The 57,671-nt window shown below is 67.1% G+C and carries 38 protein-coding genes (2 of these 38 cut by a window edge); 12 read left to right on the top strand and 26 right to left on the bottom strand.

What is annotated here, in order from left to right; genetic code table 11:
- On the top strand, window positions 1–25,378 hold the 3' portion of the coding sequence (locus GFY24_RS05740; RefSeq protein WP_153803895.1) for a non-ribosomal peptide synthase/polyketide synthase. The gene continues 19,124 nt to the left of window position 1, outside the view; 25,378 of the gene's 44,502 nt are visible here — the last part of the coding sequence; its start codon lies beyond the left edge, outside the window; it ends in the stop codon at window positions 25,376–25,378.
- 74 nt (window positions 25,379–25,452) lie between these two features.
- Here GFY24_RS05740 and GFY24_RS05735 read toward each other — a convergent pair whose 3' ends face one another.
- Entirely contained in the window at window positions 25,453–25,899 is a 447-nt protein-coding gene (locus tag GFY24_RS05735; RefSeq protein ID WP_309230501.1) for a PIN domain nuclease, read from the bottom strand.
- Window positions 25,890–26,096 (bottom strand): type II toxin-antitoxin system VapB family antitoxin, encoded by a 207-nt coding sequence (locus GFY24_RS05730; protein WP_153803894.1) that lies wholly within the window; start codon window positions 26,094–26,096, stop codon window positions 25,890–25,892. Before GFY24_RS05730 ends, GFY24_RS05735 begins: the two co-directional genes overlap by 10 nt.
- A gap of 126 nt (window positions 26,097–26,222) precedes the next feature.
- Between GFY24_RS05730 and GFY24_RS05725 the strand changes: the two genes are divergently transcribed.
- Both GFY24_RS05725 and GFY24_RS05720 read left to right on the top strand, forming a co-directional pair.
- Window positions 26,223–26,984 carry an ABC transporter ATP-binding protein gene (locus tag GFY24_RS05725; protein ID WP_153803893.1) on the top strand — a complete coding sequence of 254 codons (762 nt, stop codon included), beginning with the start codon at window positions 26,223–26,225 and terminating at the stop codon, window positions 26,982–26,984.
- A complete protein-coding gene (locus tag GFY24_RS05720) occupies window positions 26,969–28,537 on the top strand; it encodes a hypothetical protein (protein ID WP_153803892.1) in 1,569 nt (522 codons plus the stop codon). Before GFY24_RS05725 ends, GFY24_RS05720 begins: the two co-directional genes overlap by 16 nt.
- On the opposite strand, the gene GFY24_RS05715 is transcribed toward GFY24_RS05720, so the two are convergent.
- The gene (locus tag GFY24_RS05715) at window positions 28,538–29,665 is read right to left on the bottom strand and encodes a GDSL-type esterase/lipase family protein (protein ID WP_228566012.1); all 1,128 of its coding nucleotides are present in this window, start codon (window positions 29,663–29,665) and stop codon (window positions 28,538–28,540) included.
- A gap of 110 nt (window positions 29,666–29,775) precedes the next feature.
- Here GFY24_RS05715 and GFY24_RS05710 point away from each other — a divergent pair, with 110 nt between their 5' ends.
- Both GFY24_RS05710 and GFY24_RS05705 read left to right on the top strand, forming a co-directional pair.
- Window positions 29,776–30,249 (top strand): MarR family transcriptional regulator, encoded by a 474-nt coding sequence (locus GFY24_RS05710; RefSeq protein WP_309230500.1) that lies wholly within the window; start codon window positions 29,776–29,778, stop codon window positions 30,247–30,249.
- Between the two features lie 28 nt (window positions 30,250–30,277).
- Window positions 30,278–30,877 (top strand): bifunctional 2-polyprenyl-6-hydroxyphenol methylase/3-demethylubiquinol 3-O-methyltransferase UbiG, encoded by a 600-nt coding sequence (locus GFY24_RS05705; protein WP_153803890.1) that lies wholly within the window; start codon window positions 30,278–30,280, stop codon window positions 30,875–30,877.
- A 6-nt stretch (window positions 30,878–30,883) separates the two neighbouring features.
- Here the strand turns inward: GFY24_RS05705 and atzF are convergent, their stop codons facing one another.
- The 5 genes from atzF to GFY24_RS05680 form a co-directional block, all read right to left on the bottom strand.
- On the bottom strand, window positions 30,884–32,506 hold the full coding sequence (gene atzF / locus GFY24_RS05700) for an allophanate hydrolase (protein ID WP_153803889.1): 1,623 nt from the start codon (window positions 32,504–32,506) through the stop codon (window positions 30,884–30,886).
- A gap of 27 nt (window positions 32,507–32,533) precedes the next feature.
- Complete coding sequence (locus GFY24_RS05695; protein ID WP_153804193.1) at window positions 32,534–34,555, bottom strand: 5-oxoprolinase/urea amidolyase family protein; 2,022 nt, start codon at window positions 34,553–34,555, stop codon at window positions 32,534–32,536.
- A gap of 191 nt (window positions 34,556–34,746) precedes the next feature.
- Window positions 34,747–35,394 carry an urea amidolyase associated protein UAAP2 gene (locus tag GFY24_RS05690; protein WP_153803888.1) on the bottom strand — a complete coding sequence of 216 codons (648 nt, stop codon included), beginning with the start codon at window positions 35,392–35,394 and terminating at the stop codon, window positions 34,747–34,749.
- Window positions 35,391–36,140: a DUF1989 domain-containing protein gene (locus GFY24_RS05685; protein WP_153803887.1), complete on the bottom strand. Its 750-nt coding sequence runs from the start codon at window positions 36,138–36,140 to the stop codon at window positions 35,391–35,393. The genes GFY24_RS05690 and GFY24_RS05685 overlap by 4 nt, the downstream gene beginning before the upstream one ends.
- Before the next feature lie 10 nt (window positions 36,141–36,150).
- Window positions 36,151–37,734, bottom strand: a complete 1,584-nt coding sequence (locus tag GFY24_RS05680) for an amino acid permease (protein ID WP_153803886.1) — start codon at window positions 37,732–37,734, stop codon at window positions 36,151–36,153.
- Window positions 37,735–37,907: 173 nt separating this feature from the next.
- On the opposite strand from GFY24_RS05680, the gene GFY24_RS05675 reads away from it, so the two are divergent.
- A complete protein-coding gene (locus tag GFY24_RS05675) occupies window positions 37,908–38,558 on the top strand; it encodes a helix-turn-helix domain-containing protein (protein WP_309230499.1) in 651 nt (216 codons plus the stop codon).
- Here the strand turns inward: GFY24_RS05675 and GFY24_RS43185 are convergent.
- The gene (locus GFY24_RS43185; RefSeq protein WP_153804192.1) at window positions 38,555–40,306 is read right to left on the bottom strand and encodes a TerD family protein; all 1,752 of its coding nucleotides are present in this window, start codon (window positions 40,304–40,306) and stop codon (window positions 38,555–38,557) included. The two genes, GFY24_RS05675 and GFY24_RS43185, sit on opposite strands and share 4 nt — an antisense overlap.
- 349 nt (window positions 40,307–40,655) lie before the next feature.
- On the opposite strand from GFY24_RS43185, the gene GFY24_RS05665 reads away from it, so the two are divergent.
- A complete protein-coding gene (locus tag GFY24_RS05665; RefSeq protein WP_153803884.1) occupies window positions 40,656–42,293 on the top strand; it encodes an MFS transporter in 1,638 nt (545 codons plus the stop codon).
- Here GFY24_RS05665 and GFY24_RS05660 read toward each other — a convergent pair.
- From GFY24_RS05660 to GFY24_RS05630, 7 genes are all read right to left on the bottom strand, one after another.
- Window positions 42,273–42,701: an NUDIX domain-containing protein gene (locus tag GFY24_RS05660; RefSeq protein WP_153803883.1), complete on the bottom strand. Its 429-nt coding sequence runs from the start codon at window positions 42,699–42,701 to the stop codon at window positions 42,273–42,275. The genes GFY24_RS05665 and GFY24_RS05660 overlap by 21 nt on opposite strands.
- Entirely contained in the window at window positions 42,682–43,227 is a 546-nt protein-coding gene (locus tag GFY24_RS05655; RefSeq protein ID WP_153803882.1) for a hypothetical protein, read from the bottom strand. The genes GFY24_RS05660 and GFY24_RS05655 overlap by 20 nt, the downstream gene beginning before the upstream one ends.
- 117 nt (window positions 43,228–43,344) lie before the next feature.
- Window positions 43,345–44,142, bottom strand: a complete 798-nt coding sequence (locus GFY24_RS05650; RefSeq protein ID WP_153803881.1) for a family 1 encapsulin nanocompartment shell protein — start codon at window positions 44,140–44,142, stop codon at window positions 43,345–43,347.
- Window positions 44,139–45,149: a Dyp-type peroxidase gene (locus GFY24_RS05645; protein ID WP_153803880.1), complete on the bottom strand. Its 1,011-nt coding sequence runs from the start codon at window positions 45,147–45,149 to the stop codon at window positions 44,139–44,141. The genes GFY24_RS05650 and GFY24_RS05645 overlap by 4 nt, the downstream gene beginning before the upstream one ends.
- Before the next feature lie 57 nt (window positions 45,150–45,206).
- Complete coding sequence (locus GFY24_RS05640; RefSeq protein ID WP_153803879.1) at window positions 45,207–45,533, bottom strand: cupin domain-containing protein; 327 nt, start codon at window positions 45,531–45,533, stop codon at window positions 45,207–45,209.
- Window positions 45,534–45,648: 115 nt separating this feature from the next.
- Complete coding sequence (locus GFY24_RS05635; RefSeq protein WP_309230498.1) at window positions 45,649–46,140, bottom strand: dihydrofolate reductase; 492 nt, start codon at window positions 46,138–46,140, stop codon at window positions 45,649–45,651.
- A 71-nt stretch (window positions 46,141–46,211) separates the two neighbouring features.
- A complete protein-coding gene (locus GFY24_RS05630; protein ID WP_309230497.1) occupies window positions 46,212–47,045 on the bottom strand; it encodes a thymidylate synthase in 834 nt (277 codons plus the stop codon).
- A 69-nt stretch (window positions 47,046–47,114) separates the two neighbouring features.
- Here GFY24_RS05630 and cobF point away from each other — a divergent pair, with 69 nt between their 5' ends.
- Window positions 47,115–47,879 carry a precorrin-6A synthase (deacetylating) gene (gene cobF, locus GFY24_RS05625; RefSeq protein ID WP_309230496.1) on the top strand — a complete coding sequence of 255 codons (765 nt, stop codon included), beginning with the start codon at window positions 47,115–47,117 and terminating at the stop codon, window positions 47,877–47,879.
- A 6-nt stretch (window positions 47,880–47,885) separates the two neighbouring features.
- On the opposite strand, the gene GFY24_RS05620 is transcribed toward cobF, so the two are convergent.
- Window positions 47,886–48,656 (bottom strand): SDR family NAD(P)-dependent oxidoreductase, encoded by a 771-nt coding sequence (locus tag GFY24_RS05620; RefSeq protein WP_153803876.1) that lies wholly within the window; start codon window positions 48,654–48,656, stop codon window positions 47,886–47,888.
- 80 nt (window positions 48,657–48,736) lie between these two features.
- Here GFY24_RS05620 and GFY24_RS05615 point away from each other — a divergent pair, with 80 nt between their 5' ends.
- Together GFY24_RS05615 and GFY24_RS05610 are read left to right on the top strand one after the other, a co-directional pair.
- Entirely contained in the window at window positions 48,737–49,051 is a 315-nt protein-coding gene (locus GFY24_RS05615) for a helix-turn-helix transcriptional regulator (protein ID WP_153803875.1), read from the top strand.
- 55 nt (window positions 49,052–49,106) lie between these two features.
- Window positions 49,107–49,973 carry a DNA-formamidopyrimidine glycosylase family protein gene (locus GFY24_RS05610; RefSeq protein ID WP_309230495.1) on the top strand — a complete coding sequence of 289 codons (867 nt, stop codon included), beginning with the start codon at window positions 49,107–49,109 and terminating at the stop codon, window positions 49,971–49,973.
- Window positions 49,974–50,003: 30 nt separating this feature from the next.
- Here the strand turns inward: GFY24_RS05610 and GFY24_RS05605 are convergent, their stop codons facing one another.
- Both GFY24_RS05605 and GFY24_RS05600 read right to left on the bottom strand, forming a co-directional pair.
- Window positions 50,004–51,515, bottom strand: a complete 1,512-nt coding sequence (locus GFY24_RS05605) for a carboxylesterase/lipase family protein (RefSeq protein ID WP_153803874.1) — start codon at window positions 51,513–51,515, stop codon at window positions 50,004–50,006.
- Between the two features lie 260 nt (window positions 51,516–51,775).
- Complete coding sequence (locus GFY24_RS05600; protein WP_309230494.1) at window positions 51,776–52,936, bottom strand: helix-turn-helix transcriptional regulator; 1,161 nt, start codon at window positions 52,934–52,936, stop codon at window positions 51,776–51,778.
- Between the two features lie 177 nt (window positions 52,937–53,113).
- Here GFY24_RS05600 and GFY24_RS05595 point away from each other — a divergent pair, with 177 nt between their 5' ends.
- Both GFY24_RS05595 and GFY24_RS05590 read left to right on the top strand, forming a co-directional pair.
- Window positions 53,114–53,344, top strand: a complete 231-nt coding sequence (locus GFY24_RS05595; protein ID WP_153803873.1) for a hypothetical protein — start codon at window positions 53,114–53,116, stop codon at window positions 53,342–53,344.
- A 392-nt stretch (window positions 53,345–53,736) separates the two neighbouring features.
- On the top strand, window positions 53,737–54,003 hold the full coding sequence (locus tag GFY24_RS05590; RefSeq protein WP_153803872.1) for a hypothetical protein: 267 nt from the start codon (window positions 53,737–53,739) through the stop codon (window positions 54,001–54,003).
- Window positions 54,004–54,143: 140 nt separating this feature from the next.
- Here the strand turns inward: GFY24_RS05590 and GFY24_RS05585 are convergent, their stop codons facing one another.
- From GFY24_RS05585 to GFY24_RS05560, 7 genes are all read right to left on the bottom strand, one after another.
- The gene (locus GFY24_RS05585; RefSeq protein ID WP_228566011.1) at window positions 54,144–54,578 is read right to left on the bottom strand and encodes a hypothetical protein; all 435 of its coding nucleotides are present in this window, start codon (window positions 54,576–54,578) and stop codon (window positions 54,144–54,146) included.
- 189 nt (window positions 54,579–54,767) lie between these two features.
- Window positions 54,768–54,968: a hypothetical protein gene (locus GFY24_RS05580; RefSeq protein ID WP_153803871.1), complete on the bottom strand. Its 201-nt coding sequence runs from the start codon at window positions 54,966–54,968 to the stop codon at window positions 54,768–54,770.
- Between the two features lie 41 nt (window positions 54,969–55,009).
- On the bottom strand, window positions 55,010–55,165 hold the full coding sequence (locus GFY24_RS41005) for a DUF6131 family protein (RefSeq protein WP_194852755.1): 156 nt from the start codon (window positions 55,163–55,165) through the stop codon (window positions 55,010–55,012).
- Between the two features lie 71 nt (window positions 55,166–55,236).
- Complete coding sequence (locus GFY24_RS05575; RefSeq protein ID WP_153803870.1) at window positions 55,237–55,410, bottom strand: CsbD family protein; 174 nt, start codon at window positions 55,408–55,410, stop codon at window positions 55,237–55,239.
- On the bottom strand, window positions 55,397–56,008 hold the full coding sequence (locus tag GFY24_RS41000; protein WP_194852754.1) for a hypothetical protein: 612 nt from the start codon (window positions 56,006–56,008) through the stop codon (window positions 55,397–55,399). The genes GFY24_RS05575 and GFY24_RS41000 overlap by 14 nt, the downstream gene beginning before the upstream one ends.
- A 463-nt stretch (window positions 56,009–56,471) precedes the next feature.
- Window positions 56,472–56,717, bottom strand: a complete 246-nt coding sequence (locus GFY24_RS05565) for a DUF2630 family protein (protein WP_153803869.1) — start codon at window positions 56,715–56,717, stop codon at window positions 56,472–56,474.
- Window positions 56,714–57,671 carry the 3' portion of a PLP-dependent aminotransferase family protein gene (locus GFY24_RS05560; RefSeq protein ID WP_309230493.1) on the bottom strand. 428 nt of this gene lie beyond the right edge of the window, so only the last 958 of its 1,386 coding nucleotides appear in the window; its start codon lies beyond the right edge, outside the window; it ends in the stop codon at window positions 56,714–56,716. The genes GFY24_RS05565 and GFY24_RS05560 overlap by 4 nt, the downstream gene beginning before the upstream one ends.

Raw genomic sequence — 57,671 nt, 5'->3', positions numbered from 1 at the left:
CGTCACCATCGGCCACAAGAATGCCGCCGGTGCCGTCTCGCTGGTGTCGTATGTGGTTGCCGCGCCGGGTCATTCGGTCGATATCGGCGCGGTCACCGCGCATGTCGAACAGCGGCTCCCGACCTATATGGTGCCGTCCTCGGTCATGATCATCGACCGGGTCCCGCTGACCCCGGTCGGCAAGCTGGATCGCAAGGCGCTGCCCGAACCGGTCTTCGCCACCGAGGTGGTGTTCCGTGCCGCGCGTAATACGCTGGAGCACACCATCTCCGAGGTATTCGCCGAGGTGCTGGGCCTGGAGCGGGTCGGTATCGACGACTCCTTCTTCGCGCTCGGCGGCGACTCCATCGTCTCCATTCAGCTGGTGTCGCGGGCCAAGGCGCGCGGCGTGGTCTTCAGTCCGCGTGATGTTTTCGAACAGCGCACCGTCTCCGGACTGGCGGCTGTCGCGGAAACCGCCGACGGTCAGAGTGATTCGGCTCCGCAGTTGCTCGAACTGCCAGGCGGGGGAGTAGGCGTCATGCCGCTCACTCCGGTGGTGCGGTTCATGGTTGAGCGGCCCGGCTCATTCGGGCGCTTCAACCAGACCATGGCCCTGGAACTTCCGATCGGCATCGACCGGGCGGGTATCGCCGCCACGGTCGGCGCGGTCGTCGATCGGCACGACATGCTGCGGGCGCGCCTGCGGCGGATGCCGGGTGCGGACTGGATCGTCGAGACCGGCGCGGCCGGCACCGTCGATGTGGATTCGCTCATCGACCGCACCGAATTCGATGCGCGCGTCTCGGATGCCGAGCTCGTCGAAATCGCCTCCGCCGCACTGGATGACACCCTCGACAAGCTCGATCCGACCGCGGGCATCGTGGTTCGGTTCGTCTGGCTCGCACCGAGCGATACGTCCCGCGCCGGTCGCCTCATCGTGGCCGCGCACCACCTCGTGGTGGACGGCGTCACCTGGCGCATCCTGGTGCCGGACTTCGTCACCGCGTGGGGTCAGATCTCCGCCGGACAGACCCCCGAACTGGTCGCCCCCGCGACCAGCATGCGCACCTGGGCACACGCCCTCGAGCGCGAAGCCGCCACCGATGAGCGCCTCGCCGAACTCGACTTCTGGCGCGGCATTGTCGACGGCCCGGATCCGCTGCTCACCGAGCGCGCCATGGATCCGGCCGTGGATATCACCGCGGTGGTCGAGAAGCACAAGGTCGAGGTTTCGGCCGAGACCACCAAGTCGCTGCTCACCACCGTGCCCGCGCTGTTCCACGGCGGTGTCAATGACGGTCTGCTGACCGCGTTGGCCCTGGCGGTCGCGAAGTGGCGCTCGGACAAGGGGATGGTGGGGGAGCAGGCCCGGGGGCACAACACTGCCCTCGTGCGCCTCGAGGGCCACGGCCGTGAGGAAGAAGTCGTCCCCGGCGCGGACCTGTCCCGCACGGTCGGTTGGTTCACCGCCATCTTCCCCGTTCGCTTCGACCTCTCGCAGATCGATGTGGACGCCGCCCTCACCGGCGGTCCCGCCATGGGCCGCGCCATCAAGGCCGTCAAGGAACAGCTGCTGTCGGTGCCCGACAAGGGCATCGGCTACGGCCTGCTGCGCTACCTGAACCAGGCCACCGCCGATCAGCTGCCCAAGCAGCTGCCCGGTCAGGTCAGCTTCAACTACCTGGGCCGCGTCAATGAGGGCGATGTGCCCGAGGCGCTGCGCGGGTTCGGCTGGATTCCGGCCGCGGAGCTCGGCAATCTCGGCGGCGCGTACGACGCCGATATGCCCGCCATGGCCCCGATCGATATCAATGCCATCGTGGTCGGCGACAAGCTGACCGCCAATATCGGCTACCCGAGCACCCTGCTCGACGCCGCGGCGGTCGCGGAATTCGGCGCGCTGTGGACCTCCGCGCTGGAAGCCGTTGCGCACCATGCGGAATCGGCGCAGGCCGGTGGACACACCCCGTCCGACTTCGGTCTCGTGAAAATCGCCCAGCGCGATATCGACGGCTGGGAACAGCGCTTCGGCGCCATCGACCAGGTGTGGCCGCTGTCCGCGCTGCAGGCCGGTCTGCTCTTCCACGCGCAACTGGCAGCCACCTCCGTGGATGTGTACACCGCGCAGGCCGTACTCACCCTCACCGGCCGCGTGGACGGTGACCGCCTGCGCGCGGCCGCCCAGGCGCTGCTGGATCGACACGAAATCCTGCGCACCGCATACGTTTCCGATGCCAACGGCGTGCCCGTCCAGGTGGTCCTGGACAGCGTGCAGGTGGCCTGGGCCGCCCACGACCTCACCGGTATCGCCGATCCCGATGCCCGGCAGGCCGCGGCGGAACAGCTCATCGCCGCCGACCGCATGCACCGGTTCGACCTCACCGCACCGCCGCTCATCCGCTACACGCTGGTGCGCACCGCCGCCGACCACTGGCAGCTGGCCGTGGCCAACCACCACATCCTGCTCGACGGCTGGTCCATGCCGCTGCTCATGCAGGACCTGCTGGTGCTCTACGCCACGCACTCCGACACCAGCGTGCTGCCGCCCGTGCGGTCCTACCGGTACTTCCTGGAATGGGTTGCGCAGCAGGACCGTTCGGCCTCCCTCGACGCCTGGAAGCAGGCGCTGCGCGGGGTCTCGGAACCGACGCTGCTCACCCGTCCCGATGCCGGTCGCGAGATCACCGCGCTCTCCGGCGAGTACTTCTTCGAGCTCGACGAGACCGCGACTTCGCGGCTGACCGCCCTGGCCGCGGAGATCGGCGTCACGCCGAACACCGTGCTCCAGGTCGCCTGGGGCATCCTGCTCGGCCGCCTCACCGGGCGCGACGATGTGCTCTTCGGCACCACGGTCTCGGGGCGCCCCGCCCAGCTGGCCGGGGTCGAATCCATGGTCGGTCTGTTCATCAACACCGTGCCGGTGCGCGTCGCCTTCGACCCGGCCGAGTCGGCGCAGTCGCTGCTCAACCGCACCCAGGGTGAGCAGGCCGATCTGCTCGATCACCATTACATCGGTCTGGCCGATATCCAGTCGGCCGCCCGCATCGGCGGACTCTTCGACACCCTCGTGGTCTTCGAGTCCTACCCCGTCGACGCCGAGGGCATCCAGGCCCAGGCCGCCGATATCGACGGTATGGCCGTCACCGGCCTCGACGCCGCCGACGCCACCCACTACCCGATCACCCTCATCGCCCAGCTCGACACCCGCCTGCGCATCCGCGCCGGCTACCTGCGCGACCTGTTCGACGAGGACACCGTCCACCGCATCGCCGACCGCCTGATCCGCGTCCTCACCGCGATCACCACGGAACCCGCTGCGGCAGTGGGCGATATCGAACTTCTCGACGCCGACGAGCACGACCTCGTCGTCACCGAATGGAACGACACCGCCTACGACGTCGAGACCGTGCTCGCCGTCATGACGGACAACAAGTCCTCGGACGATGCCGCCGCCACCCTGGTCGCGCTGTTCGAGGCGCAGGCCGAGCGGACGCCGGACGCCATCGCCCTCTCGTTCGAGCACGCCCATACCTCCCAAGGGGCTACAGCTCTGTCCTACGGCGAGTTCGCCGAGCGGGTGCACCGGTTGGCGCGCTGGCTTGTCGAGCGCGGTGTCGGCGCGGAATCGTTTGTGGCGCTGGGAATGCGGCGTTCCATCGACCTCGTGGTCGGTATGTACGCCGTGTCTGTGGCCGGTGGCGCGTACGTGCCGCTGGATCCGGATCATCCGGCCGAGCGCACCGAATACATCCTGTCCACCGCCGATCCGGTGACTGTGCTGACCTCCGGCGAGGATCTGCCGGTCGACACCGCGCAGGTGCGGATCGACCTGCTCGATCTGTCGAGCTACTCGGCCGCTCCGCTCACCGACGCGGATCGCACTGTGCCGCTGCGGGAATCGAATACCGCGTACGTCATCTTCACCTCCGGCTCCACCGGTCGCCCGAAGGGTGTGGCGGTGCCACACTCGGCGATCGTCAACCGCCTGGTGTGGATGCAGTCCGAGTACGGGCTGCTCGCCGATGATGTCGTGCTGCAGAAGACCCCGGCCACCTTCGACGTGTCCGTCTGGGAGTTCTTCTGGCCCTTGCAGATCGGCGCGAAGCTGGTCGTCGCCAAGCCCGACGGGCATCGCGATCCGGCCTACCTCGCCGAACTCATCGCACGCGAGGGCGTTACGGTCACCCACTTCGTGCCGTCCATGCTCGCGGTGTTCGTGGCCGAGGCGGCGGCGGTGCAGTGCACCAGCCTGCGCATGGTCTTCGCCTCCGGTGAAGCTCTCTCGCCCAAGCCTTCCCATCGCCTGCGCGAGATCACCGGCGCCGAACTGCACAACCTGTACGGCCCGACCGAAGCCGCCGTCGACGTCACCTACCACCATGTGACCGCCGTCGATGTGGACTCGGTGCCCATCGGCCGACCGGTCTTCAATACCCAGGTCTACGTATTGGATTCACGCCTGCGGCCGGTTCCGGTGGGCGTCGCGGGTGAGCTCTACCTCGCGGGCGATCAGCTCGCCACCGCTTATGTGGCGCGCCCCGACCTCACCTCGGATCGCTTCGTGGCCAACCCGTTCGGCTCCTCCGAGCGCATGTACCGCACCGGCGACCTCGTGGTCTGGAATGCCGAAGGCGAGATCGAATATCTCGGCCGCACCGACTTCCAGGTCAAGCTGCGCGGTCTGCGGATCGAGCTCGGCGAGATCGAATCCGCGCTCACCGCAGTCGGTTCGGTCGCGCAGTCGGTGGTCGTGGTGCGCGGTGACCAGCACACCGGTGACCAGCTGGTCGGCTATGTGATCGCGGCCCCGAACCGCACCGTCGATATCGACGGCGCCCGTGCCGAACTGGCCGAACGACTGCCCGCGTACATGGTGCCGTCGGTACTCATTGTCCTCGACGAGTTCCCACTCAATGCCTCCGGCAAGCTGGACCGGCGCGCCCTGCCCGCCCCCGTCTTCGAGGCGGCGGTCTTCCGCGCCCCGACCACCCCGATCGAACAGATCGTGGCGGGTGTCTTCGCCGAGGTTCTCGGCCTGGAACGGGTCGGTCTGGACGACGATTTCTTTGCCCTGGGCGGTAATTCGCTGATCGCCACCCAGGTGGCGGCGCGCCTGTCGGCGGCCCTGGATACCCAGCTGGGTGTGCGGGAGATCTTCGAAGCCTCCAGTGTGGCCGCGCTCGCCTCGCGCGCCGAATCGCACTCCGGTGCGGGCGCGCGGCAGGCGCTCATCGCGCAGGAGCGACCGGAACGCCTGCCGCTCTCGCTCGCACAGCAGCGCATGTGGTTCCTGAACCGGTTCGACCCCGAATCGGCCGTGGACAATATCCCCGCGGCCGTACGCCTTTCGGGTCTGGTGGACCGGCAGGCGCTGCAGATCGCCGTCGCCGATGTGCTGGCCCGGCACGAATCGCTGCGCACCCGGTACCCCGAGATCGACGGCACCGCGTACCAGGAGATCGTCCCCACCGGCCTGGTCATTCCGGACCTGACGCCGATCGATGTCACCGAAGCCGAACTGCCGCAGGCGCTTTCGGACGTGGTGCGGACCGGTTTCGACGTCACCGTCGATGTACCGTTCCGCGCTCGCCTGTTCGAGGTCAGCCCCACCGAGCATGTGCTCGCGCTGGTGGTGCACCACATCTCCGGCGACGGGTTCTCCATGGGCCCGCTCACCCGGGATGTCATGACCGCCTACGGCGCTCGCGTCGAGGGCGGCGAACCCGCTTGGCAGCCACTGGAAGTGCAGTACGCGGATTACGCGCTGTGGCAGCGTGCCGTGCTCGGCGACGAGGCCGACGCGGAATCGGTGATCACACAGCAGATCTCGTACTGGAGCCAGGCCCTGCGCGGCCTGCCCGACCAGCTGGACCTGCCCGCCGATCGCCCGCGTCCGGCGGTCGCCACCGGTCGCGGTGCCACCCACACCTTCACCATCGATGCCGAAACCCACGGCAAGCTGGTCGAATTGGCGCGCAGCCGGGGTGCGACGCTGTTCATGGTGGCGCACGCCGCCCTGGCCGCGCTGCTGTCCCGTCTGTCGGGCGAGCAGGACATCGCCATCGGCACCCCCGTCGCCGGTCGTGGTGAGCGCGCCCTCGACGATCTCATCGGCATGTTCGTCAACACCCTGGTGCTGCGCACGCCGATCGACACCGGCGCGGGCTTCAACCAACTCCTGGAATCGGTGCGCGCCACCGATATCCAGGCCTTCGGCCACGCCGACCTCCCCTTCGAGCGCCTGGTGGAGATCCTCAACCCGGCCCGCTCGCAGGCCCGGCACCCGCTGTTCCAGGTCATGCTCTCGTTCCAGAACACCGGCCCCGCCGAACTGGAGCTCCCCGGCCTGACTGTCAGCGGCGTCGACCTCCCCCTCGACACCGCCAAATTCGACCTGCAACTGGTCCTCACCGAAGCCACCGCGGCCCACAATGTCTCCGGCAACGGCGTCGGCACCACCCCGTCGGGCATTACCGCCGAACTCATCTACGCCACCGACCTCTTCGACCCGGCGACGATGGAGCGCTTCGCTGCCCGCTTCAACCGCCTGCTGGAAGCCATTGCGGCGCAGCCGGATACCGCGATCGGCGATATCAACCTGCTCGACGGCAGCGAGCGGGCGCGGGTGCTGCTGGAATGGAACCGCACCTACGCCACCGTCGGCGAGCTGGTCGCCGAGCAGACCGATGCGGTCGAGCGCTCCGATGTCGACTGGTCCGCGTCGGAATCCGTGGATATGGCCCGGAACGATCTGTGGCGGATTCCCGCGACGGGTGATGCCGCGAACACCCTCGTAGCGCTGTTTGAGGCGCAGGCCGAGCGGACTCCGGACGCGATAGCCCTCAGCTTCGAGGGCATGGGTCTGTCCTACGCCGGGCTCGCCGGGCGTGTGCATCGGCTGGCGCGCAAGCTGATCGAGGCCGGAGTCGGCCCGGACAGCATGGTGGCGCTGGGCATTCGACGGTCGCTGGATCTGGTCGTGGCCATGTACGCGGTGCTCGAGGCCGGTGGCGCGTATGTGCCGCTGGATCCGGATCAGCCCGCCGATCGCATCGACTACGTGCTCGAGACGGCGCGGCCGGTGTGTGTGCTGACCACCGAGCGGGACGGGTTCGACCATGCCGGCGCCGAGGTGCTCGCGGTGGACGCGCTCGACCTCTCCGGTTACTCGGACGCACCGCTGAGCGATGCGGATCGCCTTGCGCCGCTGCATCCTTCGAATACGGCGTACGTCATCTTCACCTCCGGTTCGACCGGTCGCCCGAAGGGCGTCGCGGTCAGCCATGCCGCGATCGTGAACCGCCTGGTGTGGATGCAGTCCGAGTACGAGCTCACCGCCGCCGACGTCGTGCTGCAGAAGACCCCGGCCACCTTCGACGTGTCCGTGTGGGAGTTCTTCTGGCCCTTGCAGATCGGCGCGAAACTGGTCGTGGCCAAGCCGGAGGGCCACCGCGACCCGGTGTACCTGGCGGAGGTCATTGCCGCCGAGGGCGTCACCACCGCGCACTTCGTGCCGTCGATGCTGGCCGTATTCATCGCCGAGCCCGCGGCCGCCGCGAGCACCAGCCTGCGACTGGTCTTCGCCTCCGGTGAAGCCCTGCCCGCCACCACCGCGCAGCAGCTGCGTGCGCTCACCGGCGCGGAACTGCACAACCTGTACGGCCCGACCGAAGCCGCCGTCGACGTCACCTACCACCGGGTCGTGGACGCCGACACCGAGACGGTGCCGATCGGCCGCCCGGTCTTCAACACCCAGGTGTACGTGCTCGATTCGCGCCTGAACCCGGTCGCGCCCGGCATGGCCGGTGAGCTCTACCTCGCCGGTGACCAGCTGGCGCGCGGATACGTGGCGCGGCCGGATCTGACCGCCGATCGGTTCGTCGCCAACCCGTTCCCGGTGTTCGGCACGTCCAAGCGCATGTACCGCACCGGCGACCTGGTCACCTGGACCGCGGACGGCGAACTGGAGTATCTGGGCCGCACCGACTTCCAGGTCAAGCTGCGTGGTCTGCGCATCGAGCTCGGCGAAATCGAGGCCGCGCTCACCGCGCACGACTCGGTTTCCCAGGCTGTCGTGGTGCTGCGCTCGGATGCCCGCACGGGCGACCAGTTGGTCGGCTACGTGGTCCCGTCCGGCACCCAGACCACCGCACAGGCGGATTCGTATCCGTCGATGGGTGCGCCCGTTTCGGGTGCGTCGGTCGCCGATGGCACGGTTGCCCTGCCCGCGGCAGCGGTCGATGTGGAGGCGCTGCGTGCGCACCTGTCGGCGCAGTTGCCGTCCTACATGGTTCCGGCCGCCTTCGTCGCGGTGGCGGCCTTCCCGCTCAATGCCAATGGCAAGCTCGATCGCCGCGCACTGCCCGAGCCGGAGTTCGCCGCACGCGAATTCCGTGCTCCCGCAACGCGTGCCGAGGAGATCGTCGCCGAGGTCTTCGCCGAGGTGCTCGGACTCGAGAACCCCGTCGGCGCCGAGGACGACTTCTTCGAGCTGGGCGGCAACTCGCTCATCGCCACCCAGGTGGTCGCGCGATTGGGCGCGGCCCTCGATACCCGCGTCCCGGTGCGGACCCTGTTCGACGCTCCGACGGTCGCCACCCTGGCCGCGCGCGTCGAGGCGCAGTCCGGTACCGGTCGTCGCGCCGAATTGGTCGCGCAGGAACGTCCGGAAGAGATTCCGCTGTCCCTCGCGCAGCAGCGCATGTGGTTCCTGAACCGCTTCGACACCGCTTCTGCCGTGAACAACATCCCGCTCGCGGTTCGCCTCACCGGCGAACTCGATGTGGCCGCCCTGCTGCACGCGGTCGGCGATGTGCTCGACCGGCACGAGGTGCTGCGCACCGTCTACCCTACGAGCGCCGAAGGCCGTGGCGTGCAGGTCATCCTGCCGTCCGACCAGGTCCGCCTGGATGCCGGACTGCACCTCGACGGGGTCGCGGCTGGGAACTCGGGCGCGGCCGGGAACGACTCGGAGCACGCCGGTTCGGCCGAATTCAATGGCGGCCTGGGCCTCGCGCCGATCGCCGTACCCGAGTCCGAGCTGCGTGACCGCGTCGCCGAACTGGTGCTGACCGGGTTCGATGTGACCGCCGCTCCGCCGGTGCGGGCCGGGCTGTTCCGGGTCGAAGACGCCGAAACACCCACGCACGTACTGGTTTTCGTGGTGCACCACATCTCCGGTGACGGCTGGTCGGTGCGTCCGCTGGCGCGCGATGTCATGGTCGCGTACGCCTCGCGGGCGAATGGCAATGCGCCGCAGTGGGAACCGCTGCCGGTGCAGTACGCCGACTTCGCGCTCTGGCAGCGCGAGACCCTCGGCTCCGAGGAGGACGCCGACTCGCTGATCTCGCAGCAGGTCGGGTACTGGTCCAGTGCCCTGGCGGGGCTGCCGGATCAGATCGATCTGCCGTCCGATCGTCCGCGCCCGGCCGTGGCCTCGAACCGCGGTGGCGTGCACGAGTTCTCGATCGACACCGCACTGCTCAACGGGCTCAACACCCTGGCCCGCGAGCACGGCGCATCGCTGTTCATGGTCGTGCACGCGGCCTTCGCGGCGGTGCTGGCGCGCCTGTCCAACAGCGATGACATCGCCATCGGCACCGCGGTCGCGGGTCGTGGTGAAGCGGCCGTGGACGACGCCATCGGCATGTTCGTCAACACCCTGGTGCTGCGCACGGCCGTCGACGCGGGGGAGAAGTTCACCGAACTGCTCGCCCGCACCAAGGACACCGACCTGGCCGCCTTCGGCCACGCCGACCTGCCCTTCGAGCGCCTGGTGGAGATCCTCAACCCGGCCCGCTCGCAGGCCCGGCACCCGCTGTTCCAGGTCATGCTCTCGTTCCAGAACACCGGTGAGGCCACCTTCACGCTCCCCGGCCTGGAAGTCGCCGGCGTGCCCCTGGATGTGGTGACCGCCAAGTTCGACCTGCACCTCAACCTGACCGAACGCCTCGGCGCGGACGGCGCGATCGACGGTATGACCGCCGAATTCGCCTACGCCACCGACATTTTCGACCCCACCACGGTGTCGGCATTCGCGGACCGCCTGGTGCGCGCACTGACCACCATCGTGCTGGAGCCGGCCACCCTGGTCGGCGATATCGAACTCCTCGACGATCTGGAGCGCCGCCGCGTGCTGCGCTCCTGGAACGCCACCGAGTACGACGTCACCCGGGTCGCCCTCGCGGGCCGCAAGTCCGATGCGGACGTGACGCTCGCGTCCATGTTCGCGGTACAGGCCGCACAGACGCCGAAGGCCCCGGCCGTGGCGTTCGAGGGGACAGCTCTGTCCTACGGCGAGTTCGCGTCCCAGGTGAACAGGCTGGCCCGTCACCTCATCACCACGGGCGTCGGACCGGATTCGCTTGTCGCCCTTGGCATGCGCCGCTCGCTCGACCTGGTGATCGGCATGTACGCCGTTATCGCCGCCGGTGGCGCGTACGTGCCCCTGGATCCGGATCATCCGGAGGAGCGCAACCGCTACGTCCTGGACACCGCACGGCCGGTGCGGGTACTCACCACCGCCCGCGACGGTTTCGACGCCGGTGCGCGCACCCTGCGCATCGACGAGATCGAGCTGTCCGCGTACTCGGACGCCCCGGTCACCGACGCGGATCGCATTGCGCCGCTGCGTGAGTCGAATACCGCGTATGTCATCTTCACCTCCGGCTCCACCGGCCGCCCGAAGGGTGTGGCGGTCAGCCACGCCGCCATTGTCAACCGCCTGGTGTGGATGCAGACCGAATACGGCCTGTTCGACGACGATGTGGTGTTGCAGAAGACCCCGGCCACCTTCGACGTGTCGGTGTGGGAGTTCTTCTGGCCCTTGCAGGTTGGCGCACAGCTGGTCGTCGCCAAGCCCGATGGCCACCGTGACCCGGCCTACCTGGCCGACCTCATCACCGAATACGACGTCACGACAGCGCATTTCGTGCCGTCGATGATGTCGGTGTTCGTGGCCGAGGCCAAGTCCGCCGAGTGTGTCTCGCTGCGACAGGTTTTCGCCTCCGGTGAAGCCCTGCCCGCACCGACCGCGCACAAGCTGCTGGAGATCACCGGCGCGCAACTGCACAACCTGTACGGTCCGACCGAAGCCGCCGTCGACGTCACCTATCACGAGGTCACGGCCGCCGACACGCTCTCCGTGCCGATCGGCCGCCCGGTCTTCAATACCCGCGTGTACGTGCTGGATTCGCGTCTGCACCCGGTCGCCCCGGGTGTCGCGGGTGAGCTCTACCTCGCGGGCGCACAGCTGGCACGCGGCTATGTGGCGCGCCCGGAGCTGACCTCCGACCGCTTCGTCGCCGATCCGTTCCACGCCGGTCAGCGCATGTACCGCACCGGCGACCTGGTGAAGTGGACCGGCGCCGGCGAACTCGACTACCTCGGCCGCACCGACTTCCAGGTGAAGCTGCGCGGTCTGCGTATCGAACTCGGTGAGGTCGAATCCGCGCTCACCGCAATCGATTCCATCGCCCAGTCGGTGGTCGTGGTGCGCTCGGATGATCGCCTCGGCGATCAGCTGGTCGGCTATGTCATCCCCGCCGCCGGACGCACCATCGATGTGGAGGGTGTGCGCGCCGAACTGCACGAGGCCCTGCCCGGCTATATGGTTCCGGCCGCCTTCGTCATCCTGGAAGCCTTCCCGCTCAATGCCTCCGGCAAGCTGGATCGCAAACAGCTGCCCGCACCCGTCTTCGAGGCCAAGGTCTTCCGCGCGCCCTCCACCCCGATCGAGGAGATCGTGGCGGGCACCTTCTCCGATGTCCTCGGGGTCGGTCGCGTCGGTGTCGACGACGACTTCTTCGAACTCGGCGGCAACTCGCTCATCGCCACCCAGGTCACCGCCCGCCTCGGCGCGGCCCTGGATATCCAACTGGCCGTGCGCGATCTGTTCGAAGCCTCCAGCGTCTCGGCCCTCGCCGCACGCGTGGAACGGCATGCCGGTTCCGGCCGCACCCGCCCGCGCCTGATCGCGGGGGAGCGCCCGGACAACCTGCCGCTGTCCCCGGCACAGGCGCGCTACTGGTTCCTGAACCAGTTCGACACCAGCACCTCGGCCGTGGACAACATTCCGCTCGCGGTCCGCCTCACCGGTGCGCTCGATCTCAATGCCATGGGCCTGGCCATCGGCGATGTGATCAGCCGCCACGAGGTGCTGCGCACCGTCTACCCGCAAGCGCAGGGTGGTGGAGCGTCGGTGGACGGCCCGCACCAGGTGATCCTGCCCGCCACCCAGACCGACCTCGGTCTGGTGCCGGAACCGGTCACCGAGGGCGAATTGCTCGGCAAGGTCATCGAATTCGCCATGACCACCTTCGACGTCACCGTCGAGGTGCCCCTGGCGGTCAAGCTGTTCCGCATAAGCGACAGCGTGACCGAAGAGCATGTACTCGCCTTCACCGTGCATCACGTCTCCGCCGACGGCTCCTCCATGGGCCCGATGGCGCGCGACGTCATGGCCGCATACGTGGCCCGCGCCAATGGTGAAGCGCCGCAGTGGACTGCGCTGCCGGTGCAGTACGCCGACTACGCGCTCTGGCAGCGCGCGGTACTGGGCTCCGAAGACGACTCGGAATCGCTTGCCGCACAGCAGGTCTCCTACTGGACCCGGGCGCTCGCCGAGCTGCCGGATCAGCTGGAACTGCCCACCGATCGCCCGCGCCCGCCCGCGCAGTCGTTCCACGGCAAGGCCCTGCGCTTCGATATCGATGCCGAACGCCATGCCAAACTGCACGAACTGGCGCGCGCCAATAACGCGTCGCTGTTCATGGTCGTGCACGCGGCGCTGGCGATTCTGCTGGCCCGCCTGTCCGGCACCGACGACATCGCGGTCGGCACCCCGATCGCCGGTCGTGGTGAGCGTGAGCTCGACGACCTCATCGGCATGTTCGTGAACACCCTGGTATTCCGCACCAAGATCGACCCCGCGGTGCCGTTCGCCGATGTGCTGGCCGAGGTCCGCGAACGCGACCTGGAAGCCTTCGCCAATGCCGAGGTGCCGTTCGAGCGCCTGGTCGAGGTGCTCAACCCGGTCCGCTCCAATGCCCGCAATCCGCTGTTCCAGGTGGGTCTCTCGTTCCAGAACCTGGCCGAGACCGCCTTCGAACTGCCCGGCCTGCACGTGAGCGCGGTCCAGTTCGAATCGCAGCTGGCCAAGACCGACCTGCACGTGACGCTCTACGACCGGTACACCGATGACGGTGCGCCCGCCGAGATCCTCACCGAATTCGGTTACGCCACCGACCTGTTCGACGAAACCACCGTGCGTGCCTTCGCCGACCGATTCCTGCGGGTACTCGACGCGGTACTCGCCGACGCCGGCATCACCGTGGGCGATATCGACCTGCTCGACGCCACCGAGAACGACCGAATCCTGTTGCACTGGAACGACACCGCACAGGATGTCGAGCAGGTGTTCCCGGGCGGCGCGCAAGCCACCCTGGTCTCACTGCTCGATGCGGCCGTCGACTCCGACCCCAAGGCGGTGGCCATCGTGGCCGATACCGCCGACGGCGTCGAGAACCTGACCTACGCCGAACTCGACGCCCGGGTCAACCGTCTCGCCCGCGAGCTCATCGCCCGTGGCATCGGCACGGAAGACCGTGTGGCGCTTGCCATCCGCCGCTCCACCGACCTGGTCGTGGCCATGTACGCCGTGGCCAAGTCCGGTGCCGCGTACGTGCCGATCGATCCCGATCAGCCCGCCGACCGCACCGGCTACATCCTCGAAACCGCCGCTCCCGCAGTCGTTCTGACGACCGGCCGGGATGCCTTCGAGTATGACTCGACCGAAGTGCTGAAGATCGATGAGCTGGATCTGTCCGAGTACTCGGCCAAACCGATCACCGCGCAGGAGCGAGTGCGTGAGCTGACGTCCGCGAATACCGCGTACATCATCTTCACCTCCGGTTCGACCGGTCGCCCCAAGGGTGTGGCGCTGCCGCACGCGGCCGTGGTGAACCAGTTGCTGTGGAAGGTCACCGAATTCGGGCTCGATCCGGCGGATGCGGTGCTGCTCAAGACCGCCGCCACCTTCGACCTTTCGGTGTGGGAGTTCTGGTCCGCCGTCGCCTGTGTCGGCCGACTGGTTATCGCACAGCCCGATGGACACAAGGACCCGGCGTACCTGAACGAGCTCATGGCTCGCGAATGGGTGACCACCCTGCACGTGGTGCCGTCCATGCTGGACGCACTGCTCGCGGATGGTCTGCCGGATTCGCTGTGGCGGATTCTCGCTATCGGTGAGGCGCTGCCCGGACCGCTGGCCCAGCGGGTGCTGCGGGAGCGTCCGCGCACCGAACTGTTCAACCTGTACGGCCCGACCGAGGCTGCCGTCTCCATCACCAACCATCGCGTGAGCGCCCAGGACCAGGTGTCCGTCTCCATCGGCTCGCCCGAGTGGAACAGCCAGGTCTACGTGCTGGACGCGCACCTGCGCCCGGTGCCGGTCGGCGTCTCCGGCGAGCTGTACCTCGCCGGCACACAGCTGGCACGCGGCTACTACGGTCGCGCCGATCTGACCGCGGATCGCTTCGTGGCCAACCCCTTCGCCGCCGGTGCGCGCATGTACCGCACCGGTGACCTGGTGGCCTGGAATGCCAATGGCGAGTTGGATTACCGGGGCCGCACCGACTTCCAGGTGAAGATCCGTGGCTTCCGAATCGAGCTCGGCGATATCGAGTCCGCCCTGCTGCGCCGGCCCGGCGTGTCCTCGGCCGCCGTTGTGGCACACCAGGATTCGGCGCTCGGCGACCGCCTCGTCGCCTACGTCGTCGGTACCGATGGCGAAATCGACAAGCAGGCCCTGCAATCCGCGCTCGCGGCGGAACTCCCGTCGTACATGGTGCCGGCGGTCTTCATGCCCCTGGACGCCCTGCCGCTGAACGCCAACGGCAAGCTGGACCGAAAGGCGCTGCCGGAGCCCACCTTCGAGAAGGCGGTCTTCCGCGCACCCGTCACCCCGATCGAGCAGATCGTGGCCGGTGTCTTCGCGGATGTACTGCATATCGAGAGCGGTCGCATCGGCCTCGACGACGACTTCTTCGCCTGGGGCGGCAACTCACTGCTCGCCACCCAGGTCGCCGCGCGCCTCGGCGAGGCACTGAACACCCGGGTGCCGGTGCGCCTGATGTTCGAGGCCTCCACCGTCGCCGCGCTCGCGGCCCGGGTCGAGCACGACGCCGGTGCCGGTCGCAAGGCGCTCACCGCGGGCGCGCGCCCGGAACACATTCCGCTGTCGCTCGCGCAGCAGCGCATGTGGTTCCTCAACCGCTTCGACAGCCAGTCCGCGGCCTACAACGTGCCGGTCGCGGTGCGCCTGTCCGGTGCACTCGATATCGAGGCCATGCGCGCCGCCATCACCGATGTCGTTGCCCGCCACGAGATTCTGCGCACCATCTACCCGCAGACCGAACAGGGTCCGGTGCAGGTCATCCTGCCCGCCGCCCAGGCGGTCCCGGAGCTCGAGGTCCGCACCGTCACCGCCGATGAGGTCACCGGCGCCGTGGTGGCCCTCACCTCGACGGTCTTCGACGTCACCACCGAGGTGCCGCTGCAGGTGGCGCTGTTCCGCATCGGCGACGACAGCTCCACGGAATACGTTCTGGCCCTGGCGATTCACCACATCTCCGGTGACGGTTCCTCGGTCGCACCGCTGACCCGCGATCTGATGATGGCCTACGCCGCCCGCTCCATGGGCGACGCGCCGGGCTGGTCCAAGCTCGCGGTGCAGTACGCCGACTACTCCATCTGGCAGCGCGATCTGCTCGGCAGCGAGGACGATTCGGAATCGCTGTCGGCCAAGCAGGTCGCCTACTGGAAGACGGCCCTGGCCGAGCTCCCGGACCAGCTGGATCTGCCGTCCGATCGGCCGCGCCCGGCGGTGCAGACCTTCGCCGGTGACCGGGTCGAGGTACGCATCGATGCCGAAACGCACCGTGCGCTGGTGCATTTGGCGCGCGCCGAGGGTGCGACGCTGTTCATGGTCGTGCACACCGCGCTCGCGGTCCTGCTGGCCCGCCTCTCGGGCACCGACGACATTGCCATCGGCACCCCGATGGCCGGTCGCGGCGAGGCCGTCCTGGACGACCTCATCGGTATGTTCGTCAACACCCTGGTGTTCCGCACCCGGGTCGATGCGGCCGCGCCGTTCACCGAACTGCTGGCCCGTCAGCGCGAGACCGATATCCAGGCGTTCGCCAATGCCGACGTGCCGTTCGAGCGCCTCGTCGAGGTGCTCAACCCGGTGCGCTCCACCGCCCGGCATCCGCTCTTCCAGGTCGGCCTGTCCTTCCAGAACCTGGCCCAGTCCAGCCTGGAACTGCCCGGTCTGACTGTGTCCGGTCTGGATATCGACACCCAGATCTCCCAGTTCGACCTGCACCTCATCGCCACCGACCGATACGACGAGACCGGCGCGCCGGTCGGTATCACCGGCCTGTTCACCTACGCCACCGACCTGTTCGATCAGGCGACCGTGCAGGGCTTCGTGGACCGGTTCGTGCGACTGCTCGACGCGATCACCACCGCACCGCGCACCGCGGTCGGCGATATCGAACTGCTGGCGGCCGACGAGCGCGCCGAACTGGTGCTGGCGCGCAATGCGACCGCACACGAGACCGATCGGGCCGCGACCCTGGTGTCGCTGCTCAATGCCACCGTGGCAGCCATTCCGACCGCAGTCGCGTTGATCGGCCCGGACGGTGCGGTGCTCACCTACGCCGAGCTCGGTGCTCGGGTGAATCGCCTTGCGCGGCACCTGATCTCGATGGGTGTCGGCCCGGAGTCCCGGGTCGCGCTGGCGCTGCGGCGTTCAGTGGACCTCGTGGTGGCCATGTACGCGGTCTCCGTCGCCGGTGGCGCGTACGTGCCGGTCGACCCGGATCAGCCGGCCGAGCGCACCGACTACATTCTCGAGACCGCGGCACCGGTCTGTGTACTCACCAATGCCGAAGCCCGCTTCACCACCGAGGCCGCACCACTGGTGCGCCTCGATCAGCTGAGGCTGGAATCGGTTGCGGTGGAAGCGATCACCGATGCCGAGCGGGTCGCGCCGCTGCGGCCGACGCATACCGCGTACGTGATCTTCACCTCCGGTTCGACCGGCCGCCCGAAGGGTGTGGCGCTGCCGCACGCCGCAGTTACGAACCAGTTGCAGTGGAAGACAGCGGAATTCGCGCTCGGCGCGGATGACGCCGTGCTGTTGAAGACCGCCGCGACCTTCGACCTCTCGGTGTGGGAGTTCTGGTCGGCCGCCGTGTGTGGTGGTCGCCTCGTTATCGCCTCGGCCGACGGCCATCGCGATCCGGGATACCTGAACCAGCTCATGGCTCGCGAATTGGTCACCACACTCCATGTGGTGCCGTCCATGCTGGACGCGCTTCTCACCGAATCCGGTGGGGCACTGACCGGTTCGCTGCGCCGGGTGCTCGCCATCGGTGAAGCCTTGCCCGCGACCGTGGCGCAGCGTTTCCGCACGGCCAACCCGGCCGCGGAGCTGTTCAACCTCTACGGTCCGACCGAGGCCGCCGTCTCCATCACCAACCACCTGGTCACCGATGCCGACAAGGGCTCGGTCTCCATCGGCCTGCCCGAGTGGAACAGTCAGGTGTACGTGCTGGATTCGCGCCTGCACCCGGTCGCCGCCGGTGTCTCGGGTGAGCTCTACCTGGCGGGCGCGCAGCTGGCACGCGGCTACTACGGCCGCAGCGACCTGACCGCGGATCGCTTCGTGGCCAACCCCTTTGCCACCGGCGAGCGTATGTACCGCACCGGCGACCTCGTCGCCTGGGCGGACAATGGTGAGCTGGAGTACCGGGGCCGTACCGACTTCCAGGTGAAGATCCGCGGTTTCCGTATCGAGCTCGGTGAGATCGAGGCCGCACTGCTGGCCATGCCGGAGATCGCGCAGGTCGCGGTGCTCGCCAAGTCCGACAAGCGCACCGGTGACCGTCTGGTTGCCTACCTGGTGCCATCCGATCCGGCTGCGGGCGTTGAGGTTTCGCACGCCAAGGCGGTCCTGTCGGCGGGTCTGCCGTCGTACATGGTCCCGTCGGCGTTCGTGGTCCTGGACGCGTTGCCGTTGAATGTGAACGGCAAGCTGGATCGAAAGGCATTGCCGGAGCCCGAGTTCGAGACCACGGCCTTCCGTGCGCCGTCCACTCCGATCGAGGAGATCGTGGCGGGCGTGTTCACCGAGGTTCTCGGTACCGAGCGCGTGGGTGCGGATGACGATTTCTTCGCTCTCGGGGGTAATTCGCTGCTGGCCACGCAGGTCGCGGCTCGACTCGGTGCGGCGCTGGACTCGCGAGTTCCGGTGCGGACCCTGTTCGAGGCGTCCACCGTCGCCGGACTCGCCATCAAGCTGGAGCTGCACGCGGGCAGCGGGGATCGTCAGCCGCTCGTACCGCAGCAGCGTCCGGCCTCGGTGCCGCTGTCCCTGGCACAGCAGCGCATGTGGTTCCTCAACCAGTTCGACACCACCTCGGCGGCCTACAACATCCCGGTCGCCGTCCGCCTCACCGGTGAACTCGATACCGACGCGCTACAGCGCGCCGTCGCCGATGTGATCGGCCGCCACGAGACCCTGCGGACCATCTACCCGCAGGTCGACGGGGCCGCCTCGCAGGTGATCGTGCCTGCCGCACAGGCGATTCCGGATCTCACCCCGATCGATGTCTCCGCCGAATCGGTGCGCGACCGGATCGCCGAGCTCATCTCCACCGGATTCGACGTGACCGCCGAGGTTCCATTGCGGGCCAAGCTGTTCCGCGTTGAAACCGCACCCGCCGCCGAAGTGCTCGGCGCGCACGAATCCGTCGTGCTGGATGTGGCCGATGCCTTCGCGGCCGCGACCCTGCGCGCGGTCGGCGCACACGCCGCCAGCGCACTGAGCCCGGTCCCGGTGGCACCGCCCAAGCCGGTCATCGAGCATGTGCTCGTCTTCGTCGCCCACCACATCAGCGCGGACGGCTGGTCCATGGGCCCGCTCACCCGCGATGTGATGATCGCGTACGCGTCCCGCGCCGCCGGGGTACAGCCGGGCTGGGCTCCCATGCCCGTGCAGTACGCCGACTACTCGATCTGGCAGCGCGCGATCCTCGGCTCCGAACAGGATCCCGAGAGCCTCATCTCCGGACAGGCCGACTACTGGCGGACCACCCTCGCGGACCTGCCGGACGAGCTCAACCTGCCCTCGGATCGCCCGCGCCCCAACACGCAGTCGTTCCGCGGCGGCAAGGTGCACTTCCCGATCGGGGCCGGGCTGCACCGCGGTCTGCAGGCCATCGCACGTGAGCAGAACGCCACCATGTTCATGGTCGTTCATGCCGCGCTCGCGGTGTTCCTGTCGCGCCTGTCGGGCACCGCGGACATTGCCATCGGTACGCCCATCGCCGGTCGCGGTGAGGCCGAACTCGACAATGTGATCGGCATGTTCGTCAACACCCTGGTGCTGCGCACCGAGGTGGACCCGGATCTGACCTTCGCGCAACTGCTCTCGCGCGCCAAGGACGCCGACCTGGGTGCCTTCGCGCACGCCGATATCCCGTTCGAGCGACTGGTGGAGGTGCTCAACCCGGAGCGCTCCACCGCCCGCCACCCGCTGTTCCAGGTGGTGCTGTCCTTCGAGAACCTGCCGGACAGCACCTTCGAGCTGCCCGGATTGCGGGTCGCCGCCGTCGAATTCGAGAACGACACCGCGAAATTCGATCTGTCGCTGACCATTACCGAGGCCGGTGCCGCGGGCGAGGGCATGTACGCCGAATTCGCCTACGCCCGTGACCTGTTCGACGACGCCACGGTGCAGAAGTTCGCGCAGCGGTTCACCCGCCTGCTGGAGCAGATCACCGCGCGGCCGCAGCTGCCGGTCGGCGACCTGCAGCTGTTGTCCGCCGCCGAACGCGCGGATCTGCTGTCCCGCAATGGCGGTGCGGCGGTCGAGCCCAGGACGCTGCCCGAGATCATGGCCGCCGCCGTGGCCGCCAACCCGGTCGGCGAGGCCGTCGTCTTCGACGGTCAGGTGCTCGGATACGCGGAGCTGGATGCCGCGTCCTCGCGACTGGCGCGCATGCTCATCGAGCGCGGTGCGGGACCGGATATGCGGGTGGCCGTTGCCATTCCGCGCTCCTTCGAATCTGTGCTCGCGGTATGGGCGGTCGCCAAGGCCGGTGCGGCATTCGTGCCCGTCGATCCGGCCTACCCGGCCGATCGCATCGCGCACATGATCTCCGATTCCGGTGCGGTACTGGGTATCACCCGCAGTACCGAACTGGACGCGCTGCCGCCGGTGGCGAGCCTGGCCGGCTGGATCTCCCTCGACGATCCGCTGACCATCGCCGAGATCGGATCGCATTCGCCAGCGGCGGTATCCGATGCCGAACGGTGGGGGGTCATCCGGCCCGCGCACGCCGCCTACGTCATCTACACCTCGGGTTCGACGGGTCTGCCCAAGGGTGTCGTCGTCACCCACGCGGGTCTGGCGAACTTCGCCCGCGAACAGGTTGAGCGCTACCGCCTCGACTCCTCTTCGCGCGCACTGCATTTCGCGTCTCCGTCGTTCGACGCCTCCATCCTGGAGCTGCTGCTGGCGCTCGGCGCGGGTGGCACGCTCGTAGTGGTGCCGCCGGGCACCTATGGTGGCGACGAACTCGGTGGGCTGATCGCTCGCGAGCGGGTCAGCGTCGGCCTCATCACGCCGTCCGTGCTGGCCTCCCTGGAACCGTCGCAGCTGGCGGGCATGGAGGTCATCATCGCCGGTGGTGAGGCGGTCTCCGCGGATCTGGTGGCCAAGTGGTCGGTGGCTGTGTCCAACAAGAACGGGGTGCATGGGCCGCGGCGCTTCCACAATGCCTACGGTCCGACCGAGGCCACCATCGCCACCAATATCTCCGATGCGCTCGCGCCCGGCGACAAGGTCGTCATCGGTGGACCGGTGCGCGGTATGCGGGCACTGGTGCTCGACCACCGTTTGCAGCCGGTCGCCGAGGGCGTCGCGGGTGAGCTGTACGTGGCCGGTCTCCAGTTGGCGCGCGGCTACCACGCCCGCCCGGGCCTGACGGCGGAGCGCTTCGTCGCCAACCCGTACGAAGCGCAGGGAGGTGGAGCGGAACCCGGCCAGCGGCTGTACCGCACCGGTGACGTGGTGCGCTGGACGCGCGATGCCAAGGGCGCTCCGGTCGTGGAGTACGTGGGCCGTAATGACTTCCAGGTCAAGGTGCGCGGCTTCCGTATCGAACTCGGCGAGATCGACGCGGCGCTCATGGCACACGAGACCGTGGACTTCGCGGTCACCATCGGCCACAAAACCGATGTGGGCACCACCATGCTGGCCGCCTATGTGCTGCCCGTCGCCGGTGCCGTCATCGATATCGCCGCGCTGACCGAGCATGCCGCCGCGCGTCTGCCGGAGTACATGGTGCCCACCGCCATTACGGTGCTGGACCAGATTCCGCTGACCCCGGCGGGCAAGCTGGATCGGCGTGCCCTGCCCGAACCGGTGCTCGCCCCGCGCGAATTCCGTGCTCCGGTAAGCGATATCGAGGCCACCATCGCCGAGGTCTTCGCCGAGGTGCTCGGGGTCGACCAGGTCGGCGCGGACGATTCGTTCTTCGCGCTCGGCGGCGACTCGATCCTGTCGATCCAGCTGGTGTCGCGGGCCAAGGCGCGCGGCATCCTGTTCAGCCCGCGCGAGGTCTTCGAGAAGCGCAGCGTGGCCGGACTGGCCGAAATCGCCGTGCTGGGTGGGGATAACGAACAGCAGCGCCTGGCGGAACTGCCCGGTGGCGGGGTCGGCGATATTCCGCTGACACCGATCATGACGGCGATTCTGTCGAGTGGGTCCACGTACCAGCGGTTCTCGCAGTCCATGGCCCTGCGCCTGCCGGACAATATCGACCGGTCGATCCTGGTCGGCACGCTGTCCGCGGTCTTCGACCACCACGATGTGCTGCGTTCGCGCTTGCGCGGAAGTGAAGCTGCCGGTTGGGAATTCGAGGCCCTGCCGCGCGGCGGCGTCGATGTCGATGCCCTGGTGCATCGCGTCGAGGTCGCGGCCGACATCACCGATGCCGAGCTGTCTCGTGTCGCGAGTGCCCAGCTCGACACCGCGCTGGGCAAGCTCGACCCGGCCAATGCCGCCATGATCCAGTTCGTTTGGTTCGCCTTCGGTGCAGGCCGCCCGGATGTGCTGCTCGTCGCCGCCCACCACTTCGTGGTCGACGGCGTCTCCTGGCGCATTCTGATCCCGGACTTCGCGGTCGCGTGGTCGCAGCTGGCCTTCGGTCAGCCGGTCGCGCTGCCCGCCAACGGCACCTCCATGCGGCGCTGGGCACACGCCCTCGTCGACGCGGCCTCCGCACCGGAACGCGTTGCGGAGCTGCCGTTCTGGCAGGGCGTGGTCGGCACCGCCGATCCGCTGCTCGGCGCACGCGACTTCGATCCGGCGGTGGATACCTTCGCCACGGTCGAACGCGTCGAGGTCACGGTCCCGGCGGCGGTCACCGATGCGGTGCTCACCTCCATTCCGGGCCGCTACCGCGGTGGCGTGAACGACGGTCTGCTCTCGGCCCTGGCCATGGCGGTCGCGCGCTGGCGCGGGGACGGCAGCGATGCCGCCCTCATCAAGCTCGAGGGTCACGGCCGTGAAGAGGAAGTCGTCGCCGGCTCGGATATTTCGCGCACCGTCGGCTGGTTCACCAGCGCCTACCCGGTCCGCCTGGACCTGGCCGGAGCCGACCTCGACGATGCCTTCGCGGGCGGAAAAGCCCTGGGCGACATCGTCAAATCGGTGAAGGAGCAGCTGCTTGCCGTGCCCGACAAGGGCCTCGGCTTCGGTCTGCTGCGCTACCTGAACGACGAGACCGCGCCGCAGCTGCGCAGTGTCGGGCAGATCAGCTTCAACTACCTGGGGCGCGTCTCCACCGGTGAAGTGCCGGAACAGCTTTCGGAGCTGGGCTGGGTGCCGGTCGCCGACCTCGGGCAGCTGGACGCGGACATGGATCTCGATATGCCCGCCAACGCGACGCTCGATATCAATGCGATCGTCACCGATGGTGAGGACGGCCCGCAGTTGGGCGCGGCCTTCGCCTTCCCGACCGGACTGCTCTCGCGCGAGCGGGTGCAGGAGTTCGCCGACCTGTTCGTGGCGGCGCTGACCGCGCTGGCCGAACACGCCAAGCGGCCGGACGCCGGTGGGTACACGCCGTCGGATATGGCGCTGGTCAAGGTGACTCAGAGCGATATCGAAGGCTGGGAGCGGGCCTACCCGGCCATGACCGAGGTGTGGCCGCTCTCGCCGCTGCAATCCGGTCTGCTGTTCCAGGCGCTGATCTCGCAGAGCCGTCAGGCCGTCGACGTCTACACCATGCAGGCCGTCCTCGACCTGCACGGCGTGGTGGACACCGAGCGGCTACACGCGGCCGCGCAGGCCATTGTCGACCGCTACCCGAGCCTGCGGACCGCGTTCGTCACCGACGCCGCGGGACAGGCGCACCAGGTTGTGCTGGATCGTGTCGAGGCGCCGTGGTCGATTGTCGATCTCACCGATCTGCCCGAGGCCGAACGGGTTTCGCGGATGCGGGAGCTGATCGACGCCGATCGCGGACGGCACTTCGATATGGCCGCCGCGCCGCTCATGCGATTCACGCTGTTCCGCACCGCGGCTGAGCAGTGGAACCTCGTGATCACCACCCACCACATCCTGGTGGACGGCTGGTCCATGCCGCTGCTCATGCGCGACCTGCTGGTGCTGTACGCGGTGCGCGGCGACCTGTCCGCACTGCCGCGCGCGGTCTCCTACCGGAACTACCTGGCCTGGCTGGCCGGGCGGAACCGCCAGGAATCGTTGCAGGCGTGGACGCGTGCGCTCACCGGAGTCTCCGAGCCCACCCAGCTCGCACCCGCCGGGCGCGCCGACGAACAGTACGAGATCGGGCGGCATGTGCTCGATATCGACGCCGAGCGCACCCGTCAGCTCAGCAAGCGGGCCGCGGAACTCAGCGTCACCGTGAACACGCTGGTGCAGACCGCGTGGGCCATCCTCATCGGAAGGCTCACCGGCCGTGGCGATGTCGTGTTCGGCGCGACCGTCTCCGGGCGCCCCGCCGACCTGGCCGGCGTGGAATCCATGGTGGGTCTGTTCATCAACACCGTGCCCGTGCGCATTCGCATCGACGACCGCCTCAGCATCGGCGGGCTGCTCGAGCGCGTACAGGTCGAGCAGGCCGACCTGCTGGATCACCACCACATCGGTTTGACCGAGATCCAGCAGATCGCCGGTGCCGGAGCGGAATTCGACACCCTGGTGGTGTTCGAGTCCTACCCGGTCGACAAGGACGCCATCGCCGCCGCCAGCTCCATCGACGGCATGTCCGTCGCCGGCGTCGGCATGAACGACGACACCCACTACCCGATGACGCTCGTGGTCATGGCCAACGAGACCATCGAAATCTCCATGCGCTACCTGGACACCCGCTTCACCGCCGACGAGGTCGAGACCCTCGCCGCCCGCCTGAACCGGGTCCTGGACGCGCTGCTGGGTGAACCGTCATCCCTGGTCGGCGACATCGATATCCTCGATGCCACCGAACGCGCCCGCATCCTCGCCGAAAGCTCTGTGACCCAGGCGGATTCGGCGGCGGAACCGGCACGCGTAGGTGCCCGCACCGTGGCGAACGTGCTCGCGGAAGTAGTGGAAGAAGACCCGCAGGCCCCGGCGTTGCTCGACAACGGCCAGGAACTCGCCTACCACGTCCTCGACCGCCGCTCCTCCCAGCTCGCGCGTCTGCTCATCGACCGCGGCGCCGGCCCCGGCGACATAGTCGCCGTAGCCCTGCCCCGCTCCGTCGATGCGGTGGTAGCGGTCTGGGCCATCCAAAAGGCCGGTGCCGCAACCCTCTTCGCCGACGGCCTCTCCTTCGGCGACATCCTCGCCGCCGGAGCCAACTTCGGCATAGCACAGGAACCCGCGGCCAGCTCCGTCCGCTGGCTCGTCCCCTCCGACCCGCAGGTCCAGGCGGACTTGACCTCTCGTCCCGCCCACCCGGTCACCTACACCGACCGAGTTCGCCCCCTGGCCGAATCCGATCCGGCCTTCGTCTACCGCAACACCACCGGCACCTGGGCCACCCTCACCCAGTCCGAATCCCTGGACCGAGCTACCGCTCTCCGCACCGAGAACGACATCGACTACGAATCGACCACCTTCACCCTGGCCACCACCGGCCTCCCCGCCGTAGACGAATTCCTCACCTCCGCCACCGCCGGCGCCCTCTCCGTCCTCCCCACCGAGGACCTGACCGCCGACCTGGAAGAAGGCGAAGTAACCCACTGGTTCGCCACGGTTGGCGACCCAACCGACGACGCCCCCGAAGAGGTCCGCATCATCACCGTGCCATAGAGGTATCGACGTGCATGTCACGGCGCAGGTGAACCCCGAGAAGTGGTCTGCGCCGCGACATGCACGTCTCACCCTCAGCCGTTTGGCTGGGCGGGTATTTCAAGGCTGCCTCGGGGCGCTACCCAGCGGTGGTTGAGATCTATTACAGAAGAGACGGTTTCGAAGTCCGCGTCGTAGTGGATCAGGACGAGGCGGTGTTCCGCGGCCAAGACCGCGGTCAGCAGATCGGGGACGCCCACGGCTCGGTGGCGGGCGGTGTGGGCCAGTTCGCGTTGAATTGCGAAGGCGCGCTGCCAGTGTTCGTCATCGGTGGGGAGATATTCGTAGGCGTCGCGGCGGCGGGATCTGATCTGCTCGTAGTCGGTGTGGTTGCGAGCGCTGTAGAGGGCCTCGGCGTCGAGAGTCGCGCATGTCGCGACGAGCCCGGCCTCGATGAGGGGAATGAGTTCGTGCGCTACGGCCGGGTGACGCATGCGTGCCGCGGCGCTGGTGTCGATGAGGAATCGTGCGGTCAGCGCCACACCTGACCTCTCTGCTCGGGGTCGGCCATGGATTCCAGACCGCCATCGGTCAGCCACTCGATCTCGCGAGCACGCGCCCCTACGGCGGCTGCGGTGCGAAGTGCCGCTCGAACGGTGTCGGACACTCCGTTCGTGCCTAGCTCTCGTTGGGCCGAGGCCAGTAGGTCATCGTCGATCTCGATCAGCCGCTTCGTCATCGCGCCTCCTATATATAAACTATCTATCGCAGTATATATCTGCCGGTACCGGGTCAAGGTTCGAACCAGTGCGTGGGCTGGTCCGTATCGTGGGACAAGGACTTGTCTCTGCGGTAGGAGGGGTTTATGGCCGGGGAGTGGGCGCTGGAGCTGGGTGGGTTGTTCAAGGCGTTCGGGGGGCCTTGGGTTGTGGAGGGGGTCAGCCTCGCGGTGCCTCCCGGATCGTTCTTCGGGCTGGTTGGGCCCAATGGCGCGGGCAAGACCACGACCTTGTCCATGGCCGTGGGGTTGTTGCGGCCGGATCATGGGGTGGCTCGGATATTCGGGAATGACGTTTGGGCGGATCCGGTGGCGGCGAAGACCGTGGTGGGAGTGCTGCCCGATGGGTTGGCGCTGCCGGAGCGGTTGACCGGGCGTGAATTGCTCACTTACACGGGACTTTTGCGGGGGATGGATAAGGGGATGGTGGGGGAGCGGGCTGAGGAGTTGCTCAGCGTGCTCGAGCTGACTGGCGCGGAAAACACTGTGGTGGTGGATTATTCGGCGGGGATGCGGAAGAAGATCGGGTTGGCTACCGCGCTTTTGCATGCGCCGAAACTGCTTGTTCTCGATGAGCCGTTCGAGGCGGTGGATCCGGTGTCGGCGGGGACTATTCGGACTATTCTCCAGCGGTTCGTGACGGCGGGCGGGTCGGTGGTGCTGTCCAGCCATGTGATGGCGCTGGTCGAGAACCTTTGCGATCGGGTGGTGGTGATCAACCGGGGCAAGGTTGTTGCGGGTGGGACCGTGGCCGAGGTGCGCGGGGAGGGGACGCTGGAGGAGGCGTTCGTGCGGTTGGTCGGCGGGCATGTGGGTGGCGAGGAGGGGCTGTCATGGTTGGCGTCCTGATTCGAATGCGGTTGCGGCTCACCGCCAGAGCCATGCGGGAGGGGCGGGCGGCGCTGAATTTCTGGGTGGGGAGTCTGTTCGGGCTCATCGCCGCATTGATCACGGCGGTGATCATCGGATTCGGGCATGAGACCGTGCACGGTGGGATCACCATCGCGGCAGCACTTTTCGCGGGGTGGACACTCGGGTGGATATGCGGGCCGATACTCACCGGCAGTAGTGATGAGACCTTGCAGCCGGAGCAGTTTCGGCTGCTGCCCCTGACGGATCGGCAGCTGGCGTATGGACTGGCCGCCGCGGCGTTCGCCGGTCCCGCCGCCGTCATCAATCTGCTCGCGTTCAGCGGGTTGATCATTCTCGCAGCGCCGAAAGGTGTTGTGCCCGTACTGATCGCGCTCGTCGGCGTGGTGCTGCAACTGATCTTCGTGGTGTTGCTGTCGCGGGTGATGGTCGCCTGGCTCGGTGCGGCCATGCGGTCGCGGCGGGGCCGGGATCTGGGTGTGCTGCTGGCGGCTCTGCTCGGGCTCGCCTACTACCCACTGAATCTGTTGATCACCAATCTCGGTCCGGCACTGGAGAATTCGGGTGGCGCGCTGCCCGCCACGCTGCGGTCCGTACCGTCGGGCTGGGCTCCCTACGCGGTCGAATCGGCGGTGCGCGGCGATACCTTGTGGACGCTGCTCCCGCTGGCAGGGTTGGCGACCCTCGCGCTCGCGCTGTGGCAGATGTGGGCAATACTGCTGCGCCGCCGCCTCACCCTGCCACCCGCCCCGGCGGGACAAGTACTCGACGGTGGTGCCGGGCTGCTCGACCGTTTCCTCCCCGCCACCCCGGTCGGAGCCGTGGTCGCCAAGGAGCTGCGCACCTGGTGGCGGGACGGCCGCCGCCGCGCCGCCCTGCTACCCCTGCTGCTGGTCGGATTCGCGCTGCCCGCCTTCCTGTCGTTCCAGAACAAGGGCAGCGGAACCATCGCCTACTCGGGCGCTTTCGTGGTGTGGATGGCCGCGATGGGCTCCACCAATCTCTACGGCTTCGACGGCACCTCGGTCTGGCAGACCATCGTCACCCCGGGCGCGGCCCGCGCCGATGTGCGGGGCCGCGCCATTGCCTGGTTGCTGCTCGTCGCCCCGGTGGCCCTGCTGGCAGCGCTCATCCTGCCCGGTGTACTCGGGCAGGCGCGGGCCTATCCGTGGGTGCTGTGCACCCTGCCGGTGCTGCTCGGCGTCGGGGTGGCGGCGGTGATGTTCCTGTCCACGCACGCGGCGTATTCGCTTCCGCCGCAACGCGGTAACCCGTTCGCGGGTAGTGGTAACCCGGGGTGCGCGAAACTGCTCATGCAGCTGACCGTCGGCCTGGGACAGTTGCTGATATCCCTGCCGGTGCTGCTGATTCTGATAGTCGGTGCGGCACTGCACAATCCGTTCGTGCAATGGGCGGCACTACCGGTCGGCCTGCTGATCGGCGGGTTGGCCGCGACCCTCGGAATCCGCCTCGCCGGCACTCGACTCGAAGCCCGCGGCCCCGAGCTCATGGCCGAGGTCAAACCGCGTTGATCAGCGGTGCGCCGTCAGAAGGGCGATATCGACCGCGCCGGCCATGGCCCGATGACCGTCGTCATTGAGGTGCAGGCCGTCGCCGCTGTCGAATTCGGCGCGAATGAAATCACCGGTCTCCGAATCCTGTACTGCCGCGGCGATATCGAAGACCGCGTCGAATATGTCGGTGCCGCGCAGCCACTCGTTCACCTCGCGGCGCACCCGAACACCCTCTGCCACACTCAAATCCGGGTAGATCACGCCCGCGAACGGCCCGATGGTATCGGCGTAGATCGGCAGACCCGCCGCGTGCGCCAGCCGAGCCAGCTCGACATACCCCGCGATGAGCTGCTCGGCCGGAGTCGTCCCGCCCACGATCAGATCATTGATGCCGAAGTTGGCCCAAACCCCCGCCACCCCGGGCACCGCGAGCACGTCCCGTTCGAACCTGGACAGGCCGTGCTCGCCGACTTCATCTGTGAGCAAACGGTTTCCGCCGATGCCCTGATTCACCACCCACCCCTTGGGCAGCTTTTCATTCAGCACATCCACCGACCGGCGATTCGCACCCGGCGTGGAGCCGACGCCCTCGAACCACGAGTCACCGAAGGCGACCAGCACCGGGGCATCGGCCTCGGTCAGTACATCAATTCCGGTGAGGAAGAAACGTGACCCGGTCTCGTCCGCCTCGGACCAGGTGGCATCGCCGGTGCGGTCGCCCGGCGTAATCCAGCCCGGCTGTGCGGGCAGATGCGCGAAGGCCGCGAATCCGGTCGGCTCCGGCAGATACAGGCTGAGTGCCAGCTCATCTCCCGCGGCGACCGATAGTTCGACGGGATCGCTGATCAGGTCGGCTCCGGCCGGAATCCGCACCTGCTCCGCGCCGTCGAACCGCAGCACGGTATCGGTCTCGGCGACGATCTCCGGACCCGCCTTCGCGAATGCGATGCGTGCCGCGCCGATTGTGAGGTCCTGTTCGGAGTAGCGATTGGTCAGCCGCACCCGCAGCCGCGATCCGGCTCCGGCGACTCGCACTACCTGGCGGAGGGTCTCTGCGTCGAATCCGCGCGGCTCGGCCAACCGGATCTGCTCGCCCGGATTCACCAGTGGTGCACGGAAACTCGCCACCCAACGCGGTGTACTCATGGTGTCCTCCATTTTGTTGCAGTGCGGACTATTGCGATGACAACAACATACAAGATTTGTTCCGCGTGTCAACTATCCCCAATGCAGTCATCTGGTTTACGCTGCTCGGCGTGGATCCCAAGCATCTCTTCGACGACCCCCGCCTCACCGCAGTCGGCCTGCTCTACGAGGCGCACGACGGTCTGCTCGCCCGGCTCGAACCGACCTGGAAGAGCTACGGACTCTCCGGTCTCGATCTGAATGCCCTGATACGCCTCAGTCGTTCGCCCGGGCGCAAACTCCGCATGACCGATCTGGCGGTGCAGACGAAGCTGTCCACCAGCGGTGTCACCCGCCTGGTGGATCGACTCGAACGCAATGGATTCGTTCGCCGCGAAGCCGATCCGGGTGACCGGCGCAGTTCGTACGCGGTCCTCACCGCTGCCGGAGCCACCCGCGTGGCCCGCGTGCTGCCCGCCTATCTGGCGGGCGTGGAGCAGTGGTTCACCGGGCTTTTCGAGCCCGCACAACTCGAGGCGCTCACCGCGGCACTGCGTGTCATTCGCGATACCGCGAATCCCGAGGCCACCCACATCTCGGACTGAACCCGCGTGCCGTCGCTAGGCTCGGGATATGAGCGAGATTCCGGATGCCGACCGCTGGAATACCAACATCCAATATCACGGCATACTGGTCGATGCTGTCGCCGGCGCGGACGCGGTATTGGATGTCGGCTGCGGCGAGGGCATGCTCACTCGCCGTCTGCGCCAACGGATTCCACACGCCACTGGGATAGACCTGCACGAACCCAGTATCGAACTGGCCCGCGCACAGGGCCCGGCGGATATCGATTACCTGTGCGCGGATTTCCTGACCCATCCCTTCGCACCGGAGTCCTTCGACGGCATCGTCTCGGTGGCGACCCTGCATCATATGGACCCGGCCGCAGCCCTGACCAGGATGGCCGAATTGCTCAGGCCCGGTGGCACTTTGGCGCTCACCGGGCTCGCCATGCCGAACTGGCCCAGGGATATTCCGCGTGAACTCGGCGCGGGTATCGCCTACAACTGGTTCCGCTTCACCAGAAAACGCTGGGAACACCCCTCGCCCATTGTCTGGCCACCGCCACACACCTACGCCGACATTCGTGAGCTGTCCCTGATGCTCCCGGGGCGTATCTACCGCCGCCACCTCTTCTGGCGCTACTCGATCACCTGGACCAAGCCGAGGTAGCGGTCGTCAGCCGACCGCACCCGCGGCCAGGGCGGCTTTCCAACCGCCGTATTCACCTATGTCCTTGGCTGATTCGGCGGCTGCGCCCGCGCAACCGAAGCCGGTGCTCCAGGTGCCGTCCTCGAGTTCGACCGCGCCCAATTGCATGGGAGCGGGGAGTTGGGCCAGGAATCGGCCCAGCGCGGCGGGGGAGAGCAGCCAGCGTTCGGCGGCCACGGCAATGCCCGATTCGCCGTCGGGGAGACGGGTCACCGCGGGTTTGGGCGGAGTGGTGTCGAGAGCGGCCAGGCGATAGTTCGCCGAGGTGTGCACCGGACCAGCCCAGCGCGCGCCGAGCGTGGTCAGCTGATGTTCGAGGGGCTGACCGCGCAGGTGCGCGCCGAAGACAATGAGTTCCTGGGACGGGGCGACTGTCAGTGGCCAGGCCGGGGCCACTGGTGGATCCTGTTCTCCGGCAATCAGAGTCGCAACGTCGTAGGCGACGGCGTCTTCGAACGCGCGAGCCAGGACGGTCACGCCGAACTGTGCGTCACCGGCGGTGCCCGCCGGGACCGCCACCGCACACATGTCGAAGAGGTTGCAGAAGTTCGTGTAGGTACCGAGGCGCGAGTTCGCGCCGACCGGATCGGCCGCCACCTCGGCAATGGTCGGATGGCCCGGAACTGTCGGTGTGAGCAGGACGTCCGCACCCGCGAGGCCGGCCATGGCGCGGGCCCGCAGTCGCTCCAATTCGGCCAGGTCCGTGACCAATTGGTGGGCGGGGATATCCCGGGCGGCGCGAATGATCGAACCCACGGTGGGATCCACCGAAGCAGGTTGCGCGTCTACGAATTCGCCTACGGCGGAGTATCTTTCGGACACCAGGGCGCCGTTGTAGAGGAGTTCGGCGGCGGCCAGGAACGGTTCCGGATCGATCTCGGCAATGGTCGCGCCACGTTCGCGCAGGCTGGCGATCGTGTGCTCGAAAGCGCTGCGCCACAACGGATCGAGGTCCGGTAGGTCATTGAAGACCGCCACCACCGGTGCGGGTGGTGCGGCCAGCCGCGCATCCGCGGGCCATGCGCGCCGCGGCGCTCCCGCCGCCATCACCCCCATGGCTCGATTCGCGAGATCCAGTGTGGCGGCGAAGATTGTCACGCAGTCATACGATCGGCAGGCGGGCACGACGCCCTCGGTGGAGACCACGCCCACCGTCGGCTTGATCCCCACCAGTCCGTGCAGTGCCGCCGGGACCCGGCCCGAACCGGCGGTATCGGTGCCGATGGCGATATCGGCCTCGCCGCGCGCCACCGCCACCGCCGAGCCGGAACTCGAACCGCCGGAGACATATCCGGCCCGCAGCGCGTTCTCCACCGCGCCATACGGTGAGCGGGTGCCCACCAATCCCGTCGCGAACTGATCGAGATTCGTTTTACCAACCACCACCGCACCGGCCGTGCGCAGTGCGGCCACCACCGGTGCGTCCGCCTGCGGGACATAGGCGAAGTCCGGGCAGCCCGCGGTTGTCGGTATGCCCGCCACATCGACATTGTCCTTGACCGCGAGCCGCAATCCCGCCAATGCGCCTGTAGCGGAGTCGATTTCGGCGGCAACCTCGGATACGGGGCGGCGGTGGATCCACACGGACATGCTCGATCTCCTCTATATGCTTCGAGTTCAGGGGGTTTCGGTGAGTTCGCCCGCCGCGCGCCACGAATTGCGTTCCGCTGAGAAAGCCTCCGCCTGCTTGGCGCGGAACGATTCGATGGCTTCGGCATTGTCGGCCAGGAAGCGGCGATAGTCGGCGATCTTGAACTCGCCATCCCGTGCGCGCAGTTCACCGCGCCCGGCGGCCACATCGGAGCGCAGGTCCGCCAGCTCTTCGGCGCTCACCGGATACCAACTGATGCGATCGAAATACCGCAGCAGCCAAGGATCTTCACCGATACCGGTGGACCGGTGATTCCACACCTGGGTGGTGCGCCCGACGAACTGATAGCCGCCCGGACCCTCCATGCCGTAGATACACAGGTACGCCCCGCCGATACCGACGGCATTCTCCGGCGTCCAGGTGCGGGCCGGGTTGTACTTGGTGGTGACCAGTCGATGCCGCGGATCGGTCGGGGTGGCGACCGGTGCGCCCAAATACACATCGCCGAGCCCGAGCACCAGGTATTCGGCGGCGAACACGGTGTCGAAAACCTCGTCCACCGTGGGCAATCCGTTCATCCGCCGGATGAATTCGATATTCCACGGGCACCACGGGGCATCGGCGCGCACACCGTGCATATAGCGGGTGATCGCCTCCCGGGTCGAGGGATCGTCCCAGGACAGCGGCAGCGACACCGTGCGGCTGGGCACCACGAGGTCCTCGGCGGAGGGCAGTTCGGCCTCCACCTCGCCGAGCAGATCCAACAGCTCGGCGGTCGGCAGCCGATCCGGATCGGTGCGCACCTGCAGCGACCGCACGCCCGGGGTGAGCTCGGTGACGCCCGGTTCGGCGCGCTCCAGCAGCGCCTGGTGCAGTGCGTGGACGCGGGCGCGCAGCTCCAAATCCAGTGTCATATCACCGTATTCGATGAGCATGCCGTCATTGCCGGCTCGACGGTAGGTGACTGCGGTCTCGCTGCCCTCGCGCCGGGCGAGAACACCGTCATCGCCATCACCGCCCGAGGAGAGCACCACCGGCCAGGCGGCCCGGCGTGCGGCGCCCAACTCGCGCAGCGAGGCGGCCCGGTCCGCGCGCACCGGAACGAACCGCACCTTGTCGCCGGGAGTGAGCTGCCCCAGCTTCCAGCGATCCGCCGCCACCACGGTGACCGGACACACGAAACCACCCAGACTCGGCCCGTCCGGCCCGAGCAGGATCGGCGTATCGCCGGTGAAGTCCAGTGCCCCAATGGAATACGCCGTGTCATGGATATTCGACGGGTGCAGCCCGGCTTCTCCGCCATCCTGCCGCGCCCACTGCGGCTTCGGCCCGACCAGCCGCACCCCGGTCCGATCGGAGTTGAAGTGCACCTCGTAATCGGTGCTGATAATCGTGTCGAAGTCATTGCGCGTGAAGAACTCCGGCGCTCCATGCGGCCCTTCCGTGACCGCCAGCTCCCAGCGGTGCGTGAAGACGGGTTGATCGCTCCCGGGAACGCCGACGCTCACCTTGCCGCAGGACGACCCTCGGGATGGGTTGCCGAATGTCCCGAGAGTGGAGTCGCCGGACGGGCCCGGCGCGCGGATGCCGAGTGCCAGCGCATCGCCGCTCGCCAGTGCGCGGCCGGTGCCGCCACCGAACTTTCCGAGGGTGAAAGTCGAACGGCTGCCCAGATATTCGGGCACCTCGATGCCACCCGCGACCAGGATGTAGCAACGCATCCCGGGGCCGCGCACCATGCCGACATCCAGAACGCCACCGGCTGGGACGAGCACGCTGCGCCACTGCTGAACGGGCTTGCCGTTCACAGTGACGGGTACCGGCGCGCCGGTCACGCAGACCCAGGTGGGCTCGTCGAACCGCAGTGCCGGTCCGCCCAGCGTGCACTCCAACCCGGCGGCACCCTCGGGATTCCCCAGCGCCCGATTTCCCAGCCGGAACGACAGATCATCCATCGGCCCGGATGGCGGCACGCCCACATGCCAATACCCCACCCGTGCGGGCCAATCCTGCACTGTCGTCTGCATTCCCGGCCGCTCCACCCGCATGCAAGCCGCTGCGGCCGAGCCGATGTGGGCCGCCGACGGCACCGCTGCCGAGGTACGCGGCGCCTCGGCACCGACCTCGACGCTCGCGGCCGACGTCCGGCCCGGCGCGGTGCCAGGGGGTGCGGCTGCGTCGGGAGCCGGCGCGGTGGCGGAATCCGCGACTACCGCCACGACTTCGGGTAGCAGGGGCGTCATGCGGTCACCACCATGCGGACCGGGGTGGGGTCGAAGCCATTGCAGGGGTTGTTGATCTGCGGGCAGTTGGAGATCAGTACGAGGGTGTCGATCTCGGCGTGCAGGGTGATCTTCTTACCGGGGGCGGAGAGTCCGTCCACGATGCCGAGCGTGCCGTCCGCCTCGACCGGGACATTCATGAACCAGTTGATATTCGACACCAGGTCACGCTTGCCCAGACCCCACTTCATACCCTCGGCGAGGAAGTTCTCCACACAGGCGTGCTGGTAGCGGGTGTGATGGCCGTAGCGCAGCGTATTGGACTCCTGCGAGCAGGCCCCGGCGACGGTGTCGTGATTACCGACCTCATCGGCCACCACCGTCATGAGCGCGGTCCCGGCATCGGTCAGCAACACGCTGCCGGTGGTCAGGAAGATATTGCGTTGTGCGGCAATGGTGGCCTGGGCGCTGTAGCGATCGGTGTGATCATCGGCCGCGTACAGCAGACAGTCCACCGCCTGATTGCCGTGCAGATCGATGATCTCCAGCTGATCTCCGGCGCGCACCACAGCCGACCAGGGCGCGCGGGCGGGAACGGTCTCGTCGAGCACCAGGGTGCGGGCGGACGGGCCGGAGTCGGACGCGGTGACGGATGAAGTGCTCATGCGATTGCCTCCAGAGTGCGTGCCTGCCAATCCGATTCGGTGTTCTCCACCGCGCGCAGGTATTCCGGGTCGGTATTGAACTGCCGGGCAAGCTCTTCCGGAGCCGACCACGCCACCAGATCGAGATCCGTTGTGGGCGTGGGGTCCAGCGGATGCTCCGCATTGGCGATGAGCAGCGTTACCGGCAGATGGATGAGCAGCTCCACCGCGCCACCCGCACCCGCACTACCGGTGGGGGTGAGCCCGCCGTCCCGCTCCACCCGCACCCCGCGGAAGAAGGAGATGGTCTGTGCGATATCGCGCGGCTCCAGCCCCTGCTTCACCCCCGCCATGCGCAGCCGATCCCGGGCGTGTGCCGAAGTGCCACACAGGGTGTCGTGTCTACCGGAGGAATCCGCGACCACGGTGGCCAGCACCCGGCCCTGATCGGAGAGCAGCGGATGCCCCGCCGACAGGTACGCCTGCCACGGCACCTTCACGGTATCGGCGACATTGAGCCGCTCCCAGGGTGATTCGGCGCGGAACAGCAGCAGATGCGCACACGCGGCCCCCGCGGGATCCGCGAGGCGCACGCGAGTGCCGCGCCCGAGCACCACATTGGCGTATCCGCCGGACGGAATCCGCTGTGCGAAAGTGATTTTCGCCGAATCAATGCCCTCGGGAAGCTCCGGTCCACGCACCATCGCGGTGGCCGCCTGCGACCGGGCATGCGCCCGGGCGCTCGAGGTGTCTGCGGTATTCGTCATCGATACTCCTTCAGGCGGGTTGGATGATCGCTTCGGTGCCCGGCACCGTGCGGGACGGTGTGACAATCCGATGCACGAGCACGCCCGCCGCGATCGTCACCAGGACGAAAAGCGGTGCGGCCCACTGCATCCACCAGCCGCCGCCGGTCGGGATGTACACCTCGGCGCGCGGCCAGGCCAGGTTCACCGCCATGGCAATGCCCCACACCACGGCCAATGCGTTGATCGGAATCCCGAAGCGGCCCAGACCGAACAGCGGCTTCCCGTTCTCGGTGGTGGCGTCATCGGCGGGCCAGCCCTTGATCCGCCGCACCAGCAGCGGGACCGTGACCAGAAGATACGCCAGATAGAGCGTGACAATGCAGACACTCGCCAGCGTCGCGAAGATGGCGGCATTGCCCAGATTCAGCACCAGCAGGCCGATACCCAGCGCGCCGATCACCACCGCGGGCAGCACCGGGGTGCCGAAGCGCGGGTGCACGGCGGCCAGTCGCTCGGCGAAGGGCAGCCGGCCATCGCGCGCCATGGAGAACATGAGCCGCGAACCGGCGGTCTGAATCGCCAAGGTGCACACCGTGATCGCGCATGCCACGCAGGCCAGTACGACCTTGCCCGCCGGGCTGTCCAGCTTGGCCTCGATCACATACGCGAGTCCGCCGCTGCTCAACGAGCCGTCCGACAGGCTCGGCGCGGCCATCAGCGCGCCCAGCAGAATGAGTCCACCGCCGATACCGGAGACGGTCAGCGCGGTCAGAATAGTGCGCGGTGCGACCTGGCGCGGATTCCTCGTCTCCTCGGAAAGCTCACCGGCGGAATCGAATCCGACCATCACATAGGCGGCCATCAGTCCGGAGACCAGGAAGGCGGCCCAGTACGAGCCCGGCGCGGCCTGATCGGTCTGGGTGACCACGCTCGGCCCGCGATCGGCGTGCGTGAAGAAGACCGCGATCACCGCGAGTACACCGACGATCTCGATGGTGACGCCGAGCGAATTGATCCGCGCCATCCAATCGATGCCGACCACATTGATGATCGTGGTGAGCACCAGCAGAATGCTGCCCAGCACAACGGCATTCACCGCCCCGTCATGCGAGGTCAGCGCGGTGTCGGTACCGACGAGCTGGAATCCGCTCCAGATCGAGGGCAGCACCACCTGCAATGCGATGGCCGCGGCCGCCGCGGTGACGATCTGCGCGATGATCATCATCCAGCCCGCGAACCAGCCCACCAGCTCCCCGGCCAGATGCCGCGACCACTGGTAGATGCAGCCCGAAAGCGGGTACCGCGCAGCCAATTCCGCGAAGTTCAGTGCCACCAGGAACTGCCCCGCGAACACGATCGGCCAGGTCCAGAAGAAGGCCGCGCCACCGAATGAGTAACCGAGGCCGAAGAATTGGAAGATCGTGGTCAGGATGGAGACGAAGGAGAAGCCCGCCGCGAACGAGGCATAGCGGCCGAGCTTGCGGTGCAGGACGGGCTGATAGCCGAAGCGGGCCAGATCGGCGCTGTCGGCACTGCCGGAGGCGCTGTCGGCACTCGTATCGGTGCTGTTCGGAGGGTCTTTCTGGACGATGGAATCGGCGGAGGCAACCATGGCGAATCCTTCGCGAGCGGTGAATATCTATCGATTGAAAGTTTTCCAATTCCGATCGCTCGCCCGGTGACGCCGATGTATCCGAAACATGGCCCGCCGTAACTTCTGCATTGCCGTGATTTCTATCAAGTGACAGAAACCTCACCGCGGTCCGGTAGGACAGAATGAAGCGCGTGACCCAACTCGGACCTGGACGTCCCCGCCTGGAACCCCGCCGCAGGGCAGGTCAGACGCCGCGCGCCGAGATCCTCGACGCCGCCGCCGAACTGTTCACCGGCAATGGCTACGGCAGCACCTCGACCCGGGCCATCGCCGACGCCGTCGGCATCCGGCAGGCATCGCTGTACCACCACTTCGCGTCCAAGGACGACATCCTCGACGCGCTGCTCGGCGAAACCATTACCGGGCCGCTGGAACTCGCCGAACGGCTCGCCATCGCCGACGAGCCGGCGGCCGTGCGGCTCTACGCCCTGGCCCGATTCGATGTGAGTCAACTCTGCGCCGCGCGCTGGAATCTGGGCGCGCTCTACCTGCTACCCGAACTGCGCAGTGAACGCTTCGCCGCCTTCCGGGCCCGCCGCGACGAGCTGCGCCGTCACTACGAAACCCTCGCCGCCGCGGTCATCGCCGAGGCCGGGAACCCCACGGTCCCCGGCGCGGATCTACTGCCGTTCCGGCTCGTCGAATCGGTCATCAATATCCGCTCCGATGAGGGCGCACCCCCGCAATACGCCGACCAGTTGATCCCCGACGCCATGCTCCGGCTACTCGGCTATCACGGCGACCTCACCGAAACCCGGTCCGCCGCAATAGAATTGGGCTAGGACTTGCCCTTCGAGGTGCCCCACTTGAGTTCCCAGCGGTACGCCTGGTCGACGGCCATCTTGCCCCAGAAGCGGTGGCCGTCCGGCGGGCGCACGAAGACACCCTCGCGCCGAACCACCAACTCGCCGTTCACATTCTCGATGAGGGCGAGCACCATCTCGCGGGAGTCGTCGATACAGCCGCTGACCTCCATCTCGATGGGCGCGGAATTGCGCGGATGCAGAGTCGCGATGGCGTGCACGCCACGGAAATCCTCCGCACCCTCGTACAGCGAGGCGAAGACCAGAATGCGCCGGAACTGCACGGTGTGATCGAGATTGATGGACAGGTTCTCCCCGCCCTGGCTCGCGCCGGTGCGATCGTCCTGATCCAGCTCGATGAACGGGGCGCGATGCAGATTGCCCATGGTGTCCAGCGGGCTGATGCAACCCTTCGTACCGTCGGTCAGCTCCCAGAAGCAGCACAGATCCAGATCCAGACCGCCATTACCACCGCGCTTACGCCCGAACAGCCCACTCGACGCACCGGGCACCGACCAGTTCAGGTTGACCCGCATAATGCCGCCGGTCGCTCCCTGCTTGGTCAGCGAGACCGCCGGGGCCTCCTTGGTCAGCGAGATCTTGCCCAGATTCACCTTGGGCTCGGCACCACCGGGCGGCGGAGTCTGCCCGAACGGTTGCGGCGGAACAGGATTCGCGCCCTGCTGATACGGCGGTGCCGGAGGCTGATTCCCGCCCTGCTGATACGGCGGAATCTGATTCCCACCCGACTGATACGGATTCGGCGGCGCGGGATACGGCTGCTGCGGCGGCGGATATCCGCCCGGCGCAGGCGAATACGCCGGATCCTGATACTGCCCGGGCGGCGGCGGGTACTGACCGCCGGGCGGGTACTGACCGGCCGGATCCGGGAATTGTCCAGCGGGCGGCGGATATTGCCCCGGCGGCGGGTATTGACCCGCGGGGTCCGGGTACTGACCCGGCTGCGGGGTGTAACCGGCAGGCGGCGGCGGGTACTGCCCGGGCGCACCGTACGGCGGTGGGTTCTGGCCCGGCGCGGCGTAATTCGGCTGCGGAGCCCCGGTCGGCTGCCCCGGCGCTCCATACGGCGGCGGTGGGCTGTGCTGCGCGGGCGGCGGCGAAAAGGGCTGTGCCGGTGGGGGAGTGGCGTATGACGGGGAAGCGGCGGGCGGCGGGGCGGCATATGACGGCTGGGCCGGTTGCGCGGCCGGGGCGTCATCGACGGCAATGCCGAAATCGCTTGCGAGCCCGGCGAGTCCGGTCGCGTACCCCTGCCCGACGGCGCGGAATTTCCACGCGCCCTGGCGGCGGTACAGCTCGCCGAGCACATAGGCGGTCTCCGATGAGGCGTCGGTGCTGTCGAAGCGCGCGACCTCCGCGCCGCTACCGGTATCCACCAAACGCACATGCAGCCCGGGCAATTGGGCGAAGGTGCCACCATCGGCGGAGGCCGCGATGACAATGGTCTCGATCTGCGGCTCCACCTGCGACAGATTCACCGAGAGCACATCGGTGACCTGTGGCCCCTGTCGCTTACCCTCATATCGGACCGCGCCCGAGCCGTGTACCGGCTGGTTGTAGAAGACGAAATCACTATCCGAGCGCACCCGGCCACCGGCCAGCAGCAGGGCCGAAGCATCGGCATCCGGAACGCCCGGACCCGACTGCCACCCCAGCTCGATCCGAACCGCGGACGCCGCCACCGGAACGTTGGAACCCTTCATCATCGACACGCCCTCAAACGTATCCGATTCGGACATCGACTGTCCCGGTTCGGTCCCGGCTATCCGGTCGCGATCGCCGGTGCCGCGCGGCGTTGCTTTCAGCCCCCTGAACACGATGGCAAACAATCAGCGTCGATTGATAGGCAGTTCGCCGCGTCGCACGGTCGATGCCGCATTCGTGCCGGGACACGGCTGAGAGCAGCCTGTTTGCGCCAGTCCGATAACCGTCTTGTCACCTTGGGCCGTTGACCAAGAAGTTGGACCTACACTTAGCACCGGCCAATGGCACCTGCATGGCTACCGCGAGAACCGGTTTTTCGGACGGCTGTCCCATGTGCGGCGGGAGCGACGGATGACAGAAGAGCAGCTAGACCTGGGTCGCAAGAAATGGATCACGCTCGGAGTGCTCGCGCTCGGACTCTCCATGGTGGTGCTGGACGGCACCATCGTCTCGGTCTCGCTCCCGGTCCTCATCGACCAGTTGAGCCTGAATTTCACTCAGGCGCAATGGATTACCAGCATTTACGCGGTCGTGCTGGCCGCCCTGCTGATCACCAGCGGGCGACTCGGCGACCGGCTCGGGCGGCGCAGGATGTTCGCGCTCGGCGTGCTGATCTTCCTGGCGGGCAGTGTGCTCGCCGCCTCGGCCACCAGTGCCTGGCCGCTGCTGTGGGGGCGGATCGTGCAGGGTATCGGCGCGGCCGGGGTGATGCCGGGCACGCTCGCCACCATGAACGCCATCTTCCGGGGGCGGGACCGCATTATCGCCTTCGCCGTCTGGGGCTCGGTCATATCGGGTGTCGCGGCCATCGGCCCGCTGCTCGGCGGCTGGCTCACCACGAATTTCACCTGGCCGTGGATCTTCCTGGTCAATATCCCGCTGGGTGCGGTCGTGCTTATCGGGCTCGTCCTGTTCGTTCCGGAGACGCGGATGGGCAAGGCCGCGCCCGGACTCGATGTCGACGGATTCCTGCTCAGCGCCGCCGGTTTCGCACTCCTGGTGTTCGCGCTCATCGAAGGTCAGACCTACGGCTGGTGGAAACCGCTGCGGGAGTTCCCGATGCCCGGCTTCAAATGGTCCGAGAATGCCTGGATTTCGCCCATTCCGGTATTCCTGGCTCTCGGTGTGCTGGCGCTGGTGCTGTTCATTCGCTGGGAGAACCATCGGAATCTGGTCGGGCGCTCCGCACTACTGGATCCGAAACTGTTCCTCATCCCGAGTTTCCGCTGGGGCAATGTGACCGCGTTCGCGGTCTCGCTCGGTGAATTCGGACTGCTGTTCGTACTGCCGTTGTTCATGGTGAATGTGCTCGGATTGTCCACTCTCGGAGCAGGTTTCGTGCTCGCGGCGATGGCGGTCGGCGCATTCTTCGCGGCCGGAATCGCCGAGGGTATCGTGCGCAAGGTCGGACCGGTGCGGGTGGTGCAGATCGGCCTGGCCTTCGAGGCCGTCGCCATCGCACTGGTGGCGCTGTTCGTGACGCCGCATATCTCCGGCTGGTGGCTGGCGATACTGCTCGTCGTATACGGCGTCGGATTGGGTATGGCCTCGGCGCAATTGACCGGAACGGTGCTCGCCGATGTGCCACCGGCGAGTTCGGGACAGGGCTCGGCGACCCAGAGCACGGTCCGGCAGGTCGGTTCGGCGTTCGGTACCGCGGTCGTCGGCGCGCTGCTGTCGGTGGCGCTCGGCAAAGATCTGCCGCGCCGGTTGGAGGATGTGCAGAATCTGCCCGCGAGTGCGGCCGACACGCTGTCCACCGCCACCAGGGAGTCGGCGGGTGGGGCCATCTCCGGCCTGCGCGCTCACGACGGGGCCGGCGCCATTGTCGACGCGCTGTGCCGCGGCTTCACCGACGCCACCCGCAGCACGCTGCTCGCGGCCGCGCTGTTCCTGCTGGTCGGCCTGGCCGCGGCCACCCGCATCCCATTCCGCGCACCGGACACACCGACCGCCGTCGACGGCGAGTCAGGCGTCGATCAGACCTAGGGCGTGCAGCCGCTGAAAGACCAGGAGTGAGCCCGGAGCCACATGCTCCATGGCCTCATACTCGGCGAGGGTGAACCAGCGCAGCTCGGCGATCTCCCCGGAGGGATGCGGTTCCTCGGTGAGGTCGCCGAGGAAACACGTCATATGCAGTCGGGTGCCGGGTGCGTGGCCGTACGCCTCCGCCTCGAAGACGCCGAGCTCGGCCACCTCGACCGCGCCGACACCGAGCTCCTCGCGAATCTCGCGGTGCAGGGCCGACTCCGGGGTCTCACCCGGGTCGATCTTGCCGCCCGCCATATAGAAGACATCCTTACCGGTGGACCTGGTCTGCAGCAGACGACGATCCCGAATATGTGCCAGCGCCGCGGTGCGAATCACGGCATAGACCCTACCGAGGGCTGTCGCCATGCGTCGGCGGGGCCGAACGCCAATGCCGAGTCAGCGCGTCCGCGATCTCCGGTAGCACCGTCACCGGAATCCGCTTACCGCGCAGCATGCCGCGAATCTCATTGACCTGCTCGCGTTTACGCATGTCATACGCGTTCGCGATGGGCTTCACCACCGGCGGAATGGACAGCAGCACCAGCTCACCGTGCGGCTCGTCACCGTCATTGAGATCCAGCGCCAGTGACCAGCGCGCATCCTCATCGAGCGTGAACCGCCCCGCCACCACCCGATCCCACCCGAAAGTCTCAGCGCCCCAAGGGGTTCGCCGCACAATCGCCTGTTCGGTCAACACCACCCCATCCCGCCCGAACAGCAGGAACAACACCGTAATCCCCGCCGCCACCCCCAACAACAACCCGGTGAACACCCGATTCACCCCGAAAAGCCCGACCACACCCCCGCAGACCGCAGCCATAACCAGCACCCCGGCCACCCCGTACCAGGCCGCCCGCCACCCCGGCACCACACCGGCCCGCACCATCGTCATCCCGCGCGCACCATCGAACATCGCCTCCCGCTTCTGTGCTGCGCGTCACCGTACCCGCAAAACGGCCCCGTGCGCAGTGTGCGCACGGGGCCGGTGCTACCGCTGCTCGGCGGTGGCTTACGCCTCCAGGGCTACTGCCGCTTCCGCCGTGTAGACCAGGAAGGTCAGGGACTCCTGGAAGTAGAGCTGGACGGATTCGGCGTCGTGCGAGAGGTAGCCGATGGAGGTGTCCTGGCCGATCCGCAGGTCGAAGTCGCCGCCTCGGGTGGAGAGTACGAATGCGCCGTCTATGGCTGGGGCCCAGATGATTTCGCCGTCGATGAGGCGTTCGATATGGGTGCGGATCGGGTGGCCGTGGTCGGAGGTTTCGCTAACCGCGGTGTACATGTCGGCGGAGAGCAGGACCGAGTACGGGCCGTCCACGCCGGCCAGGCGCAGCTTGCTCAGCGCCTGGGTGACGGCCTCCGGAACCAGGCGCGGATCGCCGGGCAGTTTGACCGGTTCGCAGGAGGTACTGGCGCGAATGCCGACGATTCCGGCGGCCGGATACCCCTCGAACAGCGCCCGATCCTCGGCGAAGGCGATCTTCTTGGCCGCCTCCTTCACCGCGTCCAGATCGGTGTCCTTGGCCCCGCGCTCCACATTGTCGAGCTCATCGCGGGACAGGCTGAACGGCACCCGCAACTCCACCAGCGGCACCACCACCCGCTGGCGCGCCTGCACGCCGTCACCGGGCGAGGTGATGGCGGCGGTGCGACCCACGCCCACCGCGGAGTAGTCGGCCCCGTGCGGTCCGGAGACATCGACCACGCGGCGACCGGCGATGTGCCGCTTGAAGGTTCGGGTCGCCTCCTGCTCGATCGCCGTCCAGGCGGCGGAGGTGATCGGCGCGAGTTCCCGGTGGAGGTTGTTCATGCCTGACTCCTTTTCAACGTGCCGATTCCGAGGGAACCATCGTGGGAGACAACACCATTGGTTGCCGAAGATTCCCGGGCCGCCGCCGGTGCGGGTGCTTCCGGCAGCGCGTCGAAGAACCCCGCGGGCGGGGCGAAGAACAAGGTGCCGGTGACGGCTGTGGAGAAATCCAGAATCCGGTCGTACGCGGCCTCGGCGGTGCCCAGGAACATGCGCTGCAGCATGGTCTCGGTGACCGAAGGCGTGGCCGAGTAGGCGATGTAATAGGTGCCGAACTCGCCGTCCTGCACGCTGCCGAACGGCATATTGGCACGCATGATGGTGCCGACATCGTCCTGATCATTCACGGCCACATGCGAATTCGCGGGCTTGTCGGTGTCGGAGAGCTCATAGTCGTCGAGCTTGGTGCGCCCGATCACCCGTTCCTGCTCCTGCGTCGAGAGCGCCTTCCAATCGCCGAGATTGTGCAGGTACTTCTGCACGATCACGTAACTGCCACCGGCGAATTCGGCATCCGCGTCGCCGACCAGGGCGCTCGAAACCGCGAGCGGTCCCTCGGGATTCTCTGTGCCGTCGACGAATCCGAGCAGATCACGCTGTTCGAAGTACCGGAAACCCACGGTCTGATCGACAATCGTGCCCGCCCCGGCCAGCCGGTCGCCGATGACCATCGCCAATTCGAAACAGGCGTCCTGGTTTTCGGCCTTGATGTGGAAGAGCAGATCGCCCGGGGTGGCGGGGGCCTGATGCCGCTCGCCCCGGTACCCCGGAAACTCGTGCAGCTCAGCCGGTTTCGCCCCCGCGAAGAGACGATCCCAGGCATCGGAGCCGATGCTCGTATTACAGGTCAATCCCGCACCGGGCACCCGGAAGCCGATGGCTCGGCGTAATCCGGGCAGGTCCGCGAGCAGGTCGCGTATCAATGCCTCACCACCCTCGTCGACGGTGGCGACGAGGAAAATCGCGGCGGGAGTCAGCGGGTCGAGAATCGGCTGCGGCTCACCCATGCGGTCCAGCCTAGAACGTGCACCGATCGAACCGAACGGCCGGTAGCCCCGTGTCTGCTATTTCGCCACGGTGAGCAGGAAAGCCACATCATCGATGGCCTTCACACTGTGCCGCGCGTCCGGGATCACCAGCAGATCGCCGGCCGAACCCTTCCATTCATTGGCGCCGCTGATCAGCGCCAGCACGCCACTGAGCACCAGCATGGTGGCCTCGCCCGGATTCTCGTGCTCGGCCAGGGACTGCCCGGCGGTCATGGCGATCACCGTCTGACGCAGGCTGTGCGCGTGACCGCCGTAGATGGTGAGCGAACTACGTCCGCTCGAGGCGGTCGCCGCCAGCTTCAGCTGCTGGCGCGCGACCGCGGTCAGCGACTTCTTGTCCATGGACTGCCTTTCGCCGGAGTATCCGTGAGTATGCCGGACTACTTACTGGGCGACTGGCAGATTGGGCCGTTCGTGCACAGGAATTACCGGAGTGGAATGTTCGCGTTATCCCCGATTACCGCACAACGCGGCGATAACGCCGGAACCGGAAACGCAGGCCCGACGCGGACTCTCGCCACGCATCCTCGCCCGCGGTCCACTCCGCGCCGATCGGAGCGGCATAGCAATCGCCGGTGACCTCGGAGTCCACCTCGGTGACCATCAGCTCGGTCGCGAATGGCATTGCGGCGCGGTAGATTTCGCCACCGCCCGCGACCCAGACCGTCCCGGTTCCGCTCAGCTCGAGGGCGTGCTCGAGCGAGCTCGCCCGTTCGGCGCCCTCGGCGGACCAGTCCGCCTGCCGGGTCACGACGATATTGCGCCGACCCTCCAGCGGCCGGAAGCGTGCGGGCAGCGAATCCCAGGTGCGCCGTCCCATCACCACGGGATGGCCCCAGGTGACTTCCTTGAAGTGCGCCATATCCTCGGGCACGCGCCACGGAATGGCATTGTCCAAACCGATCACCCCGCCCGGGGTCTGGGCCCAGATCAGCCCGATGGTTCTCACGCTGTCTCCAATTAGGTGTGCGCGGGGCCCCTGCGTGGTTACGCGGGCTGCCTCCTCCGGGGCCTGACCGCTCACACCGCCACCGCGGCCTTGATCGCCGGATGATGCCGGTAATCCTGGATTTCCACATCCTCGTACGCGTAATCGAACAGGGTCGGTGCGGGCCGCAGATTCAACTTCGGGAACGGGTACGGCTCGCGCGTCAACTGCTCGCGCACCTGCGTCACATGATTGTCGTAGATGTGCACATCGCCGCCGGTCCAGATGAAATCGCCGGGCAGTAGCTCGGTCTGCTGCGCCACCATATGTGTCAGCAGTGCGTAACTCGCGATATTGAACGGCACACCCAGGAACAGGTCCGCGCTGCGCTGATACAGCTGGCAGGAGAGTTTGCCGTCCGCCACATAGAACTGGAAGAAGGCATGACACGGCGCGAGCGCCATCCGATCCAATTCGGCCACATTCCACGCCGACACGATCATCCGCCGCGAATCCGGATCGGTGCGCAGCGTCTGCAGCACCTGCGCGATCTGATCGATATGGGTACCGTCGGGTGTCGGCCAGGACCGCCACTGCGCGCCGTAGACCGGACCCAGATCGCCATTGGCGTCGGCCCATTCGTCCCAGATGCTGACCCCGTGCTCCTGCAGCCACTTCACATTCGAATCGCCGCGCAGGAACCACAGCAATTCGTAGACGATGGACTTGAGATGCACCTTCTTGGTGGTGATCAGCGGAAACCCTTGCGACAGGTCATAACGCAGCTGATGTCCGAAGATGCTGCGGGTACCGGTACCCGTGCGATCCGCCTTCGGGGTGCCCGACTCCAGCACCAGCCTCAGCAGATCCTCGTATTGAGTGTCGTGCGGGGCCGTGCTCTGGGGGTCTCGAGAGGCGGTATCCACGCCTCGCAAGCTTACGCACCCGCCTGCCATGTGCTGTGACGCCCTTCCGGCCTGGCATGCTTTGGCGCTGTGCGCAAGCTCTATGTGATCGGAATCGGTGCCGGTGATCCGGACCAGGTGACGGTGCAGGCCGTCAAGGCCATGCGCCGGACGGACGTGTTCTTCGTGATCGGCAAAGGGGCCGAGAAACAGGAGCTCGTCGACGTCCGCGCGACCATCCTGGCCGAGCACGCGGAGCAACCGCACCGGGTCGTCGAGGTGCTCGATCCGCCGCGCGATCGGACCGTGCCCGGCACCGGAGCCGACGCCGCCTACCGGGGTGTCGTGCAGGACTGGCATGAGGCGCGCGCCGAACTGCTGGAGGCGGCGTTCGCGGAAACCGAAGGCGTGGGCGCGATTCTGGTGTGGGGCGATCCCGCGCTGTACGACAGCACCCTGCGCGTGGTCGAACGCGTGCTCGACCGCGGGCGCGTCGGCTTCGACTACGAGGTGATCCCGGGCATCACCAGCGTGCAGGCGCTCGCCGCCGCGCACCGCATGGTGCTGCACGAGATCGGCGAGCCGGTGCACATCACCACCGGACGGCGATTGCGCGAAGAGGGTTTGGCCGCAGGGCAATCCACGCTGGTCATGCTGGACGGCGACTGCTCGTTCACGCAGGTGCCCGGTGATGACATTTACATCTGGTGGGGCGCGTACCTGGGCATGCCCGACGAGGCCATTATCGAAGGCCCACTCCGCGTCGTGGAGTCCCGCATCACCCGCCGCCGCGCCGCACTGCGCGAAGCCAAGGGCTGGATCATGGACATCTACCTGCTGCGCCCCGGCCTCTGATCGGTATCAGACCTGGTGCGTGGGGGTCGCGGTGGTCATGCCGCCGTCTATCAGTAGGTCCTGGGCGTTGATGTAGGCCGCTTCGGCGGAGGCCAGGAATGCGACGGCCCCGGCGACTTCCTCGGCGCTGCCCACCCGGGCGGCGAGCGTGGAAGCGGCTGCGGCAGCCTGGATTTCGGGGGAAGCCTCGGCATGGAAGGCCGGGGTCGAGGTGTAACCCGGGCTGACGGAGTTGACCCGGATACCGCGCGGGGCGAGCTCCGCCGCGAGGGTCCGGGCCAGATTGTGTACCGCCGCTTTGGTCGCCGAGTAGAGCGCCGCGCCCGGACTGCCCCGATGCAGGGCGAAGGAGGCGTTGATCACGATCGCGCTGTTGTCGGTGAGCAGCGGCAGCGCCTTCTGAATGGTGAAGAACACGCTCTTGAAGTTGATGTCCAGTACCCGGTGATACTCGGTCTCGGTGACATCGGTGAAGGCTTGGAACGCACCGATTCCGGCATTCGCGAAGACCACATCGAGCCGTCCGAAGCGCTGCTCGACGGCCGCGACCAATGCGTCCAGATCCTCGATTTTCGCGGCATCACCCGCCACCGCCAGCACCCGATCCCCGCCGTCCAATTCCTTGACGGCCGCATCGAGTCGCGCCCGGTCGCGGCCGGTGATGACCACCTGCGCGCCCTCGTCCAGCAGCCGTCGCGCGGTGGCCAGACCCATTCCACTGCTTCCACCGGTGATGAGTGCGATCTTGCAGTCGAATCGGGAACCGTTGTCCGGCATGGCCTTACCTCCTATGTTGAATTGTTCAAAGACTTACGTACAGTTCGACTGTTTGTCAACAGTGCAGCTATCCTGGGGTCATGTTCACGGCACATCCCGAGCGGGACCAGATCCAGCTGGCGAATGTGCTTGCCGCCGTAGGCAACCCACTCCGCCTGCAAATCCTGCGAGCCCTCGGCGACGGCGGTGAACACACCTGCGGCTCGATCGTCCAGGGCGTACCCAAATCCAACCTCACCCACCACTACCGAGTCCTCCGCGACGCCGGCCTCATCTGGCAGCGCCCCAGCGGCCGCGAAACCTTCCAATCCCTGCGCCGCGAAGACCTCGACGCCCGCTACCCCGGCCTCCTCGACACCCTCCTCGACGCCGCCCGCCGGGATGTCACCGACTGAAATCGGTGCGTCGTGGCTGGTCGCGGTTGTCGGGGGTGGTCGGTAGGCTGCGGGGGTGCCTGAATTGCCGGAGATTGTGGCGCTCGAGCAGTTTTTGAGCGCGCATGCGGTCGGGGCGGTTGTGGGGCGGGTTGATGTGGCGGCGCTGAGTGTGCTGAAGACCTTCGATCCGCCGGTGACCGCTCTCTCCGGGCGGGATGTCACGGGGGCGGGGCATTGGGGCAAGCATCTCGGATTGGATTGCGACGGACTGTGGTTGATCACGCATCTGTCGCGGGCCGGGTGGTTGCGGTGGATCGATGATCCGTCGGGGACGCCACCCAAGCCGGGGAAGGGGCCGCTGGCCTTGCGGGTGCACTTCTTCACCGCCGAGGGGGATACGCCCGCATTCGATCTGACCGAGGCGGGGACCAAGAAGCGGCTGGCGGTGTGGGTGGTGCCGGATCCGAAGCTGGTGCCGAGTATCGCGCGGCTCGGGCCGGACGCGATGGTGGTGGGGGAGCCGGAATTCGCGGAGATATTGAAAGGCACCACGCAGCGAATCAAGAACGCGCTCACCGATCAGACGCTGATCGCCGGCATCGGCAATGCCTACTCGGACGAGATTCTGCATACCGCCAAGCTCTCGCCGTTCGCGAATTCTTCCACCCTGGACGGGGAACAGGTGGCGCGGTTGTACGCCACCATGCGCGAGATCCTCGCCGATGCCATCGCGCGCTCGGTCGGGCAGGACGCGGCTCGGCTCAAGGGGGAGAAGCGATCCGGGATGCAAGTGCACGGGCGCACCGGGCTGCCGTGCCCGGTATGCGGGGATACCGTGCGCGAAGTCGCTTACGCGGACAAGTCTTTTCAGTACTGTGCGACCTGTCAGACCGGCGGCAAGATCCTCGCCGACCGCCGGATGTCACGGCTGCTCAAATAATTTCACCGGGACGCCGTCGGGTACGCGCGGCTACACCAGCGCGGGTGGGTGAACTCCCTGCCACGCAAGACGTTTCGCCTGATCCGGATCATTCTCCACCCGTGACGGGTAGTCGATGATCATGGTCGCACGCCGCTCCTCGGTATAGGCGGGCCAATTCGGCAGCGGTTCCCCGGATCGGGCGAAGGCGAGCCAATTGTCTTGGAACTGACGGGAAACCGCACGGAAACCACGCTGCCCGCCCGCCACCGTGAGGGCTCGGCCGACGGGGGTGGTGGTCACACCGAAGACCGGGATCAGATCCAGCGCGTGGGTCGCACCGAATCCCGCGAGATGCACTGCGCGCGGGGCGAAGTCGTAACGGTAGGCGTAGGTCGGCGCGAACCGGCTATGCCCCTCCATAACCGCGACCGAGGGCCGCCAGAAGGTGAAATCGCCGCCCATGCGGACCGCGACCTTGCGCTCGGGGAAGCCGGGATACGCTGCGGTGACCCGGGATTCGGCATCGCCACCGACCTGCCTCAGCACCGAGCGCATGCGGTCGGGCGTGGTCGGCAGCGTGTCGTCGAAGCGCGCGAACAGCGCACCCTCATCCCGATTGGTGCCGATAATGAGCGGAACACCATGCGCGCTGCCGTTCGCGAAGGCCGCCACGATTGGTTGCGGCAGGAAATCGCCGTCGATCACCGGTGCGGCGGGGAACAGGCCGGGCTGACTGTGCATAACGTCATTGACCGCGCGATCCACCGCACGGCGAATGTCATTGGGGCGCGCGGTGAGTAGCGCCTGCGCGGCATCCCCGGTACCCGCGCCCAGCTTCTCCAGGCAGCGGCGCGCGAACAGCTTGGCATCGGCCTGTGACGGTCCCCAATCCGCGGGCGGGCTCTGCGAAATACCCCGATGGAACAGTCCCGCCGCAGTGGGCGTGGCCATGAGCGCGAGCACCGCGTGCGCACCCGCCGACTCACCGAAAATAGTCACATTGTCCGGGTCGCCGCCGAACGCGGCGATATCGCGCCGCACCCACTCCAGTGCCGCCACCTGATCGCGCAAACCCAGATTCGTATCGAATTGGTGTGCGGGCGTGGAGTATTCGCTGAAATCGACATAGCCGAACGCGCCCAGCCGATAGTTCATCGACACCATGATCACATCGCCGCGCAACGCCAGCTGCGCACCCGAATACAGCCCCAGCGCGGAGGTACCGATGAAGTACCCGCCACCGTGAATGAACACCATCACCGGCCGCGGTTTCGATGCCGGTGCGTTGGGCACGGTGATATTGAGCGTCAGACAGTCCTCACCCGTCGGCTGCAGCCGGCGCGGTCCGAGCTGCGCACCCCGCCGGTGTTGCATTGCGGCGAAACCGAATTCGGTCGCGTCACGCACCCCACTCCACGGCTGCACCGGCTGCGGGGCCCGGAATCGGAGCTCGCCCACCGGGGGCGCGGCAAAAGGAATGGACCGCCAGCGTGAGACGCGGCGGCCCTGGGAACCACGGACGACCCCGTCCGCGGTCAGGATGTCTTTCGTTGCCACCATCAACCGATGGTAGCCCGCGATAGCCAATGACCAGTAGTTTGGGTATTTATTCCCTTGTGGCACAACATCATTGGAGGAATTATCGGGAACTCGCGGGAAGGGCTCGGAACCCCTCGGAATTGCGATTCCAACCTCAAAATGACACTCGAAACTGGAGGTCGGTTCCCAGTTCTTCCTGGCGAGAGCCCCTGCCGAGCTATGGCAGGACAAGCGGGAAAATGCCTGCTCATGGCTGTGTAAAGACTTCTCGCGGATAGTCGCTACGTCCGGTAGGTGTCTCGAAACGCTTCTCGGACCGTCGCAGCGTCTGCCGCATCCCGGTGTTCGATACCGGACACCACCTCCGACACGCGCCAGTAGTTCGAGGGGACCAGACGCCTGGACTCCACGGCTGCCAGGGCAACGTTCGCAGCTTCGTCGGGCTTGTTTGCCGCTACCAGCGCCAGCCCCAAGTCCAAGTTTGCCGACGCGATCCGGCGTGGCCGGACCGATGCGGCCCTTGCAAGGTCAGCGAGCACATGTCGCGCGTAGGACTCGGCTGCCGGATCGCCGAGCCAGGCCAGCGTGGTGGCTACGTAGGCATCCGACTTTGCCGGGTCGTACCGGAAGTGGTGCTCGGGCCGGTCGGGGATGCTGAGCCCGGACACGAGCCTGGCCACTCGCTGTAGCGCACCGTAGGTGCCCTTGGTGTCTCCGAGACGTGCCAGTGCGCGGCCCTCTTGTGCGGTGGCTTGGATGAACGCCGAACTATCTTCCGGAGCAAGAGATTGCGCGGTGCGGGACAACTCCGCAGCAGTCTTGAACTCGCCAGCGGTCAGCTGCTGCCACGCCCGGGTTTCCAGGCACCATGCGGCGATCTCACGGTGTCCCGCTTCGTTGGCGAGGTCCCATGCCAGGTGACCGCGTGCAGCTGCGGCAGGCAACTCGCCAAAGTCGATATGGCAAGTGCTCGCCAGCAGTTCCAGCCAGCCAACCGTGACGAGCAGGCGGCGGTGCTGGGTCAGGGTCTTGCGGCTGTCCATCAAGCGTCCGGCGTAGCCGAGGTGCTGGCGAATTCGTACAAGCAACTCGCCAGGCGGAGTGGTCGGGTAGTCCGCCGCAAGGTCGTCCGCGGCCAGTTCCAGTCGCTCCAGGGTGTCCCCGCTGATATCGGATGCGGCGACTCGTTGGGTCCATTCAGCCGCTGCTCGTTCGCCATCGGAAGGTTCAACGAACAACGTGGAGCCAACTCCCAGCGCGTCGGCATAGGCGCTGACGTGCTCAGGCCGGATTTGCCGCTGCCCGTTCTCCAACATCCCGAGTAACGGCTTGCTGTAGTGCGTACGCGTAGCCATAGCGGACAAGCTGAGCCCGGCCGCCTCCCGGGCAGCTCGCAGCTGAGCACCCATGATCGCGGAGTTCAGTTCTCCGTGGTTTGCCACAAAGCCACTGTATGCGCGCCCTGCCCCCGGTTGTAGACGCTTGTGGACAGCAAGGCGCTTACCGGCCGAAAAACACACGCCTAGCGTTTGTTTCAGCCCCGTCGCCGGGTAGACAACGTGCCCCGTGATGTCCCCGGCGACGGGTGCGTACCAACCTGACGGCGGAAGGGGCGGACCATGGACATACCCGCACGACGCGATGACGAAGACACTCGAAAACTGGCGCTGGCCCCAGAAGACGGCGTGCGCTTCCTGCATCACCAGGACGGGACATGGGGCCTTGTCGGCGACGACGGGTGGGAGGTCTCTGCGGAAGACCTGGACGCGAACGTCCGGGCGGCAATCGCAGCCGTGAGGTTCGACCTCATCGACGTGGAGCCAATCTCGGTGCGGGACAACGAAATTTGATGAAGGACATGTGGATATTGCTCGGATGGGTAGTAGTCGTCGGCCTTCCCCTAGTTTGTGATCCTGGCTGTGATCTTCTGGCCCGAGCGCGTCCCGAAGGAGCGCACGGTTGAAGCGATTCGACAGAGAATCGAGGACGAAGGGCGCGCCTGAGCCTCGGAACCGGACTCGCTAGCAGGGCGATTTCTGACCTCCGATAAACGTCGGATTACCGGAGGCTGGCGCTGCACCCGCACGCGCTGCGCGATGGATCTCGGCGACATTCCTGGGTCTTCGGCTGACTCGCGTAGGCGTCACGTGACAGGGGCGAGGGGATGCGAGGAGTAGGTCATCGAGGAAGGAGGATTTCAGTGAGTTCATCGCAACCAAGTCCGCCCGGAAGCACAGAGTCGTTGGCTACCAAGTTGGACCGGCTCGCTGATGCGCTATGCAACGGCCGCGCCGCGCTTCGGGAGCAGGGCGTCTATGTCGAGGTGTTTGCCAATGGTCAGGTCCGCGCTGTCGTTATCGACGATGATGCTGCGGTGCTGGGGTCTCGGCTCGGTCCGGTGATCACGGATTTGATCAACAGGGCCCGCGAGCAAGCACAGTGGCAGGTTGAAGAGCAGGTGCGTGACGCCGCACCGGCCGACCCGCCGCTTGGCTCGGCGGCAAGTTAATCTACGCCCGACTGCTCCGCGAACAGGGAAGCAGCCTCGGCGGAATCACGAGCAGGATCGGCATCGTGAAGCCATCGCCGCACCGCTACCTGGCGCCCCGCGAAGGAAGGAACGGCAGTGAAATCGGCCCTTCATCGGGGTCATCGATGGTCGGTTCGGTCGCGCCTGGACGCTTCGCGTGACGGCGTCGGGCGGGGTTCGGATTCTTCTTGCGTGTTGCGTGTTTGGGAGTCGGGGTCGATCTTGTCGGCGCGTTCGAACTCCTGCTTCAGCTCGTCGCGGGAGGTGACTGCTTCACTGCGGTGAGCCGCTGCTTGTTCTTGCAGGCCCGCCGCCTGCGCTGCCCTGATATCGGCCTCGGCCTGAGCTGCTCGGGCTTTGGCCGCGGTCTCGTTGGCGAGCGCTTCACGCTGGCCGACCTCGTGGGATTGCTCGGTTGCCTTCTCGCGGATGTCCGCGGCTTCGACGCGGCGGTGTTCCTTACGTTTGTTCAAGACCAGCCAGGTGAGCGCGGCGACGATCAGAATTGCCGCAATCACGACAACAGCGATGACGACGATCGTGGTGGTGGTCATGTCGGCTCCTCAATCTTGGTTGAGCGTGGTCCATGTGGTTGACACCGGTGTCGGGAGGCGGTCGAGCAGCTGGTCGGTGGTCGAGACCCGCGCGTAGCCGGCGAGCGCGCTTTCGCCGCCGACTGGATCGAGCAACATCGCCGTCGAGGACGAGCGTGTGGGTTCGGTCGACCACGGGCATTGATGTTGTCAGCCGCTGGGTTGGGGCACATGGCAGTTGGTCACCTTGGGATTGACCCCGGCATAGTTCAGTGGTCCTGCGAGCACGGTCACCGCGATGGTCCCGAGACCCGCGCAGTTCTGTTCGGCGTGGGTGATGTATCCGCGTTGCCCGGCGGCGATCGCGCCGATGATCAGCCATACCAGCACCAGTAGTGTCAGCCAGCGCATTACTGGCCTCCTGAAGTCGATGAATGAATAAGGATCGGGCGTCAGTAGTAGTGGCGTCGCCCGCCGACGGCGCGGCCCATCGACCCCAACAGCAGCAACACGAGACCGATGATGAGGACAACGATCCCGATGGTCCACAGGATCTGGATACCGAATAGGAACCCGACGATAAGTAGGATGACTCCGAGAATGATCATGGTCGTTACCTGGTTTCGGTGGCGAAGTGACAGGCTGTGCGGGTGGGCCACACCAGCGGTTGCGTGTGGCGTCAGTGCTTGAAGGCGTCCTTCATCTTTGCCCCGGCCTGCTTGGTGTTGCCCTTGGCCTGATCGATACGACCCTCGGTCCGCAGGCGAGCGTTGCCGGTGCCCCGGCCAACCAGTTTCTTGGCGACGCCCTTGGCGGCTTCGGCCTTGTGTGCGATCTTCTTACCGATGCTCATGGGGTGGTCCCTTTCGCGTGTGCTGTCGTCGCGGACGCGGCGAACATCTATCGCAGGTGGCGTCAGCCGCGCCCGACGTGTGGTTTGCCGATGGCGTGGTGGTCCCTCGATCGGTTGCCGAATCCGAAAAAGTGGAATCGGTCGCGACGCGCAGCACCGTCGGCTCCGGTATCTCGGGACCTCGCGTGCCATCGAGACCGGGGGATGCAGTGGTGCGCCGCCGTTGCTCGTCGAGGTGGGGCTGCCGGTCAGCGAGGTCGTCGCGGTCCCGGCTCACCGCGGCGGTCTCGTGGCGCGACTGCTCGAGTTCGCTGCGCGCGGTGCGGCCGAGGCGGGCGGTGCGCCGGGCGCCAGCCAACAGCAGGCTCATTCCGGCCAGTCCGGCCGCGCCGACCACGGTTCCGTAGAGAAATAACAGGCCGGTCGAGCCGGTCACGTGGTAGCCGAACACGGCGAAATTATCGGTCAACACATGGTTGACACCCCCGTTGGCCAGCACCCCTGCAAGCCCGACCATGACGGCGGCGACCAGAACGACAAGCCCGATGATGACGATCACTGTGCTACCCACCAGATCCACGCTGTAGTGCTCACTCAACCACCGCGCACCCACTGTGTCAACAGTGTAGAGCTACACTTTATGGCCGCCCGATTTGCGTCGACGTCAACGCCAACTCAGCACCGAAGCAGGGATGCACCGAGCACCACGAATGGTTCGTCTGGTCGAACCTTCGGGATACCGTCGCGACATTCGTAGCAGATCAGACCGGCGATGACGAACGTGTGAGCGCGCAGTTGGGTCATGCGGAGGGTAACGGGTCGATCGCTCAGCGTCACTACATCAATCCGAACGGGCGGAGGCATGTAGCGGTCGACAACGTAGAGGCGCTCGAACTGCTCGACCCCTGCAATCCTGGAACAAAGCTGGAATCTGTTGCCTCAGCGGCTTAGTCACTGAGGCTCTGACCAGTAATGAATATGGTGTCCTGGCCACCATCAACCGATGGTAGCGGGATGGGCGGGCGGATCGTTCGATAAATCCGGCCGCCCTCGGCGGGGAACTACTGCAGATAACCCTCGACCTGGCGGGCGGAGGACGACTGCGCCTCCTCCGGATTGCGGCCCTGATCGAGGCGGGCGCGACGCTGCCGGAGCAGGTCCCAGCACCGGTCGAGGGCGACCTCGAGCTCGGCGAGCTGACGGCGTTCCGCCTCCGGATCGATCTCGCCCTGCGTGCTCCGCGTGCGCAATTCGTGCTCACGGTCTACCAGGGTTTTGATGCGCGCGAGGATGTCCTGTTCGCTCATGCGCTCCACTGTACGACCCGTGCCAAGGCATCCCCCGCCGAGCGCACCGCGACCGGTAACTCCGCCCGGGACAGGGCCGCATAACCGAGCGCTATCCCGAAGGTGTGTCGAGGACCGCGGGTATGGCGGCCCAGACCGTCCAGATACACCCCGGTCGCGGCCGCCGCGGCGATGGCGGCCTCCTCCTGCGCGGCCGAGGACAGCGGCACCACCAGATGCGAGCCCGCGTCATCACCGCGCACCGTGAGGCCGCGCCGCTGCAACTCCTCGACCACGAGGGCGCGGCGCAGCGGCATCTCCCGGCGCAGGCGGCGCAGGTGCCGGGCCAGATCACCATTGCGGGCCAGCTCGGCCACCACCTGCTGACCGGCCGGGGCCGGGCCGGTACCGGTGAGCTCGCGATACGCCAGCACCGCATCGGTTACGGCCGGGGCGGCCACCAGCCAGCCCACGCCGAGGGTGGGCGAGAGGATCTTGCTGGTGGTGCCCAGGTGTACGACCAGCTCCGGGGCGAGCGCGGCGAGCAGTGGCAAAGGGGCGGTGTCATAACGCAATTCGCCGTCGTAGTCGTCTTCGATAATGAGCGCGCCGGTGCGGCGGGCGAATTCGATCAGCTCGATACGACGCGCCGCGGGCATCCGCGCACCGAGCGGAAACTGGTGTGCGGGAGTGCAATACACCATTTTGGTATCGAGGGGCAGTTGGTCGACCCGCAGGCCGTCGGCATCCACCGGGACCGGTACCAGGCGCACGCCCGCGGCCTGGAATGCTCCTGCGGCCCTGGAGTATCCGGGATCCTCGATGGCGGCCACATCGCCGGGCCGCAGCAGCGCGGCCGCGAGTTCACCTACCGCCGTACTGGTTCCGGCCGTCGACAGCACCACACTGCCGCTGCCCGCGGCCAGCCCGCGATGTCGCAGGAGGTGTTCCGCCACCGCCTCCCGATAATCGGGC

It is taken from the genome of Nocardia sp. SYP-A9097, from assembly GCF_009649815.1.
In the GTDB taxonomy this organism is placed as follows: domain Bacteria; phylum Actinomycetota; class Actinomycetes; order Mycobacteriales; family Mycobacteriaceae; genus Nocardia.
Note: the sequence above shows the minus strand (reverse complement) of the source record. Positions and strands in the feature narration are given on the sequence as shown.

What these genes read in the sequence shown, in the direction of transcription:
- GFY24_RS05730 (WP_153803894.1), bottom strand. Translation starts at nt 26,096, where the DNA reads ATGACGAAGCGGCTGATCGAGATCGACGATGACCTACTGGCCTCGGCC.
- GFY24_RS05725 (WP_153803893.1), top strand. Translation starts at nt 26,223, where the DNA reads ATGGCCGGGGAGTGGGCGCTGGAGCTGGGTGGGTTGTTCAAGGCGTTC.
- GFY24_RS05720 (WP_153803892.1), top strand. Translation starts at nt 26,969, where the DNA reads ATGGTTGGCGTCCTGATTCGAATGCGGTTGCGGCTCACCGCCAGAGCC.
- GFY24_RS05715 (WP_228566012.1), bottom strand. Translation starts at nt 29,665, where the DNA reads ATGAGTACACCGCGTTGGGTGGCGAGTTTCCGTGCACCACTGGTGAAT.
- GFY24_RS05705 (WP_153803890.1), top strand. Translation starts at nt 30,278, where the DNA reads ATGAGCGAGATTCCGGATGCCGACCGCTGGAATACCAACATCCAATAT.
- atzF (WP_153803889.1), bottom strand. Translation starts at nt 32,506, where the DNA reads ATGTCCGTGTGGATCCACCGCCGCCCCGTATCCGAGGTTGCCGCCGAA.
- GFY24_RS05695 (WP_153804193.1), bottom strand. Translation starts at nt 34,555, where the DNA reads ATGCGGGTGGAGCGGCCGGGAATGCAGACGACAGTGCAGGATTGGCCC.
- GFY24_RS05690 (WP_153803888.1), bottom strand. Translation starts at nt 35,394, where the DNA reads ATGAGCACTTCATCCGTCACCGCGTCCGACTCCGGCCCGTCCGCCCGC.
- GFY24_RS05685 (WP_153803887.1), bottom strand. Translation starts at nt 36,140, where the DNA reads ATGACGAATACCGCAGACACCTCGAGCGCCCGGGCGCATGCCCGGTCG.
- GFY24_RS05680 (WP_153803886.1), bottom strand. Translation starts at nt 37,734, where the DNA reads ATGGTTGCCTCCGCCGATTCCATCGTCCAGAAAGACCCTCCGAACAGC.
- GFY24_RS43185 (WP_153804192.1), bottom strand. Translation starts at nt 40,306, where the DNA reads ATGATGAAGGGTTCCAACGTTCCGGTGGCGGCGTCCGCGGTTCGGATC.
- GFY24_RS05665 (WP_153803884.1), top strand. Translation starts at nt 40,656, where the DNA reads ATGACAGAAGAGCAGCTAGACCTGGGTCGCAAGAAATGGATCACGCTC.
- GFY24_RS05660 (WP_153803883.1), bottom strand. Translation starts at nt 42,701, where the DNA reads ATGGCGACAGCCCTCGGTAGGGTCTATGCCGTGATTCGCACCGCGGCG.
- GFY24_RS05655 (WP_153803882.1), bottom strand. Translation starts at nt 43,227, where the DNA reads ATGACGATGGTGCGGGCCGGTGTGGTGCCGGGGTGGCGGGCGGCCTGG.
- GFY24_RS05650 (WP_153803881.1), bottom strand. Translation starts at nt 44,142, where the DNA reads ATGAACAACCTCCACCGGGAACTCGCGCCGATCACCTCCGCCGCCTGG.
- GFY24_RS05645 (WP_153803880.1), bottom strand. Translation starts at nt 45,149, where the DNA reads ATGGGTGAGCCGCAGCCGATTCTCGACCCGCTGACTCCCGCCGCGATT.
- GFY24_RS05640 (WP_153803879.1), bottom strand. Translation starts at nt 45,533, where the DNA reads ATGGACAAGAAGTCGCTGACCGCGGTCGCGCGCCAGCAGCTGAAGCTG.
- GFY24_RS05620 (WP_153803876.1), bottom strand. Translation starts at nt 48,656, where the DNA reads ATGCCGGACAACGGTTCCCGATTCGACTGCAAGATCGCACTCATCACC.
- GFY24_RS05615 (WP_153803875.1), top strand. Translation starts at nt 48,737, where the DNA reads ATGTTCACGGCACATCCCGAGCGGGACCAGATCCAGCTGGCGAATGTG.
- GFY24_RS05605 (WP_153803874.1), bottom strand. Translation starts at nt 51,515, where the DNA reads ATGGTGGCAACGAAAGACATCCTGACCGCGGACGGGGTCGTCCGTGGT.
- GFY24_RS05595 (WP_153803873.1), top strand. Translation starts at nt 53,114, where the DNA reads ATGGACATACCCGCACGACGCGATGACGAAGACACTCGAAAACTGGCG.
- GFY24_RS05585 (WP_228566011.1), bottom strand. Translation starts at nt 54,578, where the DNA reads ATGACCACCACCACGATCGTCGTCATCGCTGTTGTCGTGATTGCGGCA.
- GFY24_RS05580 (WP_153803871.1), bottom strand. Translation starts at nt 54,968, where the DNA reads ATGCGCTGGCTGACACTACTGGTGCTGGTATGGCTGATCATCGGCGCG.
- GFY24_RS41005 (WP_194852755.1), bottom strand. Translation starts at nt 55,165, where the DNA reads ATGATCATTCTCGGAGTCATCCTACTTATCGTCGGGTTCCTATTCGGT.
- GFY24_RS05575 (WP_153803870.1), bottom strand. Translation starts at nt 55,410, where the DNA reads ATGAGCATCGGTAAGAAGATCGCACACAAGGCCGAAGCCGCCAAGGGC.
- GFY24_RS05565 (WP_153803869.1), bottom strand. Translation starts at nt 56,717, where the DNA reads ATGAGCGAACAGGACATCCTCGCGCGCATCAAAACCCTGGTAGACCGT.